Source organism: Streptomyces sp. NPDC004327 (assembly GCF_042873935.1).
Classification (GTDB): domain Bacteria; phylum Actinomycetota; class Actinomycetes; order Streptomycetales; family Streptomycetaceae; genus Streptomyces.
Genome location: NZ_JBIAME010000004.1, coordinates 280551 through 336224 on the forward strand (window position 1 = coordinate 280551; position 55674 = coordinate 336224).

55 protein-coding genes (1 of these 55 cut by a window edge) are annotated in these 55674 nt (G+C 73.8%); 26 read left to right on the forward strand and 29 right to left on the reverse strand.

What is annotated here, in order from left to right; genetic code table 11:
* Positions 1-74: 74 nt before the first annotated feature.
* Positions 75-1160 carry an NADH:flavin oxidoreductase/NADH oxidase gene (locus ACFYU9_RS15530; RefSeq protein ID WP_389344994.1) on the reverse strand — a complete coding sequence of 362 codons (1086 nt, stop codon included), beginning with the start codon at positions 1158-1160 and terminating at the stop codon, positions 75-77.
* Positions 1161-1302: 142 nt separating this feature from the next.
* On the opposite strand from ACFYU9_RS15530, the gene ACFYU9_RS15535 reads away from it, so the two are divergent.
* Complete coding sequence (locus ACFYU9_RS15535) at positions 1303-1665, forward strand: ArsR/SmtB family transcription factor (RefSeq protein ID WP_389344995.1); 363 nt, start codon at positions 1303-1305, stop codon at positions 1663-1665.
* Positions 1666-1697: 32 nt separating this feature from the next.
* Here ACFYU9_RS15535 and ACFYU9_RS15540 read toward each other — a convergent pair whose 3' ends face one another.
* The 4 genes from ACFYU9_RS15540 to ACFYU9_RS15555 form a co-directional block, all read right to left on the reverse strand.
* The gene (locus tag ACFYU9_RS15540) at positions 1698-2297 is read right to left on the reverse strand and encodes an ankyrin repeat domain-containing protein (RefSeq protein WP_389344997.1); all 600 of its coding nucleotides are present in this window, start codon (positions 2295-2297) and stop codon (positions 1698-1700) included.
* A gap of 93 nt (positions 2298-2390) precedes the next feature.
* Positions 2391-2954, reverse strand: a complete 564-nt coding sequence (locus ACFYU9_RS15545) for a heme-binding protein (RefSeq protein WP_389344999.1) — start codon at positions 2952-2954, stop codon at positions 2391-2393.
* Between the two features lie 353 nt (positions 2955-3307).
* Positions 3308-4720 (reverse strand): FAD-dependent oxidoreductase, encoded by a 1413-nt coding sequence (locus tag ACFYU9_RS15550; protein WP_389345001.1) that lies wholly within the window; start codon positions 4718-4720, stop codon positions 3308-3310.
* Positions 4721-4832: 112 nt separating this feature from the next.
* Complete coding sequence (locus ACFYU9_RS15555) at positions 4833-5489, reverse strand: DUF305 domain-containing protein (protein WP_389345003.1); 657 nt, start codon at positions 5487-5489, stop codon at positions 4833-4835.
* Positions 5490-5721: 232 nt separating this feature from the next.
* Here ACFYU9_RS15555 and ACFYU9_RS15560 point away from each other — a divergent pair, with 232 nt between their 5' ends.
* Positions 5722-7215 (forward strand): LVIVD repeat-containing protein, encoded by a 1494-nt coding sequence (locus ACFYU9_RS15560; RefSeq protein WP_389345005.1) that lies wholly within the window; start codon positions 5722-5724, stop codon positions 7213-7215.
* Here ACFYU9_RS15560 and ACFYU9_RS15565 read toward each other — a convergent pair.
* The 4 genes from ACFYU9_RS15565 to ACFYU9_RS15580 all read right to left on the reverse strand — a co-directional run bounded on the left by ACFYU9_RS15565 (position 7164) and on the right by ACFYU9_RS15580 (position 10455).
* Entirely contained in the window at positions 7164-7847 is a 684-nt protein-coding gene (locus tag ACFYU9_RS15565) for a TetR/AcrR family transcriptional regulator (protein WP_389213146.1), read from the reverse strand. The genes ACFYU9_RS15560 and ACFYU9_RS15565 overlap by 52 nt on opposite strands.
* 202 nt (positions 7848-8049) lie before the next feature.
* Positions 8050-8685: a phosphatase PAP2 family protein gene (locus ACFYU9_RS15570; RefSeq protein ID WP_389345007.1), complete on the reverse strand. Its 636-nt coding sequence runs from the start codon at positions 8683-8685 to the stop codon at positions 8050-8052.
* A 106-nt stretch (positions 8686-8791) separates the two neighbouring features.
* The gene (locus tag ACFYU9_RS15575) at positions 8792-9730 is read right to left on the reverse strand and encodes a M56 family metallopeptidase (protein ID WP_389213150.1); all 939 of its coding nucleotides are present in this window, start codon (positions 9728-9730) and stop codon (positions 8792-8794) included.
* Positions 9731-9849: 119 nt separating this feature from the next.
* Positions 9850-10455, reverse strand: coding sequence for a DUF5134 domain-containing protein (locus tag ACFYU9_RS15580; protein WP_389345009.1), 606 nt, complete (start codon positions 10453-10455; stop codon positions 9850-9852).
* 167 nt (positions 10456-10622) lie between these two features.
* Here ACFYU9_RS15580 and ACFYU9_RS15585 point away from each other — a divergent pair, with 167 nt between their 5' ends.
* Positions 10623-11174: a GNAT family N-acetyltransferase gene (locus tag ACFYU9_RS15585; RefSeq protein WP_389345011.1), complete on the forward strand. Its 552-nt coding sequence runs from the start codon at positions 10623-10625 to the stop codon at positions 11172-11174.
* 134 nt (positions 11175-11308) lie between these two features.
* On the opposite strand, the gene ACFYU9_RS15590 is transcribed toward ACFYU9_RS15585, so the two are convergent.
* Entirely contained in the window at positions 11309-11992 is a 684-nt protein-coding gene (locus ACFYU9_RS15590; protein ID WP_389345013.1) for a glycerophosphodiester phosphodiesterase, read from the reverse strand.
* A gap of 255 nt (positions 11993-12247) precedes the next feature.
* Between ACFYU9_RS15590 and ACFYU9_RS15595 the strand changes: the two genes are divergently transcribed.
* The 5 genes from ACFYU9_RS15595 (at position 12248) to ACFYU9_RS15615 (ending at position 16943) form a co-directional block, all read left to right on the forward strand.
* The gene (locus ACFYU9_RS15595; protein ID WP_389345015.1) at positions 12248-13648 is read left to right on the forward strand and encodes a DUF6421 family protein; all 1401 of its coding nucleotides are present in this window, start codon (positions 12248-12250) and stop codon (positions 13646-13648) included.
* Between the two features lie 32 nt (positions 13649-13680).
* Positions 13681-14442, forward strand: coding sequence for an SDR family NAD(P)-dependent oxidoreductase (locus tag ACFYU9_RS15600; protein ID WP_389213159.1), 762 nt, complete (start codon positions 13681-13683; stop codon positions 14440-14442).
* Positions 14439-15518 (forward strand): threonine aldolase family protein, encoded by a 1080-nt coding sequence (locus ACFYU9_RS15605; RefSeq protein ID WP_389345308.1) that lies wholly within the window; start codon positions 14439-14441, stop codon positions 15516-15518. Before ACFYU9_RS15600 ends, ACFYU9_RS15605 begins: the two co-directional genes overlap by 4 nt.
* Before the next feature lie 95 nt (positions 15519-15613).
* Entirely contained in the window at positions 15614-16216 is a 603-nt protein-coding gene (locus ACFYU9_RS15610) for a transglutaminase family protein (RefSeq protein WP_389345017.1), read from the forward strand.
* A gap of 34 nt (positions 16217-16250) precedes the next feature.
* Positions 16251-16943, forward strand: a complete 693-nt coding sequence (locus tag ACFYU9_RS15615; RefSeq protein ID WP_389345019.1) for a B3/4 domain-containing protein — start codon at positions 16251-16253, stop codon at positions 16941-16943.
* Positions 16944-16979: 36 nt separating this feature from the next.
* Here the strand turns inward: ACFYU9_RS15615 and ACFYU9_RS15620 are convergent, their stop codons facing one another.
* Positions 16980-17705 carry a lysophospholipid acyltransferase family protein gene (locus ACFYU9_RS15620; protein ID WP_389213165.1) on the reverse strand — a complete coding sequence of 242 codons (726 nt, stop codon included), beginning with the start codon at positions 17703-17705 and terminating at the stop codon, positions 16980-16982.
* A gap of 292 nt (positions 17706-17997) precedes the next feature.
* Here ACFYU9_RS15620 and ACFYU9_RS15625 point away from each other — a divergent pair, with 292 nt between their 5' ends.
* The 6 genes from ACFYU9_RS15625 (at position 17998) to ACFYU9_RS15650 (ending at position 24784) form a co-directional block, all read left to right on the forward strand.
* A complete protein-coding gene (locus ACFYU9_RS15625; protein WP_389345309.1) occupies positions 17998-18333 on the forward strand; it encodes a TlpA family protein disulfide reductase in 336 nt (111 codons plus the stop codon).
* Between the two features lie 197 nt (positions 18334-18530).
* Positions 18531-19100, forward strand: a complete 570-nt coding sequence (locus tag ACFYU9_RS15630) for a flavin reductase family protein (RefSeq protein WP_389213167.1) — start codon at positions 18531-18533, stop codon at positions 19098-19100.
* A 199-nt stretch (positions 19101-19299) separates the two neighbouring features.
* Positions 19300-20085 (forward strand): electron transfer flavoprotein subunit beta/FixA family protein, encoded by a 786-nt coding sequence (locus ACFYU9_RS15635; RefSeq protein WP_389213169.1) that lies wholly within the window; start codon positions 19300-19302, stop codon positions 20083-20085.
* 57 nt (positions 20086-20142) lie between these two features.
* On the forward strand, positions 20143-21105 hold the full coding sequence (locus ACFYU9_RS15640; protein ID WP_389213171.1) for an electron transfer flavoprotein subunit alpha/FixB family protein: 963 nt from the start codon (positions 20143-20145) through the stop codon (positions 21103-21105).
* Between the two features lie 153 nt (positions 21106-21258).
* On the forward strand, positions 21259-22548 hold the full coding sequence (locus ACFYU9_RS15645; RefSeq protein WP_389213173.1) for a DUF6986 family protein: 1290 nt from the start codon (positions 21259-21261) through the stop codon (positions 22546-22548).
* Between the two features lie 127 nt (positions 22549-22675).
* Complete coding sequence (locus tag ACFYU9_RS15650; protein ID WP_389345021.1) at positions 22676-24784, forward strand: serine/threonine-protein kinase; 2109 nt, start codon at positions 22676-22678, stop codon at positions 24782-24784.
* Between the two features lie 26 nt (positions 24785-24810).
* On the opposite strand, the gene ACFYU9_RS15655 is transcribed toward ACFYU9_RS15650, so the two are convergent.
* Positions 24811-25842, reverse strand: coding sequence for a LacI family DNA-binding transcriptional regulator (locus ACFYU9_RS15655; RefSeq protein WP_389213177.1), 1032 nt, complete (start codon positions 25840-25842; stop codon positions 24811-24813).
* Between the two features lie 210 nt (positions 25843-26052).
* Between ACFYU9_RS15655 and ACFYU9_RS15660 the strand changes: the two genes are divergently transcribed.
* Together ACFYU9_RS15660 and ACFYU9_RS15665 are read left to right on the forward strand one after the other, a co-directional pair.
* Complete coding sequence (locus ACFYU9_RS15660) at positions 26053-26997, forward strand: ROK family protein (protein ID WP_389345023.1); 945 nt, start codon at positions 26053-26055, stop codon at positions 26995-26997.
* A 251-nt stretch (positions 26998-27248) separates the two neighbouring features.
* Positions 27249-28340, forward strand: coding sequence for an NUDIX domain-containing protein (locus ACFYU9_RS15665; protein ID WP_389345025.1), 1092 nt, complete (start codon positions 27249-27251; stop codon positions 28338-28340).
* Between the two features lie 164 nt (positions 28341-28504).
* On the opposite strand, the gene ACFYU9_RS15670 is transcribed toward ACFYU9_RS15665, so the two are convergent.
* The 3 genes from ACFYU9_RS15670 to ACFYU9_RS15680 all read right to left on the reverse strand — a co-directional run bounded on the left by ACFYU9_RS15670 (position 28505) and on the right by ACFYU9_RS15680 (position 31321).
* Positions 28505-29011, reverse strand: a complete 507-nt coding sequence (locus ACFYU9_RS15670) for a hypothetical protein (protein ID WP_389345027.1) — start codon at positions 29009-29011, stop codon at positions 28505-28507.
* Between the two features lie 141 nt (positions 29012-29152).
* Positions 29153-29860 (reverse strand): MBL fold metallo-hydrolase, encoded by a 708-nt coding sequence (locus ACFYU9_RS15675; RefSeq protein WP_389345029.1) that lies wholly within the window; start codon positions 29858-29860, stop codon positions 29153-29155.
* A 93-nt stretch (positions 29861-29953) separates the two neighbouring features.
* A complete protein-coding gene (locus ACFYU9_RS15680; RefSeq protein WP_389345031.1) occupies positions 29954-31321 on the reverse strand; it encodes a dipeptidase in 1368 nt (455 codons plus the stop codon).
* Between the two features lie 305 nt (positions 31322-31626).
* Here ACFYU9_RS15680 and ACFYU9_RS15685 point away from each other — a divergent pair, with 305 nt between their 5' ends.
* Positions 31627-32907 (forward strand): geranylgeranyl reductase family protein, encoded by a 1281-nt coding sequence (locus ACFYU9_RS15685; protein WP_389213950.1) that lies wholly within the window; start codon positions 31627-31629, stop codon positions 32905-32907.
* A 90-nt stretch (positions 32908-32997) separates the two neighbouring features.
* Here the strand turns inward: ACFYU9_RS15685 and ACFYU9_RS15690 are convergent, their stop codons facing one another.
* The gene (locus ACFYU9_RS15690) at positions 32998-33495 is read right to left on the reverse strand and encodes a nitroreductase family deazaflavin-dependent oxidoreductase (RefSeq protein ID WP_389213188.1); all 498 of its coding nucleotides are present in this window, start codon (positions 33493-33495) and stop codon (positions 32998-33000) included.
* A 147-nt stretch (positions 33496-33642) separates the two neighbouring features.
* On the opposite strand from ACFYU9_RS15690, the gene ACFYU9_RS15695 reads away from it, so the two are divergent.
* The 3 genes from ACFYU9_RS15695 to ACFYU9_RS15705 all read left to right on the forward strand — a co-directional run bounded on the left by ACFYU9_RS15695 (position 33643) and on the right by ACFYU9_RS15705 (position 36436).
* Positions 33643-34347, forward strand: coding sequence for a TetR/AcrR family transcriptional regulator (locus ACFYU9_RS15695; RefSeq protein WP_389345033.1), 705 nt, complete (start codon positions 33643-33645; stop codon positions 34345-34347).
* Between the two features lie 122 nt (positions 34348-34469).
* A complete protein-coding gene (locus tag ACFYU9_RS15700; protein ID WP_389345035.1) occupies positions 34470-35705 on the forward strand; it encodes a sensor histidine kinase in 1236 nt (411 codons plus the stop codon).
* Positions 35706-35767: 62 nt separating this feature from the next.
* Positions 35768-36436, forward strand: a complete 669-nt coding sequence (locus ACFYU9_RS15705) for a response regulator (protein WP_389213953.1) — start codon at positions 35768-35770, stop codon at positions 36434-36436.
* 9 nt (positions 36437-36445) lie between these two features.
* Here ACFYU9_RS15705 and ACFYU9_RS15710 read toward each other — a convergent pair whose 3' ends face one another.
* The 3 genes from ACFYU9_RS15710 to ACFYU9_RS15720 all read right to left on the reverse strand — a co-directional run bounded on the left by ACFYU9_RS15710 (position 36446) and on the right by ACFYU9_RS15720 (position 39732).
* On the reverse strand, positions 36446-37195 hold the full coding sequence (locus ACFYU9_RS15710) for a maleylpyruvate isomerase family mycothiol-dependent enzyme (protein WP_389213956.1): 750 nt from the start codon (positions 37193-37195) through the stop codon (positions 36446-36448).
* 274 nt (positions 37196-37469) lie between these two features.
* Entirely contained in the window at positions 37470-38690 is a 1221-nt protein-coding gene (locus ACFYU9_RS15715) for an MFS transporter (RefSeq protein WP_389345037.1), read from the reverse strand.
* Positions 38691-38853: 163 nt separating this feature from the next.
* On the reverse strand, positions 38854-39732 hold the full coding sequence (locus ACFYU9_RS15720) for a glycosyltransferase family 2 protein (protein ID WP_389345039.1): 879 nt from the start codon (positions 39730-39732) through the stop codon (positions 38854-38856).
* A 276-nt stretch (positions 39733-40008) separates the two neighbouring features.
* Here ACFYU9_RS15720 and ACFYU9_RS15725 point away from each other — a divergent pair, with 276 nt between their 5' ends.
* From ACFYU9_RS15725 to cpt, 3 genes are all read left to right on the forward strand, one after another.
* Positions 40009-41241 (forward strand): ROK family protein, encoded by a 1233-nt coding sequence (locus ACFYU9_RS15725; protein ID WP_389213197.1) that lies wholly within the window; start codon positions 40009-40011, stop codon positions 41239-41241.
* Positions 41242-41252: 11 nt separating this feature from the next.
* Entirely contained in the window at positions 41253-42164 is a 912-nt protein-coding gene (locus ACFYU9_RS15730; RefSeq protein WP_389345041.1) for an SAM-dependent methyltransferase, read from the forward strand.
* 74 nt (positions 42165-42238) lie between these two features.
* Positions 42239-42769, forward strand: a complete 531-nt coding sequence (gene cpt / locus ACFYU9_RS15735; protein WP_389345310.1) for a chloramphenicol phosphotransferase CPT — start codon at positions 42239-42241, stop codon at positions 42767-42769.
* 15 nt (positions 42770-42784) lie between these two features.
* On the opposite strand, the gene ACFYU9_RS15740 is transcribed toward cpt, so the two are convergent.
* Both ACFYU9_RS15740 and ACFYU9_RS15745 read right to left on the reverse strand, forming a co-directional pair.
* Positions 42785-43369 carry a DUF4865 family protein gene (locus ACFYU9_RS15740; protein WP_389345043.1) on the reverse strand — a complete coding sequence of 195 codons (585 nt, stop codon included), beginning with the start codon at positions 43367-43369 and terminating at the stop codon, positions 42785-42787.
* Positions 43370-43495: 126 nt separating this feature from the next.
* On the reverse strand, positions 43496-44068 hold the full coding sequence (locus ACFYU9_RS15745; RefSeq protein WP_389345045.1) for a TetR/AcrR family transcriptional regulator: 573 nt from the start codon (positions 44066-44068) through the stop codon (positions 43496-43498).
* 195 nt (positions 44069-44263) lie between these two features.
* On the opposite strand from ACFYU9_RS15745, the gene ACFYU9_RS15750 reads away from it, so the two are divergent.
* Positions 44264-44569 (forward strand): SHOCT domain-containing protein, encoded by a 306-nt coding sequence (locus tag ACFYU9_RS15750; RefSeq protein ID WP_389345047.1) that lies wholly within the window; start codon positions 44264-44266, stop codon positions 44567-44569.
* Between the two features lie 228 nt (positions 44570-44797).
* Here the strand turns inward: ACFYU9_RS15750 and ACFYU9_RS15755 are convergent, their stop codons facing one another.
* On the reverse strand, positions 44798-45352 hold the full coding sequence (locus tag ACFYU9_RS15755) for an ATP-binding protein (RefSeq protein WP_389213206.1): 555 nt from the start codon (positions 45350-45352) through the stop codon (positions 44798-44800).
* 249 nt (positions 45353-45601) lie between these two features.
* On the reverse strand, positions 45602-45910 hold the full coding sequence (locus tag ACFYU9_RS15760; RefSeq protein ID WP_389213208.1) for a hypothetical protein: 309 nt from the start codon (positions 45908-45910) through the stop codon (positions 45602-45604).
* 265 nt (positions 45911-46175) lie between these two features.
* Here ACFYU9_RS15760 and ACFYU9_RS15765 point away from each other — a divergent pair, with 265 nt between their 5' ends.
* Positions 46176-47294, forward strand: coding sequence for a PLP-dependent cysteine synthase family protein (locus tag ACFYU9_RS15765; protein ID WP_389345049.1), 1119 nt, complete (start codon positions 46176-46178; stop codon positions 47292-47294).
* Here ACFYU9_RS15765 and ACFYU9_RS15770 read toward each other — a convergent pair.
* From ACFYU9_RS15770 to ACFYU9_RS15780, 3 genes are read right to left on the reverse strand one after another with little or no spacing between them, the layout of a single operon-like run.
* Positions 47254-47754: an SRPBCC family protein gene (locus tag ACFYU9_RS15770; RefSeq protein WP_389213212.1), complete on the reverse strand. Its 501-nt coding sequence runs from the start codon at positions 47752-47754 to the stop codon at positions 47254-47256. The two genes, ACFYU9_RS15765 and ACFYU9_RS15770, sit on opposite strands and share 41 nt — an antisense overlap.
* Before the next feature lie 58 nt (positions 47755-47812).
* The gene (locus ACFYU9_RS15775) at positions 47813-48265 is read right to left on the reverse strand and encodes an SRPBCC family protein (RefSeq protein ID WP_389345051.1); all 453 of its coding nucleotides are present in this window, start codon (positions 48263-48265) and stop codon (positions 47813-47815) included.
* A complete protein-coding gene (locus tag ACFYU9_RS15780) occupies positions 48262-49122 on the reverse strand; it encodes a DeoR/GlpR family DNA-binding transcription regulator (RefSeq protein ID WP_389213216.1) in 861 nt (286 codons plus the stop codon). Before ACFYU9_RS15780 ends, ACFYU9_RS15775 begins: the two co-directional genes overlap by 4 nt.
* Before the next feature lie 203 nt (positions 49123-49325).
* Here ACFYU9_RS15780 and ACFYU9_RS15785 point away from each other — a divergent pair, with 203 nt between their 5' ends.
* Positions 49326-51758, forward strand: coding sequence for a hypothetical protein (locus ACFYU9_RS15785; RefSeq protein WP_389345052.1), 2433 nt, complete (start codon positions 49326-49328; stop codon positions 51756-51758).
* Here the strand turns inward: ACFYU9_RS15785 and ACFYU9_RS15790 are convergent.
* The 3 genes from ACFYU9_RS15790 to ACFYU9_RS15800 form a co-directional block, all read right to left on the reverse strand.
* Positions 51728-54157: a right-handed parallel beta-helix repeat-containing protein gene (locus ACFYU9_RS15790; protein ID WP_389345053.1), complete on the reverse strand. Its 2430-nt coding sequence runs from the start codon at positions 54155-54157 to the stop codon at positions 51728-51730. The two genes, ACFYU9_RS15785 and ACFYU9_RS15790, sit on opposite strands and share 31 nt — an antisense overlap.
* Before the next feature lie 301 nt (positions 54158-54458).
* Positions 54459-55064, reverse strand: coding sequence for a hypothetical protein (locus ACFYU9_RS15795; protein WP_389345054.1), 606 nt, complete (start codon positions 55062-55064; stop codon positions 54459-54461).
* 217 nt (positions 55065-55281) lie between these two features.
* Positions 55282-55674, reverse strand: partial view of an MOSC domain-containing protein gene (locus ACFYU9_RS15800; protein ID WP_389345055.1) — the 3' end only. 441 nt of this gene lie beyond the right edge of the window; the window shows 393 of its 834 coding nt (coding positions 442-834); the start codon falls outside the window, past its right edge — the gene reads right to left on this strand; the stop codon is at positions 55282-55284.

Genomic DNA, 55674 nt, shown 5'->3' on the forward strand with positions numbered 1-55674 from the left:
GAGGCGGCTTCGCCCCAGGTCAGGGGCGTGTTGCCGGGACCGGGCCGAGGTGTGCGGCCGGTCCGGGGCAGGGCTCAGTAGGCCCGGGCGTACTGCGGCGGGGCGACGACCTCCGCGCCCAGGCCGTGGGCCGCGCGGCGCGGCCAGGACGGGTCGCGCAGCAGCTCGCGGCCGAGCAGCACCGCGTCCGCCTCGCCGTTCGCGAGGATCTTCTCGGCCTGCTCGGCCTCCGTGATCAGGCCGACGGCGGCGACCGCGAGGCCGGCCTCGGCCCGCACCCGGGCGGCGAAGGGCACCTGGTAGCCGGGGGCGACGGGGATCCGCGCCGGGCCGCCGTTGCCGCCGGTGGAGACGTCGAGCAGGTCGACGCCGTGCTCGCGGAGCAGTGCGGCCAGGCGTACGGTCTCGTCGGCCGTCCAGCCCTGCTCCTGGAGCCAGTCGGTGGCCGAGATCCGGAAGAACAGCGGCAGCTCCTCGGGCCATTCGGCGCGCACGGCGTCGACGACCTCCAGGGCGAGGCGGGTGCGGTTCTCGAAGGAGCCGCCGTAGGAGTCGGTGCGGCGGTTGCTGAACGGGGAGAGGAACTGCCCGATCAGATAGCCGTGGGCGCCGTGCACCTCCACGACCTTGAAGCCGGCGGCCAGCGCGCGGCGCGCGGCGGCCGCGAACTGCGCGGTGATCTCGTGGATCTGCTCCACGGAGAGCTCGTCCGGGACGACGTGCCGGTCGTCGAACGCGACGGGGCTCGGGCCGACCGGCCGCCATGCCAGGCCGCCGTCGGCGTCGACCGGTCCGCTGCCCTCCCAGGGGCGGTGGGTGGCGGCCTTTCGTCCGGCGTGTCCGATCTGGATGCCCGGAACGGTGCCGTGCGCGGCGAGGAAGCCGGTGATCCGGCGCAGGCCGTCGATCTGGGCGTCGTCCCAGATGCCGAGGTCGTAGGGGCTGATCCGGCCCTCGGGGGAGACGGCCGTGGCCTCCAGGAGGATCAGTCCGGCGCCGCCCGTGGCGCGGGCCGCGTAGTGCGCGAAGTGCCAGTCGCCCGCCGCACCCGCGTTCGGGCCGGCCGGCTCCGCCGAGTACTGGCACATCGGTGCCATCCAGACGCGGTTCGGGACGGTGACGGACCTGAGGGTGTAGGGCTCGAAGAGGGCGGCGCTCATGGCGGACTCCGTGGGACGTGCCGGGTGCGGATGCTCTCGTACGATACTCGTCGTAGTACGGCACCTGTCAAACTACGAGGATTCTCGTACAATGGTGAGCGTCCTTCCCGAGAGCCATCCCGAGAGCCGTGGAGCCGCCGCCGTGACGACCGCGACCAACCCCCGGGTCCTGGAACACCCCGCGCGCGAGGAGATCCGGATCGAAGCCGTGCTGCACGCGCTCTCCGACCCGGTCCGGCTGCGCATCGTGCGGGACATGGCCCGCGGCACGGCGGACGCCTTCGCCTGCTCGTACTTCGACCTCCCGGTCACCAAGTCGACCAGCACCCACCACTTCCGCGTGCTCCGCGAGAGCGGCGTCGTCCGGCAGCTCTACCGCGGCACCGCCAAGCTCAACATGCTCCGCCGCGACGACCTCGACACGCTCTTCCCCGGCCTCCTCGACACCGTCCTCGCGGCCGCCGAGTCCCAGGCCGGCCGACAGAACGAGGCCGGCGAGCTCTAGGGCCTGTCCGGCGGATCAGGGTCGGACGGGCCCTAGCCCCGCAGCAGCTGCGCCATCTCCTCGAAGCCGCGCCGCTCGGCGTGCTCCAGGGCCGTCACGCCATGGGAGTCCGCCAGATCCCGGTCCGCGCCGGCGGCGAGCAGCAGCGCCACCACCTTCTGGTGCGCCCGCCCGCCGTCGCCGAGGATCACCGCCTCCAACAGGGCCGTCCAGCCCAGGTCGTTGACGTGGTCGACGTCGATGTCCGTCTCCTGGAGCACGGCCCCCACATAGGCCACGTGCCCGCGCTCGGCGGCCGGGATGACACTGATCCCGCCGAACCGGTTCCGCAGCCGCAGATCAGGGCCCGGCTCGGCCGCGAGCAGCACCCGCATCATCGCCACGCTCCCGGTCACTCCCGTCGCCAGCCACGGGCTGTCGTGCCGCGCGTCCTGCGCGTTCACGTCCGCGCCCGCCGCGACCAGCACCCGAGCCGCCGCCACATGGTCGCCCAGGGAGGCGAGCAGCAACGGCGAGCGCAGCTCGTCGTCACGGGCCTCGACCCGGGCACCGTCGGCGAGCGCGGCTCGCACCTCCTCGGCGTCGCCACTGTGGGCGGCGGCGAGAAGGCGCTGGTCGGCGGGGACGTTCATGGGGGCTCCTCGGTACGGGGCAGGGGTACGGACACGGGGCCGGCGGTGTCCGGCGAGGGGGCCGGGCGCCGCCGGGGTTCGGGGCGGCGGAGGTCAGTTCAGGGTGGCCACGCCGGCCTGGGCGAACTTCTCGTCCAGGTCGCCGGAGGGCGCGCCGGCCACGCCGATGCCGGCGATCGGGGCGCCGCCCGCGGTGACCGGGGCGCCGCCGGCGAGGAAGAGGGTGCCGGGGATGTCCTTCAGGGTCGGGGCGTTGGCCAGCCGGCCGGCGAGGACGGAGGTCGGGGCGTTCCAGGAGACGGCGGTGTACGCCTTCTTGACGGCCGACTCGTAGGACTGCGGGCCGGCACCGTCGCCGCGAAGGGTCACGATGGTGTTGCCGTTGCGGTCGACGACGGCGACGGAGACGCGCTGGTTCTCCATCTCGGCGGCCTTCAGCGACGCCTGGGCGGCCTTGGTGGCCGCCTCGATCGTCAGATGCGTGCTCTGCGTGGTGTTCTGCTTCTTCGCGTCGGCCTTCGGCTTCGCCACGGCGGCGGCGGGTGCGGCGGCCGGCGTGGCCGCGTTCGCGGAGACGGCGCCGAAGGCGCCGGCGCCCAGGGCGACCAGGGTCGCACCGCCGGTCAGGACACGGGCCCGCATCGAGATCTTCTTCATGATGGATGACTCCTCACGGTCTTCCGCTGCCCGGGAGGCCGTGTGCCGTCCCGCTCTGTCATCCATCCTGGTGCCGCCCGCACCGCCGGCCGGTCGGCCCGGCGGCTGCGTCTCCGGCCCCGCCCGGCTTACCTCGACGTCATCCAATCGGATGACCGAGGAGGAGCTGTCTCGCGATATCCGAGACCCAAGATCCTGGATTTCGGATCCAGGGCGATGAGTATCGGATCCGACATCCTGAACATTGGATCCAAGGTGCCGGAAAGCTGCCGGATATCGGATCCAGGATCCTGAGCACTGGATCCAGGGCGCTGGACATCGGATCCCTGATGCCGGGCATCGGATCCAGGATCCTAGACATCGGATCCAGCAGGGTTCCGGATATCGGATCCTGGATCCGGGATCCCACCCGGCCGGTCGCCCTCCCGCGCCGCGCCCCGCAGCCCCTCCCAGTCCTGGATCTTCACCGGGCCACGCCCCAGAGCGTCACCGAGCGCCGCCTCGGCGCGCTCGATGGCCAGCCAGCCGCTCCACGGCACGGGCTCGTGCCCCAGGGCACGCAGCGCGGCGACCGGGTCGGGCGCGACCGGCCGGCGGGCGAGGGCGGCGGCGTCGGCGAGGAGCGAGGCGGCCGTCTCCTTGGCGCACGGGCGGTTGGTGCCGATCACGCCGCTCGGGCCGCGCTTGATCCAGCCCGCCACGTACTCGCCCGGCGACGCCGACCCGTCCCTCAGCACCCGGCCCGCCGCGTGCGGGACCGTGCCCCGGGCCGCGTCGAACGGCAGCCCGGGCAGCGGGACGCCCCGGTAGCCGACGGCCCGCAGTACGAGCCCGGCCGCGATCTCCTCGTACCGCCCCGTGCCCCGTACCCCGCCGGTGCCGTCGGGCTCCGTGCGCTCGAAGCGCACCGCCGTGACGCGGCCGCCGGTGCCGAGGATCTCCACCGGACGCAGGAAGAACCGCAGCCGTACGGAGCGCGGGCCCGCGCCGTCGCCCGGGGCCGCCGTCGCCCAGGCCCGTACGACCTCCAGATTGCGCCGGTTCACGGCCGGCAGGCCGGACGGGTCGGCGCAGGCGGGGTCGAGGGCGAGGTCCGCGGGGTCGACCAGGACCCGGGTGCCGGGGAGGGTGCCGAGTTCGCGCAGTTCCTTGGTGGTGAAGCGGGCCTGTGCGGGCCCGCGGCGCGCCACCATGTGCACGTCGCGCACCCCGCTCGCGGCGAGCGCGGTGAGGGCGCCCTGCGGGATGTCCGTCGGGCGCAGCTCGGCGGCCCGCCGGACGAGCAGCCGGGTCACGTCCACGGCCACGTTCCCGGCGCCGATCACCACGGCGCCCGGCCGGTCGAGGCCGAAGCGCTCGCTCGCGGCGTCCGGGTGGGCGCTGTACCAGGAGACGAAGCCGGTGGCCGAGAAGCTGCCGTCGAGGTCCTCGCCGGGCACGCCGAGCCGCCGGTCGCGGGCGGCGCCGACGCAGTAGACGACCGCGTGGTAGAGCTCCAGGAGCCGCGCCGGGGTGAGGCCGCGCGCGCCGACCTCGACGTCGCCGAGGAACGTGATCCGCTCGTCCTCCAGGACCGTGCGGAGGCTGCCCTGCAGTGACTTGATCTTCTCGTGGTCGGGCGCGACCCCGTACCGCACCAGGCCGTACGGACAGGGCAGCCGGTCCAGGACGTCGACCCGGATCCCGGGCACGGTGTTCTGCCCGACCAGTGCCTGGGCGGTGTAGACGCCGCTGGGACCGGCGCCGACCACGGCGACTCGCAGCACGGACGCGCCCCTTCCGGTGGGGGAGGACCTCCGGGTGACCTCCAGCATGGCACCGGGCGGGCCGCCGGGGGAGTGCGCGGCACGACTTCCCCGGCCGGAGCGGCGCGGCGGGCTACAGCGACCGCATCCGGTCGATCTCCGCCGTCTGCTGTGCGATCACGTCGTTCGCCATCTCCTCCACCAGCACGTTGTTGCCCTGGCTCAGCACCTCCGCGGCCATCGTCACCGCGCCCTCGTGGTGGGCGGTCATCAGCTTCAGGAAGAGCGTGTCGAAGGCCCGGCCCTTCGCGGCGCGCAACTCGGCGAGCTGGGCCTCGGTCGCCATGCCCGGCATCGTGTGGTGGTCGTGGCCGGACTGCGGGCGCGGGCCGCCGTTGCTCTTGAGCCAGCCCTCCATGGCACCGATCTCCGGCCCCTGGGCGGCGCCGATCCGCTCGGCGACCTTCTTCACCTTGGGGGACGCGGCCCGCTGCGGCACGAGCGCGGTCATCGTGATCGCCTGCCGGTGGTGCTCGATCATCATCTGCACGTAGCGGAAGTCGGCGCTGTTGGGGCGCTCGTCGGGCATGAGGCGGGCCGCCTCCTCCGGCGAGACGCGCTTGGCGGGTTCACCGGGCTTCCCCGGCGCGATCACCGACTGACCGCTCGAACTCACCGGCACGGGAGCCGACTTGTCCTCTGTTTTGCCCGACTCGCAGGCGGCGAGGGCGAGTAAGGCGGCGACGGAGAGCGTCACGGCGAGGGATCCACGGGCACGGCGGTTCAACAACACGACCTCCAGAGGTAGTTCGTCAACTCGGACGTTCCGGCGAGCCGATGCGGACAGCGGCGTCTCAAGGAAAGTTCATTACTTCTCTGTTGCCATCTGTTGAGATGTACACGGTAAGGAAGATACTGCCGGGGTCCATCCGTCGTTCAAGCATGAACGGATCTCACAGAGGACGGAGTGACCCACGTTGCGTACCACGAGTACCCCGCGCGCACGGACCAGACGCCTCGGCGTGGCAACCGCCGCGGTCGGACTGCTGGTCAGCATGCTCGTCGCCGGACCCGCGGCCGCCACCCCCGACCCGGGCGACAGCCCGGCCCAGCCGACCCTCACCTCGGAGCAGGCGGCCGCCGCCCGCACCGCGATAGCGAGCGGCGAGATACCCGGCGTGGACGAGGTCGTCCACAGCCCCAACATCGAACACCTCGTCAACATCCCCAAGGACGCCCTCAAGGGGACCAACTCCGACCTGGCGTTCCAGGGCAAGTACGCCTTCGCCGGCAACTACGACGGCTTCCGGATCTTCGACATCAGCGACCCGAAGTCCCCGAAGACGGTGGCCCAGGTGCTGTGCCCCGGCTCCCAGAACGACGTCTCCGTCTCCGGGAACCTGCTCTTCCTCTCCACCGACTCCTCCCGCAGTGACAACTCCTGTGCCAGCGTGCCCCAGCCCGCCTCCGTCAAGGAGTCCTGGGAGGGCATGAAGATCTTCGACATCAGCGACATCGCCAACCCGAAGTACGTCGCCTCCGTCGAGACCAACTGCGGCTCGCACACCCACACCCTGGTGCCCAAGCGCAAGGACGTGTACGTCTACGTCTCCTCGTACTCGCCCAACGCGGCCTTCCCGGACTGCCAGCCGCCGCACGACGGCATCTCCGTCATCAAGGTGCCGCGCGACGCGCCCGAGCAGGCCCGGGTCGTGAACTTCCCCGTCCTCTTCCCGGGCGACGGCCCGGACGGCGGCGGCAACCCCGGCGCGCCCACCAACCCGGGCGTCTCCAAGACGACCGGCTGCCACGACATCACCGTGCTGCCGAGCAAGGACCTCGCGGCCGGCGCCTGCATGGGCGACGGCATCCTCTTCGACATCAAGGACCCGGAGCGCCCGCGGGTCATCGACCAGATCGAGGACAACGTCAACTTCTCGTTCTGGCACTCCGCGACCTTCAACCAGAAGGCCGACAAGGTCGTCTTCACCGACGAGCTCGGCGGCGGCGGCGCGGCCACCTGCAACACGACCGTCGGCCCGAACCGCGGCGCGGACGGCATCTACGACATCGTCGGCAAGGGCGACGGGCGTCGGCTCGTCTTCCGCAGCTACTTCAAGATCGCGCGCCACCAGGCCGACACCGAGAACTGCGTCGCCCACAACGGCGCGCTGATCCCGGTCAAGGGCAAGGACCTCATGGTCCAGGCGTGGTACCAGGGCGGCGTCTCCGTCTGGGACTTCACCGACTCCCGCAAGCCGCACGAGATCGGGTACTTCGAGCGCGGCCCGCTCTCCGCGGACCACCTCGTCACCGGCGGCTCCTGGTCCGCGTACTACTACAACGGCTACATCTACTCGAACGACATCGCCAAGGGCTTCGACGTCCTGAAGCTCAGCGACAAGCGGACGGACAAGGGGGCCCGGGTCCGGATGGACGAGCTCAACGTCCAGACGCAGCCGGACTACTTCACGGACTTCGACCGCTCCGGCGGCCCGGACGACTCCGAGGACTGAGCCGGCTCGGGAATCAACGCCATGCCGTCGGGCGGACCACCGCCCGGCGGCATGCCGCGCTCCCAGTCCAGCCCGTACCGCTGGAACAGCTCCGCGCGCAGCCGTGACATCGGCATCGGCGCCCCCGGCAGCAGCATCGCGAAGACCGTGCCCATGAGCAGCGCCCGCAGCAGCGGATAGTCGGTGTCCACGTCGGTCGAGCCGTAGCGCTCGACGGTGTCGCGGAGCAGCGCGGCGAGCCGCTGCTGCTCGGGGCACCGCACGAAGCCCTCGGCCTGGAGGATGCCGGCCATGTGCGTCCGCATGAGCACCGGCTGCTCCTCGGCGAGCCCGAGGACCGCGTCGATCGCCCGCGCGAGGCGCTCCCGGCCGTCCTCGGTGCGCGGCTCGCGCTCCAGGGCCTCCTCCAGGGTGCGGTGCATCAGCCGGTGCACCGCGGACTGCAGCAGCTGCCGCTTGCCGGGGAAGTAGTACGAGATCAGCCCGCGCGCCGAACCGGCGCGCGCCGCGATGTCGCCGAGGGTCGTCGCCTCGTATCCGCGCTCGGCGACCAGCTCCACCGTCGCCTGCAGGATCCGCTCGCGGGAGCGCCGGCGAAGTTCTTCGTTGACCGATGCGCTACGCGGGGACATGCTGGACTCCTGCGTTGACTGGCTTGCAGCCAATATACTCAGCGCGTCCTGCCGTCGTGCCCTTGTGGCCGAAGGCGGGACCTGCCGTCTGTTCTGGGCGACGCGGGGGATCGTCCAGAACAGGCGGCCATATGTGTTTCATGCCCTTTTCTCCCATTCTGCCTCCGGTGTCCGGTCTGTCGGTGGGGCCCGGCCGAGGCCGTCAGCCCTCTTCCGTACGCCGCTCCACGCGCCGGTACGTGATGATCGCCACAGCCACGCAGAACCAGCCGAACAGCCAGCCGGCCACCACGTCCGACGGCCAGTGCACGCCCAGATAGACCCGGGTGAAGCCCACCCCGACGACCGACACCAGGGCCGCGCCCGTGAGCGTGCCCCAGCCCCACCACGTCTCGCGCCAGTGCAGCGCGAGCACCCAGAGCAGCAGGCCGCAGACGACCGCCGCCGTCATCGCGTGCCCGGACGGGAAGGCCGGGAAGCTCGCCGAGTCCACCGGATCCGGCCAGCTCGGCCGCGGCCGCCCCACCGCGGCCTTCACGCCGTGCTGCAGGCCCCAGGCCAGCAGGACCGTCCCCGCCACCCACAGCGCCAGCCGCCGCTCCCGCCGCCACCACAGCACCACCACCGTCAGCGCTGCCAGCGTGCGCATCGTCCACGGCGCCCAGACCCAGTCCGTCAGGATCCGGTTGAGATGGGTGAACCCGGGATGGGCCACCGCGCTGCGGTGCAGCGCCTCGGCCACCTCCCGGTCCACCGAGAGCAGCGGGGACCAGCCCACGGCGACGAGGACCAGCAACAGCACGGCCAGGGCGCCCGACACGGCGGCGGAGATGCGCATGCCCCGATCCTGCCCGACGCGGCCCGCGCGCCGCCGACCGGCATGCCCGCGCGCCGTGCGCGCGTCGAGGGTCCGTCCGGCGGCGGCCCCCGGGGCAGGTCATCGGCTAGCGCAGCGCCCGCAGCGCCGGCACGAACGCGATCAGCACCGGGACCACAGGCACCAGGGCCGCCGCGGCGGTCAGACGCAGGCGGCGGGCGGCGGTGAGGCGCGGGGTCGCGGCCAGCAGGCGGTTGACGCGCTGCGGCAGATCGGCGTCATGGGCCTGGCCCGGGCCGAAGACGCCGCGGTCCTCGTTGAGTTCGACGAGCGCGAGGGCGATGGTCAGCCGGCCGAAGCGGCGCGAGGCCACGTCGTCCGCCGCCAGCTCCACCAGGCGGTGCATCTCGCCGCGGAAGGCGGCGAAGACCGGCACCCCGGGGAAACCCTCGGCGAGCGCCGCCGAACAGTGCAGCAGCCAGTCGTGCCGCGCCCGGGCGTGCCCCTGCTCGTGCGCGAGCACCGCGTCGAGCTGACGGCCCTTGAGACGGCGCAGCGCGGCCGTCGTGATGACCAGGCGCGGCGCGCCGCCGGGCAGCCACCAGGCGTCCGCGCGCTCACCCTCCAGGACCACCAGACGCGCGCTGCCGGACGGCTCCTCGCCGGGCAACAGCGGCGCCCGCACCAGCAGTTCGCCACGACGCCGCTTGCGGCCGGCCCGCGCCAGGCCGATCTCCCGGCCCAGCATCGCCCCGGTCCACACCCCGCCGGCCGCGAGCAGCACGGCGAGCACCGCCGACCACGGCCGGTTGCCGCCCAGCTCGTACGCCTCGATCACGGCGGCCGGCGCGGACGCGAACACCTGGCCGCGCACGGCCTGCCAGGCCGCGGCCGCGCTGAACGTCATCGCCAGCGCGAAGCTCAGGAGCACCGCGGCCACGACGCACTGCCACACCCACAGCGCCACCACCGGTTCCCGTTCCGCCCAGTCGGCCCGCGCCAGAAGCCGCGGGGCGAGGGAGGCGGTCAGGACGCCGAGCGTGAGCAGCGCGAGGGAGACCAACATGACGCCACCCTATGAGCGGGATACCAGGCGGGGGTACGGGCTTGCGGACCAAGTGACGCACGCCACGGTTTGGCCGTGCGGCCGTGCGGCCGGGCCACTGGCCGGACCGGCCGGGTACGTCAGAGCGAAAGCAGCATCGCCAGCATCGCGAGCCCCATCGACAGCCGGCACACCAGCGCCAGCTCGCCCCTCGTTCCCACCCTCACCGCTCCGCCCCCCGTCGGCTCCGCCCGCACCCCGGCCCCCGTCACGGGCACCAGCCGCGCGCCCGAACGCAGCACGTACACACCGAAGTACGCCAGCAGCACCCCGGTCAGCACGGGTATGCCCCCGGTCGCGACGGCCGCGCCGCCGTGACCCGCGCCATGCCCCCCGTGCGCCCCCGGACCGCCGGGTGCGGCGGCCATCGCCACCGCCATGTAGACCATCGCCAAGGAGCCCACCACATGGTGCAGATGATGGCCCCCGCGCAGCACCGCGCCGCGCAGCCCGAGCAGCGCCGCGCAGCCGAACACCACCGCGTACACCGCCCAGCCCCACTCCGGCGGGGTCAGCACGGCCGCGGGCAGCGCCATCAGCGCCATCCCGAAGCCCATCACGGCCTCGCCGCCTGCCGCCCGGCGCTCCGCGCCGGAGCGGCCGGCCCGCATCCGCAGCAGGCAGTAGCCACCGCTCGCGCCGCACAGCACCACCAGCAGCCAGCCCGGAAGCGCCGGTCCGTGCACGCCGCACACCCCCTCCCCGCGGTCCTCCCCGATGCATGCCCGGCGCCCGCGGACCCACGCGGGCGCACGGGCGCGCACAGGTATACAAGGGGGAGTGCGGGGCGCGCGTTAGGCTCGGGGCGATCGCGTCCGCCGATCGCCCGCGCCCGAGGGGAGACCCGTACCGCATGGACACCGCCGCCGACCGGCTCACCGGCACGCTCAACTACCGCGAGGCCGTCCTCGACGACGTCCCGGCGCTCGTCCCGCTCGTCGAGTCGGCGTACCGCGGCGACGCCAGCCGCGCGGGCTGGACCACCGAGGCGGACCTGCTCCAGGGCCAGCGCACCGACCCGCAGGGCGTCGCCGACGTCATCACCACGCCGGGCAGCCGGCTCCTGGTGGTCGAGCAGGACGGCGCGCTGGTTGCCTGCTGCCAGCTGGAGCACCGCGGCGAGGCCGCCTACTTCGGCATGTTCGCGGTCCGGCCCGAGCTCCAGGGCGCCGGTCTCGGCCGGCGGATCATCGCCGAGGCCGAGCGCCGGGTGCGCGAGCTGTGGGACGTGCGCGAGATGCACATGACGGTGATCTCGGTCCGCGAGGAGCTGATCGCCTGGTACGAGCGGCGCGGCTACCGCCGTACGGGCCGGATGACCCCGTTCCCGTACGGCGACGAGCGCTTCGGCCTGCCGCAGCGCGACGACCTGCAGTTCGAACTCCTGGTCAAGCCGCTCGGCTGACCCCTGGGCCGAGCCCGTCGGCCGAGCCGCGTGCCGCGGGCTCCCGTGCCGGGCCGTCCGGTCCTCAGGTCGTGCCGGGCCGTCAGGCCGTGCCGGGCCGTCCTGCCCTCAGGCCCTTACGGGCCGTCCGGCCCTTAGGCCGTGTGAGGGCCCGCGCGCCGGATCTCCGGCCGGTCCGTGGTCGCCCCGTCGAGCCCCAAGGCGTGCGCCAGGCGCAGGTCGTCCTCGGTGTTCACCACCCAGCCGACCACTCGCAGCCCCGCCGCGTGCGCCCGCTCGACGGTGTCCCGGGTGAGGTGGCGGATGTTGAGGACCAGCGCCGTGGCACCCACGTCGAGCGCGCGCCGCACCACCTCGTCCTGCCGCCGGTCGGCGACGAGCGCGGTGCGCACCCCCGGCACCAGCGCGCGGACCTCCGCCAGGGCCTCGTCGTGGAAGGACAACACCTCCACCCGGCCGGTCAGCTCCCGCTCGTTCAGCACCGCGGCCAGCGCCCGGGCCGCGCCGGCGTCCTTGATCTCGGCCTGGAGCGGCGCGCCGACCGCGGCCAGGACCTCCTCGAAGACCGGCACCCGCTCTCCCTGCCCGGCGTCCAGCTCGCGCAGCTCGGCGAGGGTCTTCGCGGAGATCGGCCCGGTGCCGTCGGTGGTGCGGTCCACGTCGGCGTCGTGCATGACGACGAGGGCGCCGTCCTTGCTGAGGTGGAGGTCGAGCTCGATGACGTCCATGCCCGCCCGCTCGGCGAGTACGAAGGAGCGCAGGGTGTTCTCGGGCGCGACGCCCATGACCCCGCGGTGGCCGATGGTGAGGAAACCCAAGATCTTCTCGCTTCCGTCGTCGTCACGCCCCCCGGATCCGGTCCCGGCGCAGCCTAGCCACTGGGCGCGAAACTGGGCGCGAAACAGGAAGGAGCCGCGCGGAACCCCGTATTTCTCGACTTCAAACCCCGCCGCACAGGAAATTTCGCGGTCTCGGTAGGGGTCTACAGGAGAATTTTTCCTTCCCCTCTTGTGGGCGAGATTCAGTCATGCGTAGGCTGTGACGACGCAAGGTTCTCCTGTGGAGGAAGAGGCATGACGGAAATTCTTGTGCAGGACGTGACCGGTGGGGGGATATCCACCGATGCTCCGGTGATCGACCACCCTGCCTGGCCCGAGCTCAAGAATGCCGTGGAGGAGCTCCGCCCCTGGCAGAGCAACGACGGCTCCATCGACTTCGCGGCCGAGGGCGCGCCGACCCGCGCCGCCGCGGAGCAGACCGTCGGGCGCCTCGTCGCCGCGGTCGAGCAGCTCTCCCCGCTGGTCCCGCACGACGCCGCGTACCACCGCGCGCTCGTCGCCGACCTGCGCAAGTGGGCCGAGGGCGGCTTCGAGGTCCCGGACTTCCTGGACTCCCTCATGGAGTTCCACCCGGCCGCGAGCCGCGCCGACGGGCTGCAGCACCTCGTGCTCTTCCCCATGTACACGCAGAACGGCAACCCGGACCGCAACTTCGAGGCCGTCGTGCTCCGCATGGTCTGGCCCGAGTGGCTCTCCGAGCTGGAGGCCACCCGCTACGACAACCCGGGCTTCTGCGGCATCACCTTCGAGGACTTCACCGCCGGTTACGACACCAACTCGGCCGTCCTCTTCCCGGAGACCGTCGCGGTCCGCGAGGTCCCCGAGCGCTTCACCTGGGGCGGCATCTTCTGCGACCGCGAGGCCGCCCGCTTCCGCAAGGTGACCGAGGCCGCCGTCGACACCCTCGGCCTGAAGCTGCCCGCCGACATCGACGCCATGCTCGGCGACCAGAAGCGCTGCGAGCAGGCCTTCGTGCTCTGGGACCTGGTCCACGACCGCGCCCACAGCCGCGGCGACCTGCCCTTCGACCCCTTCATGATCAAGCAGCGCCAGCCCTTCTGGATGTACGGCCTGGAGGAGCTCCGCTGCGACCTCACCGCCTTCAAGGAGGCCGTGAAGCTGGAGGCCGAGGGCAACGAGCACGGCCGTGACGTGCAGTACGCGGTCCTCTTCGACCGGATGTTCCGCTTCCCGCTCACCGGCGACCGCAACCGCAACTACGACGGTCTGGGCGGCCAGCTCCTCTTCGCGTACCTCCACAAGAACGAGGTGGTGCGCTGGACGGACAACGTCCTCACCATCGACTGGGAGCGCGCGCCCGAGGTCACCAACCGCCTCTGCGGCGAGATCGAGACCCTCTACCGCGACGGCATCGACCGTCCGAAGCTCGTGCACTGGTTCAAGGCGTACGACTTCGTCTCCACCTACCTCGCCCCGCACCCGGGCTCGAAGTGGGCCAAGGGCCCCGACGCCCTCGACACGTCGCTGCCGCCGCGCAAGCTCGTCGACGACGTGCTTCCGGACGAGTTTCCGCTCAGCATGTTCTTTGAGGCCCTCTCCAAGAAGATGAAGGGCGTGATCGCCGACACCAAGGGCATCACCGCCGCCGACATGCCCGAGCGGGCCGCCGCGTGACCGACGCCGTCCTGCACACGGAGGAGACGCCCATGAACGCCAACGGAAACGGCGGCCCGCTGGACGGCGCCGTCATCGCGGTCGCGGGCGCGGCCGGCCCCGCGGGCCGGGCCGCCCTCCTGCGCCTCGCCGAGGCGGGCGCCACCGTGGTCGCCTCCGACGCCGACCCGGCGCGCCTCGCGGAGGCGGTCGACGCCGCCCGCTACGCGCACGGCGGCGCCCGGGTCGTCGGTGACACCGTCGACCTCCTCGACCTCGACGCCACCCGCGAGTGGGCGGCGAAGACGGAGAAGGAGTTCGGCCGGATCGACGGCCTGGTCCACCTCGTCGGCGGCTGGCGCGGCAGCCAGTCCTTCGTCGAGACCGACCTCAAGGACTGGGACTTCCTCGAGAAGCTGCTGATCCGCACGGTCCAGCACACCTCGCTCGCCTTCCACGACGGACTGCTGCGCAGTGGCGGCCGCGGCCGCTACGCCCTGGTCAGCCAGGTCGGCGCGCACAAGCCGCTGGCCAACAACGCCGCGTACAACGCCGGCAAGGCGGCGGCCGAGGCGTGGACCCTCGCCATGGCGGACTCCTTCCGCAAGCTGGGGGGCGACGACGGCCCGCAGGCGGCGGCTGCCATCCTGGTGATCAAGGCACTGGTGCACGACGCGATGCGCGCCGAGCGCCCGAATGCGAAGTTCGCGGGCTTCACCGACGTCAAGGACCTGGCCGACGCCATCGCCGGACTCTGGGACGAGCCCGCACAGGAAGTGAATGGACAGCGCCTGTGGCTGACCCCCAAGCCGTGACCTCGGCCCTGGGCCCCAGGACCGACGCCCGTCGTCACCACGACCCGTCGGTCCGGGGCTTCGCCAGCGACAACTACGCCGGCGCCCACCCGGAGGTCCTCGCGGCCATCGCCCTCGCCAACGGCGGCCACCAGGTCGCCTACGGCGAGGACCAGTACACCGATCACCTGCAGCGGATCATGCACAGCCACTTCGGCCCCACCGCCGAAGCCTTCCCGGTCTTCAACGGGACCGGGGCGAACGTGACCGCGCTGCAGGCCCTCACCGACCGGTGGGGCGCGGTGATCTGCGCCGAGACCGCCCACATCAACGTGGACGAGGGCGGCGCCCCCGAGCGGATGGGCGGCCTCAAGCTGCTCACCGTGCCCACCCCGGACGGCAAGCTCACCCCCGAGCTGATCGACCGGCAGGCATGGGGCTGGGAGGACGAGCACCGGGCCATGCCCCAGGTCGTCTCGATCACCCAGAACACCGAACTCGGCACCGTGTACACGGTCGAGGAGATCCGCGCCATCGTGGAACACGCCCACTCCAAGGGCATGAAGGTGCACCTCGACGGCGCCCGGATAGCCAACGCGGCCGCCTCCCTGAACGTGCCGATGCGGGCGTTCACCAACGCGGTCGGCGTCGACGTCATCTCGTACGGCGGCACCAAGAACGGCATGCTCTTCGGCGAGGCCGTGGTCGTCCTCAACCCGGACGCGGTCAGCCACATGAAGCACCTGCGCAAGCTGTCCATGCAGCTCGCCTCCAAGATGCGCTTCGTGTCGGTCCAGCTGGAGGCGCTGCTCGCCAAGGACCTGTGGCTGCGCAACGCCAGTCACGCCAACGCGATGGCCCAGCGCCTCGCGGCCGGCGTGCGGGGCGTGGACGGGGTGGAGATCCTCTACCCGGTGCAGGCGAACGCGGTCTTCGCGCGGCTTCCGCACGAGGTCAGCCGACGGCTGCAGGAGCGTTTCCGCTTCTACTTCTGGGACGAGACGGCCGGCGACGTGCGCTGGATGTGCTCCTTCGACACCAAGGAGGACGACGTCGACGCCTTCCTCCAGGCGCTGAAGGAAGAGATGGCGCGCTAGCCTCTCGGCTCCGGGCAACCGAATATCTGCATGGCTATGCGGCCGGATGGAAAGTCATTGACTTCCGTCCGGCCGCGTTCCTATGCTCGCGTCGCATGGAGCTGATCCAGAAGAACCCCGACATCTCTGCCTACTTGGCCGCAGGCGAGGCGGTCGACCACGGTCATCCGGTGGTCCGGGCCGTCGCCGACCGGCTGTCCATCGATCACGTCGACGCATACTCATACGCCAAGGCCGCCTTCGAGTTCGTCCGTGACGCCATCCCGCACTCCCATGACGCGGACGATCCGCGCGTCACCTGGCGCGCCTCCGACGTCCTGGAGCAGGGCACCGGCATCTGCTACGCCAAGTCCATCGCGTACGCGGCGCTGCTGCGGGCCCGTGGCGTCCCGGCCGCCCTGTGCTACCAGCGGCTCGCGGACGACGACGGCTCGAACCCGGTGGTCCACGGGCTCGTCGCGGTGCGGCTGCCCGGCGAGGAGCGGTGGGCCCGGCAGGATCCGCGCGGGAACGTGCCGCCGGGCGTGGACGCCCAGTTCTCCCTCAAGGAGGAGCGGCTGGCCTGGGCCGTGCGGCCGGAGTTCAATGAAGTGGACTATCCGGTGCTCTATGCTGAACCTCATCCGGTCGTCCTCGCGGCGCTGCGAGCCGCCCCCGACCGGACGTACCTCTGGCGGACGCTCCCCACGGAACTGTGAGTTCCGGAGAGCAGAGAACACCGAACGGCGGATCATGACCCTCACGCTCACCGTTTCCGACGACGTGCGCACCCTCGTCCCCGGCTTCACCCACCTCGCCGTCGAGGCCCACGGCCTCGTCAACGGCCCCAGCGACGAGACCAGTTCGGCCCTGCTCGACGAAGCGGCCCGGCGGCTCGCCGAGCGCCTGGCCGGCCGGACCCCGGACCAGGACCCGCACATCGCCGCCTGGCGGGCCGCGTACACCGCCTTCGGCGCCAAGCCGTCCCGTACCCGCAATTCGGCCGAGGCCCTGGCCAAGCGGGCCCTCGCGGACGGCGGACTGCCCCGGATCAACCGGCTCGTCGACGCCTACAACGCGATCAGCGTCGCCCGTCTCATCCCGGTCGGCGGCGAGGACCTCAACCGGATCCAGGGCGCCATGCGGCTCGTCCGGGCCACCGGCGAGGAGGAGTTCGTCACCGTCGCCGGCGGCGAGCCGGCCGTGGAGCACCCCGAGCCCGGCGAGGTCGTCTGGTGCGACGAGGCGGGCGTCACCTGCCGCCGCTGGAACTGGCGCCAGGGCCCGCGCACCCGCATCGACGACGACACCACCGACGCGCTCTTCCTCCTGGAGTCGCTGGCGCCGATGACCCGGGACGAGCTGATCGCCGCCGGCGAGGAACTCGCCGAGGCGCTCCAGAAGGTCAGCCCCGGCGCCCGGATCACCCTCCGCGACCCGGAGTGAGGCCGGTGGGGCCGGTGAGGCCTTGCGGACGCGGGTCTACTTCTCGGCGGCCTTGAGCTCCTCCGGCGTCGGCGCCGTGCCCCCGAGGTGCGCCGGCACCCACCAGGTGTCGCTCGCGTCCTTGGGGCGCACGGGGTACGCCCGCTGCGCCGCCTCCAGGAGCTCCTGGACCCGCCCGCGCAGCCGACGGGTGATCGCGCCCGCGTACTGGTCGGCGGGCGCCTCCATCGGCTCGCCGACCCGGATCGTGACCGGGATGTGGCTCCGCTTGAAGTTGCGCGGCCTGCCCTTGGTCCAGATCCGCTGGGTGCCCCACAGCGCCATCGGGATGAGCGGCACGCCCGCCTCCTGCGCGAGCCGCGCCGCACCCGACTTGAAGCTCTTCAGCGTGAACGACTGCGAGATCGTCGCCTCCGGGAACACCCCGACGATCTCGCCGGAGCGCAGCGCCGTGAGCGCGTGCTGGTAGGCGTGCTCGCCCTGGGCGCGGTCCACCGGGATGTGCTTCATCGCGCGCATCAGCGGTCCCGACACCTTGTGCCGGAACACCGCCTCCTTCGCCATGAAGCGCACCAGGCGCTTCTGCGGCAGCGCGGCCAGACCGGTGAAGATGAAGTCCAGGTAGCTGATGTGGTTGCTCACCAGGACCGCGCCGCCCTCGCGGGGGATGTGTTCCGACCCCTGAGTGTCGATCTTCAGGTCCAGCGCCTTGAACATGGTGAGAGCGGCGCCGATGACCGGCCGATAGACGAGCTCTGCCATCTGGGAGGAACCCCTTCGTCTGTGCCTGGGGAGGGTTCTCCCGGCGAAGTTACGCGGCCGTAGGTTTTCGGCTTTGGGCAGATCGTGCCGCATGTGGGGGCTCGTGACCAGTCCAGACGCCTGCGTATGGGGAGATTCTCATCACTCCCGGTGGTCGGCGGTGCGACCGGCGTGCGGGAATCGAACGTCTCCGTGGGACGCTGCACCTCGTGTGGACGTACCGGAAGGTCCGGATGGGCCGGAAACGGGGGACGAGGTGACAGGGGTGCCGGGCGAATCCCCGCGCGGAGCTTTGGGCGAGGGCCCGCGTGAGGTCCCGGGTGGGTTCCTGGGCGCGGCGGAGCTGGGCGCCGAGCTGGGGCAGCGGGCCACCCTGGTCCAGTTCTCCACCGCCTTCTGCCAGCCCTGCCGGGCCACCCGCCGGACCCTCGCCGACGTGGCCGCCCTGGTCGACGGCGTCGGCCACGTCGAGATCGACGCCGAGGAGCGGCTGGATCTCGTCCGGGCCCTCGGCATCGTCCGTACGCCCACGGTGCTCGTCCTGGACCGGTCCGGCCGGATCGTCCGCCGGGCCGCCGGCCAGCCGCGCAAGGCCGACGTCATCGCCGCCCTGGGCCGGGCCGTCTGACGCCGTGACACTTCTCCCACATGCCAGAACGCACTTGACTGCACACGTCAACGATCGTCAGTCTGGCGTAATGGCTCCAGAACTCCTTCTCTACGGCCGGGCCCATGTGGACCTCGGCCGCACCGCGAGCGCGCGCTGTCCGGGTGTCTGACGAACCCGCGACCCCATTCCCGCCGCTCCCGCAGAAGGACAACTCCATGACGGTCTCGCCCGAGCTCCGCACGCTCCCGACGCTGTCCGACCTCAAGCCCTCGATTCCCGCGCCCGCCGTGCCGGTCATCGGTGCCCCGCGCGCCGGCTCGCCCGAGCTGCTGCGCTCCGTCTTCCGGCAGCACGCCGCCGGCGTCGCCGTGATCACCGCGCACGGTGACCGGCCGGTCGGCTTCACCGCCACCTCCCTCAACTCCGTCGCCGCCGAACCGCCGCTGATCTCCTTCGGCGTGGGCACCGGCTCGTCCAGCTGGCCCGTGGTGGCCGAGGCCGAGCACATAGGCGTGCACATCCTCGGCGAGCACCAGCAGGAGCTGGCCGCCACCTTCGCGCGCAGCGGCGCCGACCGCTTCGCCGCGCCCACCCGCTGGAGCCGCGGCCCCGAGGGCGTGCCGGTCCTCGACGGCGTGCTCGCCTGGCTGGTGTGCCGGGTGGTCGCCCGCGTCCCGGCCGGTGACCACCGCATCGTCATCGCCCAGGCCGTCGCCGGCGACCCGGACGGCGAGGGCCGTCCGCTCCTGTACCACCAGGGGCGCTTCAACGCGCTGCGCGACTGAGAGTTCCCGCAGAGCCCTCCTTACCGGCGTTGGCAAGGTCACATGGCTGAGCGCTTGCTCAGCCGTAACCAACTGGGTGTACTAGCGAGTAACATCTGGGTCGGGGCGCCAGTCGCCCCGACCGGAAACCCGCCCTTCAGGCGCCTATGCTGCGAGCAGCAACGCAGCCCAGTTATGACGATGCAGTAGGAGAGCCGGCGTGAGCTTGAGGATCGTTGTCTGTGTGAAGTACGTGCCGGACGCCACTGGCGACCGGAAGTTCGCCGACGACCTGACGGTCGACCGCGACGACGTCGACGGCCTCCTTTCGGAGCTCGACGAGTACGCGGTCGAGCAGGCCCTGCAGATCGCCGAGGAGGCGGACGAGGCCGAGGTCACCGTCCTCACGGTCGGTCCGGAGGACGCCAAGGACGCCCTGCGCAAGGCGCTGTCCATGGGCGCCGACAAGGCCGTCCACGTCGAGGACGACGACCTGCACGGCACCGACGTCATGGGCACCTCGCTGGTGCTCGCCAAGGCCATCGAGAAGACCGGCTACGACGTCGTGATCGCCGGTATGGCCTCCACCGACGGCACCATGGGTGTCCTCCCGGCGATCCTGGCCGAGCGCCTGGGCGTCCCGCAGGTCACCCTGCTCTCCGAGGTCAAGATCGAGGACGGCGTCGTGCGCGGCCGCCGCGACGGCGACACCGCCTCCGAGCAGCTCGAGGCGGCCCTCCCGGCCGTCGTCTCCGTGACGGACCAGTCGGGCGAGGCCCGCTACCCGTCCTTCAAGGGCATCATGGCCGCGAAGAAGAAGCCGGTTCAGGCCCTGGACCTCTCCGACCTCGACATCGAGGCCGACGAGGTGGGCCTGGAGGGTGCCTGGACCGCGGTCGACTCCGCGGACGAGCGTCCGGCGCGCAGCAAGGGCACGATCGTGACGGACGAGGGCGAGGGCGGCAAGCAGCTCGCCGAGTTCCTCGCGAGCCAGAAGTTCATCTAAGGCTCGCGCGAGCCCACCAGACCCGCCCCTCTTCGTTCGCAGGAGATTGAAGTCCCCATGGCTGAGATTCTCGTCTACGTCGACCACGTCGACGGAGCCGTCCGCAAGCCCACCCTGGAGCTCCTCACCCTCGCCCGCCGCCTCGGCGAGCCGGTCGCCGTCGCCCTGGGCAACGGCGCCGCCGACACCGCCGCCGCGCTCGCCGAGCACGGCGCCGTGAAGGTCCTCACCGCCGACGCCGCGGAGTTCGCCGAGTACCTCGTCGTCCCGAAGGTCGACGCCCTCCAGGCCGCGTACGAGGCCGTGTCGCCGGCCGCCGTGCTCGTCCCGTCCTCCGCCGAGGGCAAGGAGATCGCCGCCCGCCTCGCCGTCCGCATCGGCTCCGGCATCATCACCGACGCCGTGGACCTGGAGGCCGGTGACGAGGGCCCGGTCGCGACGCAGTCCGCGTTCGCCGCCTCGTACACCACCAAGTCCCGTGTCTCCAAGGGCACCCCGGTCATCACGGTCAAGCCGAACTCGGCCCCCGTCGAGGCCGCCCCGGCCGCCGGCGCGGTCGAGGCCCTCGCCGTCTCCTTCTCGGAGAAGGCCCGCGGCACCAAGATCACCGGCCGCACCCCGCGCGAGTCGACCGGCCGCCCGGAGCTGACCGAGGCCGCGATCGTGGTCTCCGGCGGCCGCGGCGTCAACGGCGCCGAGAACTTCGGCGTCATCGAGGCGCTCGCCGACTCGCTCGGTGCCGCCGTCGGCGCCTCCCGCGCCGCCGTCGACGCCGGGTGGTACCCGCACTCCAACCAGGTCGGCCAGACCGGCAAGTCGGTCTCGCCGCAGCTGTACATCGCCTCCGGCATCTCCGGCGCGATCCAGCACCGCGCGGGCATGCAGACCTCGAAGACGATCGTCGCGATCAACAAGGACGCCGAGGCGCCGATCTTCGACCTCGTCGACTACGGCGTGGTGGGCGACCTCTTCGAGGTCGTGCCGCAGCTGACCCAGGAGATCCAGGCCCGCAAGGGCTGATCTGCTGTTCCGTTCCGGTCCGGGGGCCGCGTGGTGATCATCACCGCGCGGCCCCCGGCCGTTTCGGACACCCATTGACGCGAGTCCGGGCCGACTATTAACTTCGCTATACGGATTGTTGATTCCGTGCAGCGGAAAACAGGAGGATGTGGGATGGGTCAGCAGGAGAAGGTGTCGACGAGCCTCGCGGGCGCGGTCAGCGAGGGCATCAGCGCCTCCCTCGCCACCGTGGACGCCGAGCTCGACCGTCGCTACCCGGGAGACCCCGGCACCCGCCAGCCCGTCCACACGGTCTACGTGCCCGGCAACGCCTTCGACGCCGGAACCATCCGCTCCTGGGGCGACCAGGCCCTCGCCGCCCTCGACGAGCACGCCCCCGACGCCGGCACCTTCGCCCGCGTCCTCGGCCTCGGCGGCGACCTCGCCGAGGACGTCTACGGCCGCGTCCGCGCCAAGCTGGAGCGCGAGCCCATCGAGGACCTGCGCGTCGACTTCGAGGACGGCTACGCCGGTACGGACGAGGACCACGACGCCGCCCGCGCCGCCCGCATCATCAGCGAGGCCTGCGCGGACCTGAGCGCCGCCCCGTACATGGGCATCCGCATGAAGTGCATGGAAGCCGCCGTACGCGACCGCGGCATCCGCACCACCGACGTCTTCCTCACCGGCCTCATGGAGCACGGCGGCCTGCCCGACGGCCTCGTCCTCACCCTCCCCAAGGTCACCTACCCCGAGCAGGTCACCGCCTTCGTCCGGCTCCTCGAAGCCTTCGAGAACGCCCACGGCCTCGATGCCGGCCGGCTCGGCTTCGAGATCCAGATCGAGACCAGCCAGGCCATCCTCGCCGCCGACGGCACCGCCACCGTCGCCCGCATGATCGACGCCGCCGAGGGCCGCGCCACCGGCCTGCACTACGGCACCTTCGACTACAGCGCCTGCCTCGGCGTCTCCGCCGCCTACCAGGCCAGCGACCACCCCGCCGCCGACCACGCCAAGGCGATCATGCAGGTCGCCGCGGCCGGCACCGGCGTCCGCGTCTCCGACGGCTCCACCAACGTCCTGCCCGTCGGCCCCACCGCCCACGTCCACGAGGCCTGGAAGCTCCACTACGGCCTCACCCGCCGCGCCCTCGCCCGCGCCTACTACCAGGGCTGGGACATGCATCCCGGCCACATCCCCACCCGCTACGCCGCCGTCTTCGCCTTCTACCGCGAGGGCTTCGAGGCCGCCGCCAAGCGCCTCTCCGCCTACGCCAACCACGCCGGCGGCGACGTCATGGACGAGCCCGCCACCGCCAAGGCCCTCTCCAACTACCTGCTGCGCGGCATCGACTGCGGTGCCCTGGACACGGCGGAGGTCGACGCCCTGACCGGCATGACCCGCGCCGATCTCGACCGCTTCGCGGCCCCGCGGCGCGGCGACCTCACGGCCACCGAGCGCTAGTCCTGTCCGGCGGATCAGGGTCGGACAGGCCCTGAGGGCTGAATCCAAACGGTCAATTTTCCGCCAACTGCCCCGTACCCTGGACGAGTTCACAAGATCGTCGAGTTCGACAGGGAACGGGGCAGCGGTGTCTTCGGGGGAGAACGGGCGGCTCGCGGGCCGCTACAGAGTGGTGCGCCAGCTCGGCCGCGGCGGCATGGGAGTCGTCTGGCGGGCCGTCGACGAGGTCCTCGGCCGCGAGGTGGCCGTCAAGGAACTCCGCACCTACACGGACACACCGGCCGCCGAACTCGCCGCCATGCGCCTGCGCATGCAGCGCGAGGCCCGCGCCGCCGCCCGGGTCCGCCACTCCGGGGTCGTCGCCGTCCACGACGTCACCGAACACGAGGGCCGGCCGGTCATCGTCATGGAACTCGTCGACGGCCGCTCCCTCGACGACATCCTCGCCGACCACGGCCCCCTCGACCCGGCCGAGGCCGCCCGCATCGGCGCCCGCGTCCTCGAAGCCCTCGCCGCCGCCCACGCGGCCGGCGTGCTCCACCGGGACGTCAAGCCCGGCAACATCCTCCTCGAACGCTCGGGCCGCGTCGTCCTCACCGACTTCGGCATCGCCGCGCTCGAAGACCCCGCCGACGGCGCCTCCGCCCGCCTCACCGCGAGCGGCGACATCATCGGCTCCCTCGACTTCCTCTCCCCGGAACGCGCCCAGGGCGCCCCACCGGCCCCCGCCGCCGACGTCTGGGCCCTCGGCGCCACCCTCTACGCCGCCGTCGAGGGCACCACCCCCTTCCGGCGCACCTCCACCTGGTCCACCCTCGCGGCCATCGTCACCGACCCCCTGCCCCCGCCGACGCGCGCCGGGCGACTGGGCCCGGTCCTCGCCCTGCTGCTGGCCAAGGACCCGCAGTCCCGGCCGGACGCGGCGGAGGCGGCGCGACTGGTGGACGCGGTGGCGGAGGCGGCGTCGGACGGAGCGCCGGACGGCGGTGCGTTGGGCGGAGCGCTGGGCGGTGCGTTCGGGCCGCCCGGTGCGGGGCCGGCTTTCGGGCCGGGTGCGGCGGATGGCTCGGGTGCGTACGGAGCGGGCTCGGGTGCGCCGGGCGGCTCGGGGCCTTACGGCGTGGCGGCGCCGCTCGCGGGAGCCGCGGAGGCGGGCCCGCCGGGCGGTCCGGAGGCGTACGGGGCCGGGCCGGGCACGGGGAACGCCGGGAACGGTGCCGGGGCGTACGGGCCGGGGCCGAACGCGGGTGGGCCGGGGGCTTTTGCGTACGGCGGGGAGCCGGGTGTCGCGGCGGCGCCCTCGGGGGCGGGGGCTGCCGGGCAGTCGCACGCCGGGGCGTACGGGCCGGGCCCGTACGCGTACGGCGGGGGGTTCGGGGCGGCGCCAGCGCACCCGGTGAGCGCGGGGGCGGCCGGGGCGCAGCCCGGCGGCCAGGGGCGGTCGAGCGCCGAGCCCGGCTCGTACGGCGGCCCGTACGGAACCGGGCAGCCGGCACCCGTCACGGGCACCGGCTCCGGCCGCGCCGACACGCGGGCCACCGCCCGCCCCCGGCGCCGCGGCCTCGTCGCGGCGGCCGTGGCCGGCGTGGTGCTGGTCGGCGGCGGCGTCTCGTACGCGCTGATGGACCGGACGACCGCCGACCAGGCGGCCGGCGGCGGACAGCGGTCCGCGGGGACGGCGAGCGGGGAGCCGGGGCGCGTGCTCGACGACCCGGCGGGGAGCGCCCGGCCGACGTCCGGCAAGACTCCCGGCCCGGGCGACAGCAGCCGCCCCGGGGACGCCGGTTCGGCCTCGGCCGCAACCCCCTCGGGCCCCTCGGCCGAGGACGGCGGAGCCACTGCCTCCGCCGGTACGGAGCCGAGCACGCGCGCGGGCGGCGGCGCGTCCCGCAGCCCCGGCGCCAAGCCCGCGACCGTCGCCCCCACCACGGCCGCGCCCCCGCCGCCCGCGACGAGCGGCGGCTGCACCGCCTCGGGGTCGTCGGCGACCTGCCAGGTGGTGCGGACGGCGACGAGCACCCGCTACGACGGCGGCGAGATGGGCACCGTGGCGCCCGGGCCGCAGCTGTTCTACTGCCAGGTGGACCTGGACCACTCGGCGACGTACGGGGGCCGCAGCAGCCGCTGGTGGGCGAGGACCGACGACGACAGCGGCAACACGAATGTCTACGTCAGCGTCCTCCACCTGAGCGGGGGCGCGGGCGGCGGCCCGGTCGACGGGCTGCGCATCTGCTAGCCCGTCGGCCCCGCCCCTCGTCCCCGCTACTCCGGTGGCGCGATCTCGCCCGAGCCCCGGGCGATCAGCCGCGTCGGAAGGACCACCGTCGTCGGCGCCTCGGCCGCACCGTCGAGGCGGCGGAAGAGCTGTTCCGCCGCCGTGCGGCCGAGGGCCGCCGCGTCCTGGGCGATGACCGTGATGCCGAGGAGGTCGGCGAGCTCGATGTCGTCGAAGCCGACGAGGGCGACCGGGCGTTCGCGCCCGGCGAGGGCCCGTACGGCGGTGACGGTCACGCGGTTGTTGCCGGCGAAGAGCGCGGTGACGGGCTCCGGGCCGGACAGCATGGCACCGACGGCCTCGGCGACCCGCTCCGGGTCCGTCGGGCCGAGGGAGACCCATGACTCGGCGACGTCGAGACCGGCGTCCGCCATGGCGGTGCGGTAGCCGCGCAGCCGTTCCGTCGCCGTGTGGATGCGGGGCCGGTCGCCGACGAAACCGATGCGGCGGTGGCCGTGGGCGATCAGGTGGGCCACGCCCGCCCGGGCGCCGCCGAAGCTGTCGGACAGGACGACGTCCGCGTCGATGCGGCCTGCCGGGCGGTCCACGAAGACGGTGGCGACGCCCGCGCGGATCTCCGGCTCCAGGTAACGGTGGTCGTTGCCGGCCGGGATGACGATCAGTCCGTCGACCCGCCGCGCGCACAGCGCGAGCGCCAGCTCCTGCTCCCGCTCCGGGTCCTCCGCGCTGGAACCGTTGATGAGCAGCGCCCCGTGCGCCCGCGCGACCTCCTCGACGGCGCGGCTGAGCGGGCCGTAGAAGGGGTCGGCGAGGTCTTCCAGGACGAGGCCGACCGACGCCGTGCGGCCCTTGCGGAGCACCCGGGCGCTGTCGTTGCGGCGGAAGCCGAGCGCCTCGATGGCCTCCTGGACCCGGCGCTCGGTGTCGGGGGTGACGCCCGGCTCGCCGTTGACGACCCGGGAGACGGTCTTGAGCCCGACGCCCGCCCGGGCGGCGACGTCCTTCATCGTGGGCCGATTGCCGTAGCGGTGCTCGGGGTGGCGGGCGGTGTCGGCCACGGTGCGGGGTTCCTCCGTCGGGGGTCGGTGCGGGGGCGAATCGGCACGGGGCAGCGGCTGTGGATCTCGTCGCTGTCGAGCATAGGCCCTGGACAACGTTGTCAAGGCGGGGAAGACTGAGGAGGAAGACTGGAGGCCGCACCCATGGCCACCGACGGCCGCCCGCAGCCACGCGTGGCCACGAACCACCCCCACGGAGACCTGGAGCCCATGCGCACTGACCTCGTCGTCGCCCTCGACTTCGGCGGCACCAAGATCGCCGGGGCGCTGGTCGACGCCGAGGGCCGGATCCATGTCCGCGCCCGCCGGGCCACGCCCGCGCAGGAGGACGGCGAGACGGTGATGCGCGCGGTGGCGGACGTGCTCGGCGAGCTCGCCGCGAACCCGCTGTGGGCCTCGGCCCGCGCCGTGGGCATCGGCAGCGCCGGCCCGGTCGACGCAGCGAACGGCACCGTCAGTCCGGTCAACGTCCCCGGCTGGCGCGACTTCCCGCTGGTCGAGCGGGTGCGCCGGGTCACCGGCGGACTGCCCGTCACGCTCGTCGGCGACGGCGTCGCCATGACCGCCGCCGAGCACTGGCAGGGCGCCGCGCGCGGCCACGACAACGCGCTGTGCCTCGTCGTCTCCACGGGCGTCGGCGGCGGCCTGGTCCTCGGCGGCCGTGTCCACCCGGGCCCCACCGGCAACGCCGGTCACATCGGGCACATCAGCGTGGACCTGGACGGCGACCCGTGCGCCTGCGGCGGGCGGGGCTGCGTCGAGCGCATCGCCAGCGGCCCGCACATCGCCCGCCGCGCCCTGGCCGAGGGCTGGCGCCCGGGCCCCGACGGCGACACCTCCGCCGCCGCGGTGGCCGCCGCCGCCCGCGCGGGCGACCCGGTGGCCGCCGCCTCCTTCGCACGCGCCGCCCAGGCCCTCGCCGCCGGAATCGCAGCCACCGCCTCCCTCGTCGAGATCGACATCGCGGTCGTCGGCGGGGGAGTGGCCGGCGCCGGCGAGGTCCTCTTCGCCCCGCTGCGCCGCAGCCTCCGCTCGTACGCCACGCTCTCCTTCGTACGGGAGCTGACCGTCGTCCCCGCGCTGACCGGCACCGACGCCGGGCTGCTCGGCGCTGCCGCCGCGGGCCGCGAGGCGGGGGATCCCGTACTGCGCTGAAGGCGCGGGCGCCAGGGGTGCCCGGGTGCGGGCGTCCGGGCGCCGGCGGGCGGCGAGCGGCGGGCGAACCGGTGGCGTCGGGCGTCCGGCACGGGGCGCCCCGAGGGGCGCGCGCCCGGTCTCGTAGCGCCTCCCGCGACGCTCCGGCGTGCGCCGGTCCGCCCCGCCCGCCTCCGGGGGTTTCCGTGGCAGGGTGGTGCGGGCAAGCCACAGGGGGCAACCCCACCGGGGGCAACCGAAGAGGGGGAATCGTGATCGTCTGGATCAACGGTGCGTTCGGCGCGGGGAAGACAACCACCGCGCGCGAGCTGGTCGATCTGATCCCGAACAGCACGCTGTACGACCCTGAGTCCACCGGCGGCGCCCTGCGCCTGCTGCTCCCGCAGAAACGTCTCGCCGAGGTGACCGACTTCCAGGACCTGCCGATCTGGCGCCGCCTGGTCGTGGACACCGCGGCCGCGCTGCTCGCCGAGGTCGGCGGAGTCCTCGTCGTCCCGATGACGCTGCTCCGGCAGGAGTACCGGGACGAGATCTTCGGTGGGCTCGCGGCCCGCCGGATCCAGGTCCGGCATGTCGTCCTCACTCCCGACGAAACGATCCTGCGCGACCGGATAGACCAGCGTGCCGCCCACGACGCCACGGCACCCGAGGACGCCGACGCGGCGCCGCGCCACGGCTCGGGCGAGACCGCGGCCGAGGCCGCCGCCCGCGTGCGCCGCTGGTGCCTCGACCACATCGAGCCGTACCGCACCGCCCTCGCCGGCTGGCTCGCCACCGACGCCTACGCCGTCGACAACTCCGCCCGCACCGCCGCCGAGACCGCCCGCGCCGTCGCCGGCGCCGTCGACGCCGGCCACGCCGCGCCCTGCGGCATCGTCCAGACCCCGGAGCCCACCGGCGAGACCGTGGCCGCCGGTGTCCTCCTCTTCGACGAGCACGACCGCTTCCTGCTCGTCGACCCCACCTACAAGCCCGGCTGGGAGTTCCCCGGCGGCGTCGTCGAACCGGGCGAGGCGCCCGCCCGCGCCGGCGTGCGCGAGGTCGCCGAGGAGATCGGCCTCCGGCTCGACGCCGTACCCCGCCTCCTCCTCGTCGACTGGGAACGCCCCCAGCCCCCCGGTTACGGCGGCCTGCGACTCCTCTTCGACGGCGGCCGCCTCCCCACCGCCGACGCGGACCGCCTCCTGCTCCCCGGAGCCGAACTGCGCGCCTGGCGCTTCGTCACCGAGCAGGAGGCCGCCGACCTCCTGCCTCCGGTCCGCTACCAGCGCCTCCGCTGGGCCCTGCGGGCACGCGAACGCGGCACGGTGCTCAACCTGGAGGCGGGGGTGCCGGTCGGCTGACCCGCGCCGTCGGTCACCGGCGGCCGGGGACCGGCCGCCGGGCTCCGTGGGGTCCGGGCTCCGTGGTCCGGACACCGGTTTCCGTGGTCCGGGCACCGTGGTCCAGGGACCGGTTTCCGCAGTCCCGGCGCCGGTTTCCGGGCCCCCGGGCCCCGGCCACCGGATCAGGACGACGGATCCGGGCGTGGGCCGAAGCGGGCGGCGATCCGGTCCGCCACGCGGCAGAAGTCCAGAGGCAGCTCCGGGTCACCGCCCGGCCCTTCCAGCCGGGCGATCTCCGACTCGCCGTGCAGGACGCGCAGCACCGCCCCGTCGGCCTCCCACCGGACAGCGCCCCAGCCGTGGGCCCACACCAGCGCGGTGCCCTCCCAGAGCTGGAGGTGCCGGGTGGTCGTGTGCAGCTGCAGGGGCGCGGCCTGGTCGCCGCCGCGGCGAGCGCTCCAGGCGGGCGCCGGGGACGGCCACACCGGATATGCGTTGAGCACCGTCTCGTTCGGTTCGAGAGAGTCCTTGTGGGCCCGGTCCTCCCGGCCCAGCCGCACCCCCGCGAACGTGCCGGCGACGACGCCGAAGACCGCGGAGGGCGCCGTGACCCACCAGGCGAAGCCCGTACCGAACCCCTCCACGAGCATGACCGTGCCGGCGAGGAGCGCGCCTGTCGCACCACCCACGATCCCGGCCCGGCGAAGCCGCCGTGCGCGCACCACGTCGCCCGGAACCACGGGCCTGACCTCGCCCGCCATGAGCCCCCCGTCGCCGTGTTCTCCGTCGCCGTGTCCTCCGTCGCCGTGTCCTCCGGGAGAGGACGGCGATCACACCCCGGTGGTTCCCGGGTCGCCCTGGGCCGCGGCCTTCGCGAGCCGCTCCGCGGTGTCCTCCGTCACCGGTTCGCCGTGCCCGCAGCACAGGACCGACGGGCGCAGCCCGGCCAGCCGGCGCATCGAGGCCAGGGCCTCGGCGCGGTCGACATGGAGGACGCCGAACATCACGTCCGGGACGGAGGCCACCGTGTCGCCGGTGAACAGCACGCCGTGGCGCGGCAGATGGACCGCGATCGAGCCGGGCGTGTGCCCCGGCGTGTGCACCACCACCGCGCCGTCGCCGAAGCCGAGCTCCTCGCCGTCCGTGACCTCCCGGTCCACCCGGGTCGGCGGGGCCTCGGGGGAGGTGAGCCCGTGCTCGTGGATGGGGCGCTCCCAGTCCAGCAAGTCCGGCTCGGGGACGGGGAGTTCGCCGCGGATGATCGGGGCGTCCAGCGCGTGCGCCAGGATCTCCGCACCGAAACGGTCCGCCAACTCCTGTGCCGCGCCCACGTGATCGCGGTGGCAGTGGGTGAGCACGATCCGGCGGAGCCGGGCCGGGTCGAGCCCCGCCCCGCGCAGCGCCGCCTCCATCTCCGCGGCCGAGCCCGCCCAGCCGGCGTCGATCAGGGTCAGTTCCGTGTCGTCCCGCCACAGATACGCCTGGCCGATGGAGAAGCGCAGCATGTGCAGTCGGGGAGTGATCTCTACGAGGTCCATGCCGCGAACGTACGTCGCCGGACCCGACCGCCGGGCCGGTCTACGCTCTGCGCGAGTTCCGCCCAGAGCGTGACCGGCGTCCGGTCCGCGCGATCAACCCTTCTTGGAACGCGCGTAGTTCACCAGGAAGTGCGCCTCGGCCACCGACAGCCGCTCCAGCTCCTCGGGCGACACCGACTCGTTCACCGCGTGGATCTGGGCCTCCGGCTCGCTCAGGCCGATGAGCAGGATCTCCGACTCCGGGTAGAGCGCGGCCAGCGTGTTGCACAGCGGGATCGAGCCGCCCATGCCGGCGGTCTGCATCTCCTCGCCCGGGTACGCGATCCGCATCGCCTCGGCCATCGAGGTGTACGCCGGGCTGGAGGTGTCCGCCTGGAACGCCTGGCCCTGGCCCACCTGCTCGAAGCTCACCCGGGCGTTCCACGGCGTGTGCTTCTCCAGGTGCGCGTACAGCAGCTCCGTGGCCTTCGCCGCGTCCTGGCCGGGCGGCACCCGCAGGCTGATCTGCGCGCGGGCGGTGGACGGGATCGACGGGGTCGCGCCCGCCACCGGGTGCGCGTCGATGCCGATGACCGTCACGGCCGGGCGGGCCCAGATCCGGTCGGCGACCGTGCCGTTGCCCGTCAGGTCCACCCCGTCGAGCACCTTCGCGTCCTTGCGGAAGTCGGCCTCCGGGTACTGCAGGCCCTCCCACACCGCGTCCGCCGGCAGCCCGTCGATGACGGTCGAACCGTCCTCGGCGCGCAGCGAGTCCAGGACCCGGATCAGCGCGGCCAGCGCGTCCGGCGCGGCGCCGCCGAACTGCCCCGAGTGCAGGTTGCCCTGCAGCGTGTCGATCGTGACGCGGATCATCGTCATGCCGCGCAGCGTCGCCGTCACCGTCGGCAGGCCGACGCGGAAGTTGCCCGCGTCGCCGATCACGATCGCGTCCGCCGTGAGCAGCTCCGGGTGCGCCTCCGCGTACCGCTCGAGCCCGCCCGTGCCCTGCTCCTCCGAGCCCTCCACGATCATCTTGACCGTGACCGGCACCCCGCCGTTCGCCTTCAGGGCGCGCAGCGCGAGCAGGTGCATGATGAAGCCGCCCTTGCAGTCGGCCGCGCCGCGCCCGTACCAGCGGCCGTCCTCCCGCTCCGTCAGCTCGAACGGCGGGGTCACCCACGCCGACTCGACCAGCATCGGCTGCACGTCGTAGTGCGCGTAGAGCAGCACGGTCGGCGCACCGGCCGGCCCGGGCAGCACGCCGTACACCGACTGCGAACCGTCCGGGGTGTCGAGCAGCGACACGTCCTGGAAGTCCTCGGCGCTCAGCGCGTCCGCCACCCAGTTCGCGGCGGCCTCGCACTCGGTGCGCGGCGCGACGGCCTCGTCCGCCACCGACTGGAAGGCCACCAGCTCCGTCAGCTCCGCCTTGGCGCGGGGCATCAGGGATGCGACGGTCTCGGCGATCGGATTCGCGGTCATGGGCACGCTCCTGGTGGGTGCGACGTTGTCAGGACGACGCCGTGTCGGATGTACGGCGAACGCATGGCCGATCCTACGGCGCAGGGCGACACGGCCGGGCCCCGCGCTGCGGCTACCGAGCCGTAGGATGCGATCACAGCAGGAACCACCGGTCGGATCAGGAGCAGAAGCACATCGTGAGCAGCGAGAACGCAGACGCCGGAGCGGCGGAGGACGGCGCGGCGCAGGGCGGCACGGCACCGGGTGACACGACGCGGGGCGACACGGCCGGAGCGGGGGCGGCGGGCCCGGACGCGGGGCAGCCGGTGTGGGACGTGGTGGTGGTCGGCGCCGGACCGGCCGGCGCCTCCGCGGCCTACGCGGCGGCGGTCGCCGGACGCCGGGTGCTGCTCCTGGAGAAGGCCGAGCTGCCCCGTTACAAGACCTGCGGCGGCGGCATCATCGGCCCGTCGCGGGACGCGCTCCCGCCCGGTTTCGAACTGCCCCTGCAGGACCGCGTCCACGCCGTGACGTTTCAGCACAACGGCCGCTTCGCCCGCACCCGCCGCTCCCGGCGCATGCTCTTCGGTCTCATCAACCGGCCCGAGTTCGACGCCCAGCTCGTCGAGCACGCCCAGAAGGCGGGCGCCGAGCTGCGCACCGGAGTCACCGTCACCCGGGTCGAGCAGCACGGCCCGGCCGTGCCCGACCGCCGCACGGTCGCCGTCGTCCTCGCCGACGGCGAGACCGTCCTCGCCCGCGCCGTCGTCGGCGCCGACGGCAGTGCCAGCCGGATAGGCGCTCACGTCGGCGTCAAGCTCGGCCAGGTCGACCTCGGTCTGGAGGCCGAGATCCCGGTGCCGGCGTCGGTGGCCGAGGACTGGAAGGGCCGCGTCCTCATCGACTGGGGGCCGCTGCCGGGCAGTTACGGCTGGGTGTTCCCCAAGGGCGAGACGCTCACCGTCGGCGTCATCTCGGCGCGCGGCGAAGGCGCCGCCACCAAGCGCTATCTGGAGGACTTCATCGCCCGGCTCGGCCTCGCGGGCTTCGAACCGGCGATCTCCTCCGGCCATCTGACCCGCTGCCGCACCGACGACTCGCCGCTCTCCCGCGGCCGCGTCCTGGTCTGCGGCGACGCGGCCGGTCTGCTCGAACCGTGGACCCGCGAGGGCATCTCGTTCGCGCTGCGCTCGGGCCGGCTCGCGGGCGAGTGGGCGGTCCGGATCGCCGAGGCGGCCGACGCCGTGGACACGCGCCGCCAGGCGCTCAACTACGCCTTCGCCATCAAGGCCGGGCTGGGCGTCGAGATGGCCGTCGGGCGCCGGATGCTCGCGGTCTTCGAGCGCCGTCCGGGGCTGCTGCACGCGGCGATCACCGGGCTGCGGCCGGCGTGGCGGGCATTCTCGGACATCACGCGCGGCTCGACGACGCTGGCCGGTCTGGTGCGCGGCAGCGGTTTCGCGCACCGCACGCTCGACCTGCTCGACCGTCGCATCGACACCTCGGCTGGCGTCGGTCCCGCGGGGCGGGGCGTCACACCGCGCAAGGACGACGAGGCGGACGTGGCCGGGGCGGCCGAGGGAGCGGCGGAAGCCGGGGCTTCCTGAGCAGTACGGGTACGGATGCGGGGCGGGCGCGGCCGAGTGGCGCCCCGGCCCGGGTGAGAGGGCGGTACGGACCGGGTCCGTACCGCCCTCTCACGCGTTCGCGGCGGCGTCGGTGGTCGTGGTGACGCGGAAGACGGGGTGCCGCGGCGCGATGGCGCGCAGCTGCTCGTCCGTGGAGTCGGGCCCGACGCCCTGGAAGAACACCCCGACCTCGGCCTTCCAGCGCTTGAGGTACGCGCGGAGGATCACCGGCTTGTCGTCGTCGCCGACCTCCACGGCGGTGAAGGTCTGCACGTGCTTGCCGAGGTGCAGCTCGCCGCCGCCCGCCGCCCGCATGTTGCGGGTCCACTGGACGTGGCCGCGCGGGGCCACCAGGTACTGGGCGCCGTCCACCGTCAGCAGGTTGACGGGCGTGCGGCGCCACTCGCCGCTCTTGCGGCCGCGCACGGCGAGCACGCGGGAGCCCCAGACGCTGACCCCGCGGCGGGTCAGCCAGGCGACGAAGCGGTTGGCGACGTTGACCGTGAACCAGCCGGGCTTGACGACGTGGGCGGCGGGCTGGGCGGGCTGGGCCGGCTGTGCGGACATCGGGGCCTCCTGGGCGTAAAGGTGAGAGGTGCTCCGAAGTGTGAGCGGTGCTCTCGCTTGAGAACAGTGTGCACGGATCGGCGCTCACAAGCAAGAGCAGTGCTCTCGTTTCGGTGCGGTGCTCCGAAACATGGCAGACTGCTCTCCATGACCGCCGTTCAAGGAGCCCGCGCCCGCGCCCGGATCGAGATCACCGCCGCCATCAAGGACGAGGCCCGCCGTCAGCTCGCCGCCGAAGGCGCCGCCAAGCTGTCGCTGCGCGCCGTCGCCCGCGAGCTGGGCATGGTGTCCTCCGCGCTCTACCGCTACTTCCCCAGCCGCGACGACCTGCTCACCGCGCTGATCATCGACGCCTACGACGCCGTCGGCGCCGCCGCCGAACAGGCCCACGCAACCGCCGAGGCCGCCGACCCGCGCGCCCACCTCGCCCGCTGGACCGCCGTCTGCCGCGCGATCCGTGCGTGGGCCCTCGCGCACCCGCACGAGTACGCCCTGATCTACGGCTCCCCGGTCCCCGGCTACACCGCACCCCAGGACACCGTCGACCACGCCGCCCGCGGTGGACTCGTCCTCGTCTCCATCGCCCGCGCCGCCTACGACGACAAGGGCGTCGCCCTGCCCCCGCTCCAGCCCACGCTCCGTCCCGAAGCGGACCGCCTGGTCGCCGCGCTCGCCCCCGACCTCCCGCCGGCCGTCGCCCTCGCCCTCGCCTGTGCCTGGGCCGAACTGTTCGGACTGATCTCCTTCGAGCTCTTCGGCCACTTCAACAACGTCGTCGAGGACCGCGACACGTTCTTCGCGGCGGCCGCGGAACGGCTCGGGCGCGAGGTGGGTCTGCTGCCGAAGCCGTGAGCGCGCGGGCGGGCACCCCCCGTACTCGCACTTCACCGCACTCCTCGTACTCCCCGTGGAGTACGGGTGACCGCCCCGCACGGCTGACGCCGCCGTGCCCCGGCCCGGTCTAGCGTGGCCGCATGGACGAACAGCCGAGCCGCGCCCAGGTACCCCGGCGCCACGGGCCGCCGGGTGCGTACGGGCCGTGGCGGAGGCGAGAGGGGCGGTGGGAGCGGCGGGGCGGGCTGCCGTGGGTGTCGACCGTCGTGGTCGGCGTGTTCGTGCTCGTCGGCTCGGGGTTCGCCGGCCACGACCAGCAGGGCCGGGTCGCGCTCGACGCGCTCGGCCGCGCGCTGCTCGTGCTCGGCGCGGCCGCGCTGCTGCTGCGCCACCGCCACCCCGTCCCGGTGGTGTTCGGGGTGGCGGCGGTGACGCTGGCGTACCTGGCGCTGGGGTATCCGTACGGCCCGGTGTTCGTCACCGTCGCGGTCGCCTGCTTCGCCGCCGTCAAGCGCGGGCACCGGCATGCCGCCTGGTGGGCGCTCGGCGGGCTGTGGGCGGGGCATCTGCTGCTGGCCCACTGGCTGTACCGCTATCTGCCGCCCGACGGCGACGGCCCGGCCCCGTGGGGCCAGGAACTCCCGGCCGCCGCCTTCGTCGTGGCGATCCTCGCCGCCGCCGAACTCGCGCGCGTACGCCGCGAGCAGTGGGCGAAGGAGCGCGCCGAGCGGGCCGCGGCGGAGCGGCGCAGGGCGGACGAGGAGCGGCTGCGGATCGCGCGCGAGCTGCACGACGTGCTGGCCCACTCCCTCTCCGTGATCAACGTCCAGGCCGGCGTCGGCCTCGCCCTCCTCGACTCGGACCCGGGTCAGGCCCGTACCGCCCTCACCACCATCAAGGCGGCCAGCAAGGAGGCGCTCGGCGAGGTACGGCAGGTGCTCGACACCCTCCGCGCTCCCGGCGCCGCGCCCCGCGCGCCCGCGCCCGGCCTCGACCGGCTCCCCGAACTCGTCGAGCAGGCCGCGGCCGCCGGGCTCACCGTGACGGCCGAGACCGAGGGCCGGCGCCGCCGGCTTCCGCCCGGTACGGAACTCGCCGCCTTCCGGATCGTGCAGGAGGCGCTGACGAACGTGGTGCGGCACTCCGGTTCGCGCACGGCGCGGGTCGTCCTCGCGTACGGGCCGGACGCGCTCGACCTGCGGATCGACGACGAGGGCCCGGCCACCGGCGGCGACGCGGGCGGCAGCGGCAACGGACTCGCCGGCATGCGGGAGCGGGCGGCGGCCCTCGGTGGCACGATTGAGGCGGGCACCCGGCCCGACGGCGGCTTCCGGGTGCGCGCAAGCCTTCCGGTACGCCCCGAGGAGTCCCCGTGATCCCCGCCCGTCCCGCGGACTCCGCGGACTCCGCGGACTCCGCGAGTCCCGGGAATCCCGCGATCCGTGTGGTGCTCGCCGACGACCAGTCGCTCGTCCGGGCCGGCTTCCGCGCGCTCCTCGACGCCCAGCCGGACATCGAGGTGGCGGGCGAGGCCGCCGACGGCGAGGAGGCGGTGGCACGGGTGCGCGAACTGCGCCCGGACGTCGTCCTGATGGACATCCGGATGCCGCGCCGGGACGGCCTCGCCGCCACCCGTCTGATCACCGGCGACGCGGAACTCGGCGCGGTGAAGGTGGTCATGCTGACCACCTTCGAGCTCGACGAGTACGTCTTCGAGGCCATCCGCTCCGGCGCCTCGGGATTCCTCGTCAAGGACACCGAGCCGGACGAACTCCTGCGTGCCGTACGGGCGGTGGTGGCCGGAGACGCGCTGCTCTCGCCCGGTGTGACCCGCCGGCTCATCGAGGAGTTCGCGGCCAGATCCCGCCCGCCTGCCGGCGGGGCCGCCACGTCGCTCGGTCAACTCACCGACCGGGAACGGGAGGTGATGGCCCTCGTCGGCCTCGGCCTGTCCAACGAGGAGATCGCCCGCCGCCTGGTCGTCAGCCCGCTCACCGCCAAGACCCATGTGAGCCGCACCATGGTCAAGCTGGGCGCCCGCGACCGCGCCCAACTCGTCGTCCTCGCTTACGAGTCGGGCCTGGTCCGCCCCGGCTGGCTCGGCTGAACTCCCTCTCTAGGACCAGACGACGGCGGACTCCTCCCGCCACAGCCGGGCCAGCGACGTGTCCCCGGTCACGGTCACGGAGTCCTGCGGCAGCCGGTTCCACAGCGTCAGATAGAGCCGGTCCGCGGGCCCGCTCAGCTCGCAGTCCGCGGGCCCGTCGGCCGTCGGCTCCGTCCGCGGCGCCTGCGGTGACAGTCGTACGGTCCACACGTCACCGGTGTCGGTCGCCCGCACGCGCAGGGTCCGCGGCTCCGCCGTGCGCACCCGGCTGCGGTCGCGCGCGTGGAAGGAACGCAGGAGCTCGTCGATGCCGTCGGCGGCGACCGCCGGGTCCACCGGCCCCGGGCCCGGGCCGTTCGCGAGGGCCGACTCGGCGTCCGCCCGGTGCACCGTCGTCTCGTGCGCCTGGCGCCGCGCCCAGAACGCGAGCGGCGACGGCGCGGGCAGGAACGTCCAGCACTCCAGGTCCGCGGGGGCCGCGCGCAGCGTCTCGACGAGCCGGGCGTGGCCCTCGCGGACGTACGCGAGGAGCGCGTCGCCGTCGAGGTCCGTCTCCTCGCCGGCCGGAGGACTTTCGGAGTGGCGCTCGGCGACGAGAGCGGTGGCCCAGCGGTGGACCGTCGTGGTGTGCCGCAACAGGTCACGCACCTGCCAGCCGGGGCAGGTGCGGACCTCCGCGTCGGGCCCGGCCGCGGCGGCGGCCGCCACGAGGGCCTTGCCCGCCGCGTCGAGCGCGTCGATGTGCCGTGCGATGCTCAGATCGTCCATGACCCGGATTATGGCGTCCGGACACCGGGCGGCGGCCCGGACGCCGCGCGCCCGGGGGACGACGCGCGCCCGGTCGCGACGCGCGCCCAGGGACGAAGCGCGCCCGGGGCGGCGCGCCCCGGCCGGCTCGTGCCGGGCACTCGGGCCGGCCCGTGCGGGCGGCCTGCCGGGGCGGCTCGCGCATCGTGCCGGTCACGCGAGCCGATCGCCCCCGGAACCCGGATCGGCCCCCGCCGTGCCCACCGAGTCAGTGTCTGCCCCCGAGTCAGTGCCCGACCGGCACCCGCGCCCCGCGGGACGCGTACCCCATCACCGCGGCCCCGGCGGCCAGGACCGCGACCGTCGTGAGTGCCACCGGCAGCGAGAACCAGTCGGCGAGGAAGCCGATGGCCGGCGGCCCGAGGAGCATCCCGCCGTAGCCGAGCGTCGAGGCGGCCGCGACACCGCCGGGTCCGGCGAGGGCGCCCGCGCGGGCGACGGCGACGGGGAAGATGTTGGCCAGGCCGAGCCCGGTGACGGCGAAGCCGAGGAGCGCGGCCCACACGGTCGGCGCGAGCGCCCCGAGCAGCATGCCCGCGGCGGCCGTGAGTCCGCCCGCGACCAGGGTGCGGGTCTGCCCGAGCCGTTCGAGCAGGGCCGTGCCGGAGAGCCGCCCGGCCGTCATGGCGAGGGCGAAGAAGGAGTACCCGGCCGCCGCCACCCCGGGGTGCGCGTGCAGGTCCTGCGCCAGGTGCAGGGCGCCCCAGTCGGCCAGTGCGCCCTCCCCGTACGCCGTGCACAGCGCGATCACCCCGAAGAGGAGCACCGTGCGACGCGACCCGGCGGGCCGTGCGCCGGCCGTGCGCGCGGGCAGCGACTCGGGCGGGGCGGGGGAGGGGTGCCGCAGGAGTACGGGACCGGCCGCGGCGGTCAGCAGCAGGCCCGCGACCGTCAGGCCGATCAGGTGCGCCGTGGGCGACAGGCTCCCGGCGACCAGCCCGCCGAGCCCCGCGCCGAGCATGCCGCCGAGGCTGAAGGCGGCGTGGAAGCTGGGCATCACGGGCCGGCGCAGCGCGGCGACGAGATCGACGGCCGCGCTGTTCATGGCCACGTTGATGCCCCCGTACGCGGCGCCGAAGAGCAGCAGGACGAGGCCGAGCGCCAGCGGGGACCGGGTGAGCGGGGGCAGGGTGAGGGAGAGCGAGAGGAGTACGGCGGCGGCGACGGTCACCGGATGGCTGCCGTAGCGGCGGCAGAGCCTGCCGGTGAGCGTCATGGTCACGACGGCCCCGGCGGACACGCCCAGGAGGGCGAGGCCGAGGTCGCCGGCGGACGCGCCGGTCTGCTGCTTGATGGCCGGGATGCGGACCACCCAGCCGGCGAAGAGGAAGCCGTCGAGGGCGAAGAAGAGGGTCAGGGCGGAGCGGAGGCGGGCCAGGGAGGGGGAGGCGGTGTCTCCGCGGGATCCCCCCGACAGGGCCGGGCCTACTTTGTTTAGTAGCGGCACAAACTCAGGATAGGGGTGGGCGGGGCTCGGATTCAAGGCGAGGGCGGGCGGGGCAGGCTCCGCCCCGGAAACGGCGAGGGCGGCGCGTCGGGCTCCGCCCCGGAAACGGCGAAGGTGGCCGCGCCCGTCCGGGCACGACCACCTTCGCCGACTGCAGACTCCTTCAGATGACCGGCGGGCGGCCCAGCCGGCCCATCCGCCACACCGTCGCCCAGCGCATGGGCTGCCGTGCGCCGCCCGGCCGGCGCACGCCCTCGGCGAAGCCGGCGAACCAGGCGCGCAGGCCCGGCAGGGAGCGGGTGCGGGCCAGGGTGAGCAGGGTCCAGACGCCGAGGTAGACGGGGACGAGCGGCGCCGGCAGGTTCCGCTTGGCGAGCCACACGCGGTTGCGGGCGGTCATCCGGTAGTAGACGGCGTGCCGGGCCGGGCTGGTCTTCGGGTGCTGGAGCAGCAGCCCCGGCTCGTACAGGACGGTCCACCCCTTGTCGAGGGCCCGCCAGGCCAGGTCGGTCTCCTCGTGGGTGAAGAAGAACTCCTCCGGCCAGCCGCCGATCTGGTCGAGCATCCGCATCGACAGGCCGTGGCCGCCGCCGAGGAACGTGGTCACCCGGCCGCCGCGCATCGGGTCCTTCGCGCCGAGCCGGGGCACGTGCCGGCGCTGCGTCTCGCCGTTCTCGTCGGCGATGCGGAAGGAGACGATGCCGAGCGCCGGATCCGCCTCGTACAGGTCGGCGAGCCGGCGGAACACGTCCGCGTCGACCAGCAGCCCGTCGTCGTCCAGGTCCACCAGGACGTCGACGTCACCGAACGCCCGCAGCGTCTCGATGGCCACGTTCCGGCCACCCGACACCCCGCGGTTCTCGGGGAGCTCCACGCCGTGCACACCGTCCGGGAGCTCCTTGAGCGACCCGGCGCCGTTGCCGACCACGACCACCCGGGCCGGCGGCTCGTCCTGCATGGCGACGGAGTCGAGCAGCGCCCGCAGCTCCTTCGGCCGCGTGCCCATCGTCAGCACCGCCACACCCACCCGCGGTCGTGCCACAGCCCACTCCGTCCGTTCCGGCATCTTCTGCGTCCTGCCTCGCTGCCGCGTCTCGTTCTCCGCGGCTCGCGTCTCGTCCCGTCGGCCGCGATGCTAGCGCCACGGCGACCGGAACCGTTCACCCGGACGGAAGGTGGCGCACGGCCTCCGTCCATGTGGGCGTGCGTCGGTGGGGACCGGTGCGCGGCCCGGCGGCGCCCCGTGCCCGGGGGCGGGACCCGGCCATCGGCGGGTGCCGGAGGACCCGGGTGGCGCGATCATGGGAGACTCGCCAGCATGAACGGCAAGGCGACGACGACCCGGACACGGCTGGACAGGGGGCGCAGCGCGCTCGGACCCGCCCTCGAGCTGGTGCACACGGGCAGGGCACCCACCCGGGCCGTGCTCACCGCCGAACTCGGCGTCACCCGCGCCACCGCCGGAGCCGTCGCCGCCGAGCTGGAGGCTCTCGGCCTCATCCGCGTCGACTCCAACCCGGGCGCCGCCGCCGGCTCCCAGGGCCGCCCCTCGCACCGCCTCGCCGTGGCCGAGAACGGCCCCGTCGCCCTCGCCGCCCAGGTCCACGCCGACGGCTTCCGGGCCGCGCTCGTCGGCCTCGGCGGCACCATCGTGGCCACCGCGCCGGGCTGCGTCACCGTCTCCGAGGACCCGGCCCAGGTGCTCGGCGCCGTCGTCGAGGCCGGTGCCGCGCTGCTGCGGACCAGCGGACGGCGCTGCGTCGGCGCCGGGCTCGCCGCGCCGTCCGCGGTCGCCGAACCGGAGGGCACCGCGCTCAACCCGCTCCACCTGGCCTGGCCGGCCGGTGCGCCGGTACGGGAGATCTTCGCCGAGCAGGTGCGCGCCGCCGGCATCGAGGGCCCCGCCTTCACCGGCAACGACGTGAACCTCGCCGCCCTCGCCGAGCACCGCCACGGCGCCGGACGCGGCTCGCGTGACCTGCTGTGCGTGGCCACCGGGCACCGCGGGGTCGGCGGCGCGCTCGTCCTCGACGGCCGTCTGCACACCGGCAGTTCGGGCCTGGCCCTCGAAGTCGGGCACCTCACCGTCAACCCCGAGGGCCGGCCCTGCCACTGCGGCTCCCGCGGCTGCCTCGACGTCGAGACCGACCCGCTCGCCTTCCTCACGGTCGCCGGCCGCGACCCCGGGCCCGAGGTCTCGCTCCTCCAGCAGGCCCGCGACCTGCTGCGCGACCACGCGAACGACCCCGGGGTGCGGGCCGCCACCGAGGAGCTGATCGACCGGCTCGGCCTCGGCCTGGCCGGGCTCGTCAACATCCTCAACCCCGACCGGATCATCCTCGGTGGCCTGCACCGCGAACTCCTGGACGCCGACCCGAACCGGCTGCGCGCCGTGGTCGCCGACCGCAGCCTGTGGGGCCGCAGCGGCGGCGTACCGATCCTGCCCTGCACCCTCGACCACAACAGCCTGGTCGGCGCGGCCGAACTCGCCTGGCAGCCGGTCCTGGACGACCCCCTAAATGCGTTGGGCGGTGCGGCGCACGCCGACTAGGGTCCGGCCTCATGACCGACCCCATCACCGCCCCCGGCGCCGTCCCCGACTCCGTCGTCGCCCCCGGTACCGGCCCCATCGCCGAGTCCGTCGCCGCCCCCGGTACCGGCAGCGACCACGAGCCGATCAAGGAGCCGGCGCACGGCGAGCCGGCGCTGGGCGCCCGTGCCGACGGTCCGCCGCCGCTCGCCGCGGGGCTCACCTTCCACGGCCCGCTCTCCGAGGCCCGGGCCGCCCGGATCGTCGCACGCCTCGCCGCCACCTCGCCCGGCACGGTCCTCGACATCGGCTGCGGCCGGGGCGAGTTGCTGCTGCGCGTCCTCGCGGCCGCTCCCGGCGCGCACGGCGTCGGCATCGACATCAACGCCGACGACCTGGCCCTCGGCCGCCGCCTCGCCGCCGAACGGGGACTGGACGAACGCGTCGAGTACGCCGACGAGTCCGCGCGCGGCACCGGCCGGGGCCCCGCCGACACCGTCCTGTGCCTCGGCTCCAGCCACGCACTGCTCGACCCCGACCTGCCGCACGACCCCGCCGCCGCCCTGCACGAACTGCGCCGGCTGGTACGGCCCGGCGGCCGCGTACTGCTCGGCGAGGGCTTCTGGGAGCGCACCCCGGACGACACCGAACTCGCCCGGATGTGGCCAGGCGCCCAGGCGGCCGACCACGTCCCGCTCGACGCCCTCGTCGACCTCGCCGTCGAGGCGGGCTTCCGCCCCGCCTGGATCGAGACGGCGACACGGGAGGAGTGGGAGGAGTTCGAGTCCGGCTACCGCCACGCCACCGAACTCTGGCTCGCCGCCCACCCCGGCCACCCGCTCGCCCCGCAGACGCGTGACCGCGTCGACCGGCAGCGCTCCGCCTGGCTCGGCTACCGCAAGCTCTTCGGCATCGCCTACCTGACCCTGGTGCCGGTCGACTGAACACCGGTGATCCGCGCGAAATCCGTTACTCGTTCAGTGGGACCAGGCCCTACGGTGACGCCGTGACGACTCGCGTGATCATCCTCAACGGCGGTTCCAGCTCCGGGAAGACCGGGATCGTGCGGTGCCTCCAGGCCGTACTCCCGGACGCCTGGCTCGCGTTCGGCTGCGACTCGTTCGTCGACGCCCTGCCCGCGAGGCTGAAGGACGGGCGCGAGGCGGACGGCTGGATCGAGTTCGCGGACGACGGCAGCGTGATCGTCGGCCCCAAGTTCCGTGAACTGGAAGCCGCTTGGACGACGGGCATCGCGAGCATGGCACGGGCCGGCGCCCGGATCGTCGTCGACGACGTCTTCCTCGGCGCCGCCGCATCCCAGCAGCGCTGGCGGGAGGCACTCGACGGCCTCGACGTGCTCTGGGTCGGCGTCCGCTGCGACCCCACCGTCGCCGCCGGCCGCGAACTCGCCCGCGGCGACCGCGTCCCCGGCATGGCCGCCGCCCAGGCGGACCTGGTCCACCAAGGCGTCAGCTACGACCTGGAGATCGACACCACCCGCACCGAGTCCCTCGACAGCGCCCGGACCATCGCCGCCCACCTGCGCTGAGCCGCCCCGATCGGCTCACCACTGCCGTCCGGGAGCGATCCCGGACCGGCCCGGCGCCGACAGGTGCAGCACCTGGAAACGGTCGGCGTTCGGCTCGGCCGCGCCCTCGTCCGCCCACAGGGTGAAGGTGAGCAGCTCCCAGTGGCGCGGATCGACGGCGACGGCACGCGCCACCACACCGTCGGCCTTCGCCTCGACGGCGTGCCGCTCCAGAACCCGCTCCACCGCCTCGGCCGGGGAGAGACGCTCGGGGACGGACCCGCGGCGGCGCGTCGCGGCGCGCGGCGGGCACGCGGCGGCCGGGCCCTCGTCGTACGCGAGCACGGTCCAGTGCTGCACGACGGGCCTCCCGAAGTCGCTCACGATGCCCTGGAAACCGGGACCCCAGAGGAAGTCGTTCATCCCGGCGGCCGTCGCCCAGAGATAGAACGGCGCGTACTGGTTGACCGGCGAGCCGTCGGCCCGCTCCCGCATCAGGTACGCCTTGAGGCCGAGGCCCGGGAAGTCGTCGAGCAGGTGACCCCGGGTCGCGACGCGCTCGCGGATGATCCTCATGTCGTAGTCCGCGGGAAGCGTGATGTCGTACTGCGTGGCGTGCATGGGACGGGCTCCTCGGATCGTGCGGGTGGGCCGGTGGCCGGGAATGCGGCCGGGGTGCCGGCTGGTCCGGTGGCCTGGACGGCGGCCGGGGGTGATGGCGGGGCCGTGGCCGGGCCGGTCGCCGGGTCAGTGCCCGGCGCGGGGGGACAGCAGCGCGAGCAGGCCGCGTACGGCGGTGTCGAAGGCGGCGGGGGAACCGGAGGCCCGGGCCAGGACGTAACCGCCCTGGAGGGTCGCCACGATCGTCGAGGCGACCTCCTCGGCGCGCAGCGGACCGGTGAACTCCCCGCTGTCCAGGCCCTCCTGGACGATCCCGGCGAGCCGGCCGCGCAGCCAGTCGAGCGTCTCGTCGACCGGCGCGCGCAGCTCGGCGCTCGCGATCACGTCGGGGTCCATCGTCAGCCGCCCCACCGGGCAGCCGCGCAGCACGTCCCGCTCGCGCAGCAGATACGCCTCGATGCGCGCGTACGCCGGTCCCGGCCCGCCGAGCGCGGCCTCGGCCGCCGCCCGCAGTTCCTCGGCGGTGCGGCGGATCGCGGCGAGCGCGAGATCGGGCTTGCCGGTGAAGTGGTGGTACATGCTGCCCTGGCCGGCCCCGGCGGCCTGCTGGATCGCCTTGGGGCTGGTGCCGACGTAGCCCCGTTCCCACAGCAGCTCACGGGTGGCCTCGATCAGTCGCTCGGACGCGTTCGCGTTCATGATCCCCACTGTACATACCAGTAGGTACAGCGTCGAGGGATGGGGCGCGCCGTGCTGGGGAGCAGCCGGCCCCGGCCCCGCTACTCCCGCCGTCGTACGCGCGAAGCCGCTGGCCGTACGACGACTCCGGGCCCCCTCGCGAGCGAGTCTCGAACCATCACCGCAGGCGACAGCGATCCGAGGAGCTGACCGACCATGAACACCCTCGCCTACGCGGGCCCCGGCCCGTGGATCCTCTTCTTCCCGCTCGTCTGGGCGGCCGTGATCATCACGGTGGTCACGGTCGTGCGCCGCCGCCGCTTCGGCTGGGGCCGCCCGGGAGGTCCCGGCGGCTTCGGCGGTCGTGGCGCCTCGCCGGTCGACGAACAGTCGCCCATCGCGCTGCTCGGCCACCGCTTCGCGGCCGGCGAGATCGACGAGGACGAGTACTGGCGGCGGCTGACCGTCCTGGAGGAGCAGTTCGGCCGCCGCGCCGGGGAGGACAAGGGGCGGCGGGCATGACCACCACCGCCCTGCGGCGCCTTCCTCGGCCGGGTCCTGGTGCGTGCCTCCGACGGCGCGTCGGACAGCGCGTTCACTCCGATGTCCTGGCGCCGGGATACCGGATCCGATATCCAGCGTGCTGAAGATTGGATCCAATGCGTCGGATCCCGGATCCGGTCTGCCGGATATCGGATCCAACATCCCGGATCCGATATCCAAAATCCCGCGCCCGCCTCCGCCGTCCCCTCAGCGCGCCAGCACCGACCGCGCCCCCACCGGCGCGTGCAGCTCGTCCACCCCGCCGAACGGAACCGTCTCCAGCGCGCGGTCGGTGAACGGCCCGCCCGTCGTGGCTCCGTAGACGGTGTGGGCGAGCGGGGCGAGGCCGACGGGGGAGGGCGGGGCCTGGAGGGTGAACCAGACGATCTTGCCCGAGTCGTGCGGGCGGACGCCCCAGCTCTCGCTGAGCGCCTCGACGATGGCGAGGCCGCGCCCGGACGTGGCGAACTCGTCGGCCGCGCCGTCCGGTTCGGACACGTCCGGGAACCGGGGGTCGTTGTCGCGGACGGAGACGGTGAGGCGGTCGAGCAGCAGCTCGACCTCGACGGTGCACATCTTGTCCGGCTGGGCGTGCCGGTGAACATTGGTCAGGAGCTCGGTGACACCGAGCGAGGCATGGTCTATCAAGGCATCGAGCTGCCAGTGGCGCAGATGCGCCGAGACGATCCTGCGGACCTGACCGATCCGCGACGGCAGGGCTTGGAGCTCCACCGTGCAATACCTGCTGGGCTCGCTGATCACGGCTGCGACTCCCCGAAGTGAGGTCCGGAAGAAGACGGAGATTCGGATCTGTCATGCGGTGTAGCAGGACGGTGGCTGGTTCGCAGCGTCACCGCCGGTAAACCCTCGGTGAGGTGGTTCCAGGGTGAACCAGTGGTGTAAGTGCCGCAACTCGCGGCGACACGCCGCAGGTCAGAAGCGGATCGGGAGCGGATCAGCCGCGGCTCGGGGCCCGACCGGGAATCGTTCGGGGCCGGACCGGAAACGGGCTCAGGACCCCGTTCTCGCCTTCTTCAGCGCATCCAGCAGGCGGCCCGATCCCGAGATCCGGTAGCGCGTGCCGTTGACCGTCGCCACGGCCTCGTCCGGCTTCGCGAACCACGGCCGGCCCGCCCGTACCGTACCCAGCGGGGCGCTGTCGATCTCGCTGCCGTAGCTGGTCAGCAGGGACAGCCGGCCGTCCTCGATGCGGACCTCGCCGGCGCGGGTCAGCGACCGGGGCCAGCGGTCGATCCGTACCCCCGTGGCCGTGAACTCGGGCTCGGGCCCGGTCCCGGGGTCGATCTCGGCTTCCGACATGTGCTCCGCCCCCTTCGCGCAGACTGCCTCCTCCCAGTGTGCCGGGCCGCCGCCACCCGCACCAGAACCGGGCCGCCCGACACCTTCGCACACCCGGTCTGCAAGGCACTCCTATGGACTCTCAAAGGGAACGTTTGCCCAGGTGAGAGCGGTATTGTCGGTCAGTGGGGAAGCCTTTTGGGCGACTCCCCGGGGCACCCCCCGGGGATCTCCTCGGGCATCCCGCGGCCACCCCGTCGGCCACCACGAGCAGAGGCAGGCACGCATGACCAGCACCACCAGCCCCATGGCCACCATCGATGTCGACCGCAGCGACCCCGACTACCGGTCCTGGCTCAAGGAGGCGGTCCGCAAGGTGCACGCCGACGCGAACCGCTCGGCCGACACCCACCTGCTGCGCTTCCCGCTGCCCGAGAGCTGGGGCATCGACCTCTACCTCAAGGACGAGTCGACCCACCCGACCGGCAGCCTCAAGCACCGCCTCGCCCGCTCCCTCTTCCTCTACGGCCTGTGCAACGGCTGGATCCGCCCCGGCGCGCCCGTGATCGAGGCGTCCAGCGGTTCGACCGCGGTCTCCGAGGCGTACTTCGCGAAGCTGATCGGCGTGCCCTTCATCGCCGTCATGCCGCGCACCACCAGCCCCGAGAAGTGCCGCCTGATCGAGTTCCACGGCGGGCAGTGCCACTTCGTGGACGACTCGCGCACCATGTACGAGGAGGCCGCGGCGCTCGCCGAGCGCACCGGTGGCCACTACATGGACCAGTTCACCTACGCCGAGCGGGCCACCGACTGGCGCGGCAACAACAACATCGCCGAGTCGATGTACGAGCAGCTGAAGCTGGAGCGCTACCCGGAGCCCGCGTGGATCGTGGCCACGGCCGGCACCGGCGGCACCTCGGCGACGATCGCGCGCTACGTGCACTACATGCAGTTCGACACCCGGATCTGCGTCGCCGACCCGGAGAACTCCTGTTTCTTCGACGGCTGGACGCACCACGACCTGGACGCCACCTCCGACTGCGGCTCGCGCATCGAGGGCATCGGCCGGCCCCGGATGGAGCCGAGCTTCGTGCCCGGCGCCGTCGACCGCATGATGAAGGTGCCCGACGCGGCGAGCGTGGCCGCCGTCCGCGCGCTGGAGACGGCGATCGGCCGCAAGGCGGGCGGCTCCACGGGCACCGGCCTGTGGAGCGCGCTGAAGATCGTCGCGGAGATGGTCGCCGAGCGGCGCACCGGCAGCGTCGTCACGCTGATCTGCGACCCGGGCGAGCGCTACCTCGACAAGTACTACTCCGACGAGTGGCTGGCCGAGCAGGGCCTCGACATCGCGCCCTACTCCGCCGCTATCGACCGCTTCCTGGTGACGGGTGTCTGGCCGGAGTGAGCCGCCGGTCGAGCCGGCGCACCGCGTCCCGGAACGACAGTCCGATCCCCGGCCGGGCGAGCCGCAGGCCGAGGGCGAACGGCCGGTTGCCGTCGGCGGCCATGGTCCACCGGACGCGGGTGCCGCCGGCGGTGGGGGACAGGACCCACTCCTCCAGCATGGCCGTGACGCCCGGCGCGTTGGTCGTGTCGACCCGGTAGGCGTAGCGGGTGTCAGGGTCGGCCGCCATGATCGTCTCCTCGAAGGAGACGCCGCCGCGCAGCCGGATCGTCCGGCCCGCGCCGTCGCCCGCGGGCGCCGCGGCCCGGACCGCGGAGAACCAGGCGGGCCAGCTGCCCACCTCCACCGCGAGCGAGCGGTAGACGGCGGTGGGCGGGGCGGCCGCGACCGCCGAGAAGACCAGGCGGACGGGCGCGGACGCGATGAAGTCGAGCTCCACCGGCCTCAGTCGGCGTGCCATGGACCGTACCTCCCGTGGGGCGGGTCTGCGCGGAGCGCACACCATAGCCGAGGGCCGTTCAGTTGCCCAGGAGGCCGTCGAGCGCCCGGCCGAAGACGATCCGCCCGGCCGCCGCGAGCACCGGGTCGAACACCGGGTCGAGCGCCGCGGGCAGGCCCCCGAGCCGCAGCTCCTCCGTCCACACCACCCGGCTGCCCGCCCCCGTGGCAGCGGCGGTCACCTCGAACGCGGCCCAGCCCCGCACCACCCGCCCGTACTTCTCCAGGCGGCACACCCCGGCCCGCCCGGCGGCCGGCGGTTCGAAACGCACGACCTCCATCGGGTCGTGGAAGGCGAGCCGGCCCACGCCGGTGCGGGCCGTGAACCGGGTGCCCACGCCGTTCGGGCCCGCCGTCAGCACCGTCGTACGGGTGAGCGGGACCTGCCGGCCGTGCGCCGGCCACTCCGTGAGCCGCCGCCACACCTCGGCGGGAGGCAGCGCCACGACCCGCTCGACGCGGAACCGGCTCACAGCGAGCCCGCCTCGCCCCCGCCCGGTTCCTCGACGGCTTCCTCACCCGCGACCACCAGGCCCGGCAGGTGCTCGGCCATCTCCTCGCGCACCTCCGGCGACAGGTCCCGGTCCGTCACCAGCGTGTCCACCTCGTCGAGCCGGGCGAACGAACTCAGCCCCACCGTGCCCCACTTGGTGTGGTCCGCGACCACCACCACGCGCCGCGCCGAGCGCACCAGGCGCCGGTTGGTCTCGGCCTCCGCCAGATTGGGCGTCGACAGGCCGGCCGCCACCGAGATGCCGTGCACCCCGAGGAACAGCGCGTCGAAGTGGAGCGAGCGGATCGCCTGATCGGCCACCGGCCCGACCAGGGCGTCGGACGGGGTCCGTACGCCGCCGGTGAGCACGACCGTCGCCGCCCCCGGCTTCGCCTCGCCGCCCGAACCGGCGTGCTGGGCCTCGTAGAAGATGTCCGCGACCCGCACCGAGTTGGTCACCACGGTCAGTTCCGGCACGTCGAGCAGCTGCCGGGCCAGCGCGTACGTAGTGGTGCCGCCGGACAGCGCGATCGCCGTCCCCGGCCGCACCATGGCGGCCGCGGCCCGCGCGATCTCCTCCTTCGCGCCCAGTTCGAGCACCGACTTCGCCTCGAAGCCCGGCTCGTGGGTGCTCGCCTCCACCACCGGCACCGCGCCGCCGTGGACCTTCGCCAGCATGCCCTGACGGGCCAGGGCGTCCAGGTCCCGGCGGACGGTCATGTCGGAGACGTTGAGACGGCGGGTCAGCTCGTTGACCCGGACGCCTCCGCGCCGGCGCACCTCGTCGAGAATCAGGGCGCGCCGCTGCTCCGCGAGGAGGTTCTGATTGTCACTCACCGCCGGGGCCGGTCCTTTCAGCAGGGAAACGCGGGAAAACGCAGGGAAAGCCGGGAAACGGGGAAGACACGGGTAAAGGGGCGTCGGATTCGGTGAGAGCCGTGCCGTACGGGCTCGCCGTCCGCGATCCTGGTGCCTGCCGTCGAATCCTCCCACCCGGATCCTCCCACCCGATCCTCCCATCCACCGAGGGAGTCCCCGAAGTGTCCCCTGCCACACCGGACCCGACGCCCGGGCCGGCCCCGAAAGACGGGGGCGCGGCGCTCGAACTGCTCGTCCACGGCGTGGGCGGAGCCACCCCGGCCGACATGCTGGACGACCCGCACACCGTGCGGGTCACCGGTGACAAGACGGCCGCGGTCTACCGCCGCGGCAGCGACATCGACGCCGAGGAGCACCCCGAGCGGTACGCGGACGGACCCGTCCCCGAGGCGTACTGCTGGTCCAACCTCACCTCCGGCAACGGCACACGCGCGCTGTGGCTGCTGCTCCTGCCGTTCATGGTCGCCAACCTCGCCCACTGGATGCGCCCGCCCGCCGAGGGACGCGCCGGACTCGTCCGGCTCTACGGCGTCCTGGTCCGGCTCGTCGCCCTCACCCTCACCGTGCTGCTGACCGCGGCCGCCTGCGAGGTCGCCCTGGACCTGACGGCCTGGCAGTGCGCGGGCTCCGGCCCGTGCGCCGGGCAGCGCTCCTGGCTCGGCTTCCTCTCCGCCGCGCACGGCGGCTGGTGGTCCGCGCCCGGCCGCCGCCTCGCCCTCGCCGCCCTGGTGCCCACCGCGCTCGTCGGACTGCTCTGGTACCTGTCCAACCGCACCTGGAGCGCGTACGAGGCCCAGCGCCCGCCCACCGGTTACGACGCCGAGCCCGCGCCCTCCGTCCCGTCCGCCCGCACCGGCGACACCGAGGCCGCCGACGCCACGAGCCCCGACCCGGCCACCCCCGTCGAACTGCGGCCCGCGCTCGGCCGGCCCGGCTTCTGGTACGGCCGCCGGCTCGTCGCCCGGCTGCGCGCCGCGCACACCACCGCGGGCTTCCTCACCGTGGCCGCCGCCCTCGCCGGCGCCGCCGGCGCCCACGACCACCGCTCCGGACCCGGATCCCCCCTATCCGTCCTCGGCTGGGGCCTGGAGGGCGGTATCGCGCTCCTCGCCGCCGTCGTCGTGTGGGTGGTCTGCCGCCGGGGCCGCAGCGAGAACAGGCTCGACGTCACCCTCGAACGCGCCGTCGTCTCCTGGCTGCCCGCCACCGCCCTGCTGCTGCTCGTGCTCACCGCCGTGCACACCGCCTGGGCCCGCCCCGGCTGGCGCTCCACCGGCACCCTGCCCGGCAACGCCGTCTTCGGCGCCCTCACCCTCACCCAGGGCGCCCTCGTCGTCGCCCTCGGCGTGGTCGCGCTCATGCTGCACCGCCCGCGCCCCGACTCCCGCACCGCCGTCTCCGGCCTCGGCGGCCCCGCCGTCGCCATGCTGGCCTGCGCGCTCGGCGGCGTCATGACCGGCGGCGTCGCCCAGCGCGTCGCCGACTGGCTCGACGGCCCCGGCACCCCGGGCACCGGCAACGGCCTCATCACCGGACCGCCCGTGCTGCTCAGCTGGCAGGCGTCCGTCATCCCGGTGCTGCTCCTGCTGCTGATCGCGCCCGCCGGACTGCTCGCCGTCCGCACCGTGCTCACCGCCCGCCGGCTCCGCCCCGCCGTCGACGCCGACTACCGCGAGGCGGACCCCGACCGGCTGCGCACCGACCAGATCGCGGCGGTACGGGCCGGGGCCGGGCTCACCGACTCGGCGCCCGGTCTCATCGGCGTCGTCTCCGGCGCCACCCTGCTCCTCGGCGCCGCCTCCGTCGCCGGGGCCTGGACCAGTGGCAACGTCCCCGGGCGCGCCTTCGACGGCGCCCACCCGGCGATCGCCTCCGCCGCCACCGCCGCCCAGGCCCTCGGCTCCTGGATGGTCGGCTTCGGCTTCCTGCTCTTCGTCACCTGGGGCCGCCGCGCCTACAAGGACGCCTCCGCCCGCCGCACCATCGGCATCCTGTGGGACGTCGGCACCTTCTGGCCGCGCGCCGCCCACCCCTTCGCCCCGCCCTGCTACGCCGAGCGGGCCGTGCCCGACCTCACCTGGCGGATGAGCTCCTGGACCCGGCAGACCGGCGGCCGGCTGGTCATCTCCGGCCACTCCCAGGGCAGCGTCCTCGCCGCGGCCGCGGTCTGGCAGCTGCCGCCCGCCACCCGCGCGCGCGTCGCACTGCTCACCTACGGCTCGCCGCTGGAACGGCTCTACGGGCGCTGGTTCCCGGCCTACTTCGGCCCCGAGTCGCTGCGCGGCCTGCACCGCACGCTGCACTGCTGGAGCAACCTCTACCGGGCCACCGACCCCATCGGCGGACCCGTGCGCGTCCCCGCCGACGACGACCGGCCGCCCGTCGACCGGCCCGAACTGCTCGACCCCGTCGCGTACGGGCGCACCCGCGAACACCCGCTGCCCGAACCGATCCTGGGCCACTCCGACTACCAGGCCGACCCGGCCTTCGCCGCCGCCCGCTCCGCGCTGCTCGACCGGCTGCCGCCCGCGCTGCCGCGCCAGCGGGACAACATCCCGTCGGATCAGGGAAGTTCGGGGAGGTCCTCCGGATAGAGCAGGGTCAGGTCGTCCGTGCTCGGCGTCACGAGCGCGGCGACCCGGCCCGCGTGCCGCTCCACCATCGACTCGAACGTCTGGCGCGCCGTACGGCCGTTGCCGAAGGCCGGACCCTTCGGCAGCCGCGCGAAGTACCCGAGCAGCGCCTCGCCCGCGCCGTCCGCGAGGCGGTACTCGTGGTCCTCCGCCTGCTGCTCCACGATCCGCAGTAGTTCCGCGGGCGCGTAGTCGGAGAACGTGATGGTCCGTGAGAAGCGGGACGCCACCCCGGGGTTGACGGACAGGAAGCGCTCCATCTCCGCCGTGTACCCGGCGACGATCACCACGACCGAATCCCGGTGGTCCTCCATCAGCTTCACCAGCGTGTCGATCGCCTCACGGCCGAAGTCACGCCCCGAGTCCTCGGGCGACAGCGCGTACGCCTCGTCGACGAACAGCACACCGCCGCGGGCCCGGTCGAAGGCCTCCTGGGTGCGGATCGCCGTCGACCCGATGTGTTCGCCGACCAGGTCCACCCGGGACACCTCGACCAGATGGCCGCGCTCCAGGACCCCGAGCGAGGCGAGGATCTCGCCGTACAGCCGGGCCACCGTCGTCTTGCCGGTGCCGGGGTTGCCGGTGAAGACGAGATGGCGGCGCGCGGACACCACCTTCAGGCCGGCCTCCTGGCGGCGGCGGCCCACCTCGATCATGTTGGTGAGGGTGCGCACCTCGTGCTTGACGCTCTCCAGGCCCACCAGGGCGTCGAGTTCGCCGAGCACCTCCCGGGAGGAGCGGGCGGCGGGCACGGCCGGCGCCGGTTCCGGTGCGGGCGGAGGCGGGGCGGTGGTCCGGCGGGGCGCGGGGAGCGGGCCGAGCAGGCCGCCCGTCGCCGGCGCGGCGGACTGGGTGGCGGTCAGCACACCGCCCCCAGCCGCGGTCGTGCGCAGCTGGCTCTCGTCGCTGGTGCAGTCCTCGACGACCTGGCCTTCCTCGGGGAACTCGTAACCGCCGCGCGCGCACCGCTCCGTACGGCACTTGCGCAGCGTGGTCCGGCAGCCGTCCATGACGTGGAAGCCGTAGCCGCCGCTGCCCGTCACCCGGCAGCCGAGGAACGAGCCGCGGCCCTCCGCCGACACGTAGAACCCGGCCTCGGCCGGCGACGTGACCGTGCACCGCTCGATCGTCGGGTCGGCGCCCTTGGTGACGATGACCCCGGTCTGCACGGCGTCGATGGTGCAGCCGGCGAGCGTGCCGCCGCTGCCGTGGTCCCGGAACCAGGCGCCCGTGGACGCCTCCCGGATCCGGCAGTCGTCGAGCTGCGCCGTCGCCCCGTCGCTCACCGACACGGCCGTGTTGCGCACCTGCGACAGGTCGCTGTCGACGACGTCGGCGCGCGAGCCGCGGTCGAGCACGAACAGCGCGTCGGGGACGTCGTGCACCCGGCACGAGTCGAGCACCGCGGTGGCCCCGTCGCTCACCCAGACGGCCGGATAGTCGCCGGTGCTGTCGTGGATCTCGCACTGGTTGGCGTCCACCCGGGTGCCCGGGTCCCACACGGACAGGCCGTTGCGGCCGAAGCGCCGCACCGTCGAACGGGTGAGCGTGAGGACCGAGCGGGAACGCAGGTCGACGGCGTTCTCGGGGATGTCGTGGATGTCGCAGTCGGAGAGCGTCAGCACCGCGTCGGTGTCGAGGGTGATGCCGTCGGCGGAGGTGCGGTGCACGGCGGAGTCGCTGAGGTGCGCGGCGGCCCGGGCCGCGATCCGCAGCCCGGCGCCCTTGATCTCGTACACCTCGCAGCCGATGCCCTCCAGGCCGCTGTTCTCGCCGGTCACGCTGATCCCGGCCCCGGAGGCGTGGTGCACCCGGCAGCGCTCCAGACGCGGATGGGCGCCGCCGCGCACCGAGACGCCGGACTGCCCGGCGGACACGACCTCGCACTCCTCGAACACCCCGCCCGCACCGTCGAGTACGGCGATCCCGACCCCGGCCGGATTGTCCACCGTGCACCGCCGCACCGTCGGCCGCGCCGCGCCGCGCACCTCAAGGCCGGCCGCCGAACGCGTCAGGATCCGCAGGTCGAGCAGCTCGGGCGTCCCGTCCTCGACGAGCAGCGCCGGCGCCGCAGCGTCCTGCCCCTCGATGTGCAGGTCCTGGAGCGTGGCCGAGGCCCGCACGGTCAGCGGCACCCCGTCGGCGGGCGCGATCCGCACCGAGCCCGTCATCCCGTCGCCGCCCCGCAGGGTCACGGCCCGCTGCACCACGAGGTTCTCCCGGTAGGTGCCGGGGGCCACGGTGAGGACGTCGCCGTCGCCCGCGGCCTCCAGGGCGGCGGCGAGAGAGGCGTACTCGCCCGTGCGGCGCCGCCACCGCGACGTGCCGGTGTGCGTCACCTGGACCGTGCCCTGTGCCATGGGTGTGCTCTGCCCCCACCTCGTGCGTCGACGCTGAACCGGACCCTGGATGTTGGATCCAACATCCAGGACGCGGGATTTCGGATCCGACATCCGACATCCGACATCCGACATCCGACATCCGACATCCGACATCCGGGATCCAGGACCCGGGAGATTGGATCCAATGTCCGGGCTATCGGATCAAGGATCCGGGATGTTGGATCCGGGATGTTGGATCCGAGATCCCGCATCCGATGCCCCACCGTAGCGCGCGCGGAGCCGCCGGGTTGACGGGTCCGCCGTCTGTCCCCTCACGGCGTCAGCTGCCCGTACCCGTACGACCCCAGTCGGGACCGGCTTGGGCCCAGGCGCGGTCGAGACGCGCGTACCGCCGCCGCATCAGCCGGTGTACGACAAGCCGGCGGCCGCTCTCGATCAGGAGCCCGGCGAGGAGCGCCACGGTGAACCCGGCGATCAGGGCGTGGGCCCGGGCGGTGTCCGGGTGCATCGGCGGGGTCACGGGCTCCCCGGCCCGGTCGGTCCACAGCGGGAAGGTGGCGCCCGGGTGGGCCTGCTGCCGGGTGGTGGTCACGGTGCCGGTGTGGATCGTGCCGTCCGGCGCGGTCCAGTCGGCCACCACGGACGGTCGCAGCCGCTGCTCCGCGGCCACATCGGCGGGCTGGCGGCCGGCCGGCCGGTCGGCGGGCCGGATCACCCGGGCGACGGTCGGGACGCGCTCGCTCAGCTGGGCGCGCGCGGAGCGCTGCAGCGAGGCGTTGGCGGAGGCGCCGGCGGCCCAGCCGGCCGCGGGGACGGCGAGGCAGAGCAGCACGGCGGCCGCCAGCGCCACCCATGCCTCGACCAGGTCCGTGGTCCGGCGCAGGGGATTGTGCCGCCAGCGCCAGAGTCCGATGGCTGCACGCACGCTCCGCACCCCCTCGTCTCGTCGACGACCCGCGCGGGCCCACAGGGCCCGTCGGAGGTCCGCCCTTCCAACGAGTGTGACCCGGGGGTGGGTTCCGCGCCTCCCGGGAGGAATTCCGGAGAGGTCCCGGAGTGATTCCGCGAGGTGCTGCCTTCTCAGAGCAGGAGCAGGAGCAGGAGCAGGAGCCAGGTGGCAGGAGCCAGGAGCGAGGGAAGGATCAGTCGAGGATCTTGACCGGGTCGCCGACCCGGATCGTCCCGCGGTGCTCGGGCACCAGGTTCTGGCCGAAGATCAGCCGGCTGCCGTCCTTGCGGTGCTGGGCCAGGGTGCGCAGCGGCTCCTTGCCGCGCTCTCCGGTCAGCTGGTCGGTGGTGGTGACCACGCACCGCCCGCACGACCTGGCGACCCGGAAGGAGACGTCGCCGATGGAGAGGCGGCGCCAGCCGTCCTCGGCCCAGGGCGCGGTGCCGTCGATGACGACGTTCGGCCGGAAGCGGTTCATCGGGAGCGGGCCCTCGTCGGCGTGGTCGCCCTGCGCGATCAGGGAGTTGAGGGCGTCGAGGGAGGAGGTGGTGGCGGCGAGCAGCGGATAGCCGTCGGCGAAGCTGAC

Coding starts and splice junctions, on each gene's coding strand:
- ACFYU9_RS15540 (WP_389344997.1), bottom strand. CDS start 2,297: ATGAACGTCCCCGCCGACCAGCGCCTTCTCGCCGCCGCCCACAGTGGC.
- ACFYU9_RS15620 (WP_389213165.1), bottom strand. CDS start 17,705: ATGGCAGAGCTCGTCTATCGGCCGGTCATCGGCGCCGCTCTCACCATG.
- ACFYU9_RS15575 (WP_389213150.1), bottom strand. CDS start 9,730: ATGTTGGTCTCCCTCGCGCTGCTCACGCTCGGCGTCCTGACCGCCTCC.
- ACFYU9_RS15545 (WP_389344999.1), bottom strand. CDS start 2,954: ATGAAGAAGATCTCGATGCGGGCCCGTGTCCTGACCGGCGGTGCGACC.
- ACFYU9_RS15565 (WP_389213146.1), bottom strand. CDS start 7,847: ATGTCCCCGCGTAGCGCATCGGTCAACGAAGAACTTCGCCGGCGCTCC.
- ACFYU9_RS15640 (WP_389213171.1), top strand. CDS start 20,143: ATGGCTGAGATTCTCGTCTACGTCGACCACGTCGACGGAGCCGTCCGC.
- ACFYU9_RS15730 (WP_389345041.1), top strand. CDS start 41,253: ATGACCGACCCCATCACCGCCCCCGGCGCCGTCCCCGACTCCGTCGTC.
- ACFYU9_RS15610 (WP_389345017.1), top strand. CDS start 15,614: ATGGAGCTGATCCAGAAGAACCCCGACATCTCTGCCTACTTGGCCGCA.
- ACFYU9_RS15760 (WP_389213208.1), bottom strand. CDS start 45,910: ATGTCGGAAGCCGAGATCGACCCCGGGACCGGGCCCGAGCCCGAGTTC.
- ACFYU9_RS15645 (WP_389213173.1), top strand. CDS start 21,259: ATGGGTCAGCAGGAGAAGGTGTCGACGAGCCTCGCGGGCGCGGTCAGC.
- ACFYU9_RS15630 (WP_389213167.1), top strand. CDS start 18,531: ATGACGGTCTCGCCCGAGCTCCGCACGCTCCCGACGCTGTCCGACCTC.
- ACFYU9_RS15700 (WP_389345035.1), top strand. CDS start 34,470: ATGGACGAACAGCCGAGCCGCGCCCAGGTACCCCGGCGCCACGGGCCG.
- ACFYU9_RS15770 (WP_389213212.1), bottom strand. CDS start 47,754: ATGGCACGCCGACTGAGGCCGGTGGAGCTCGACTTCATCGCGTCCGCG.
- ACFYU9_RS15530 (WP_389344994.1), bottom strand. CDS start 1,160: ATGAGCGCCGCCCTCTTCGAGCCCTACACCCTCAGGTCCGTCACCGTC.
- ACFYU9_RS15595 (WP_389345015.1), top strand. CDS start 12,248: ATGACGGAAATTCTTGTGCAGGACGTGACCGGTGGGGGGATATCCACC.
- ACFYU9_RS15765 (WP_389345049.1), top strand. CDS start 46,176: ATGACCAGCACCACCAGCCCCATGGCCACCATCGATGTCGACCGCAGC.
- ACFYU9_RS15660 (WP_389345023.1), top strand. CDS start 26,053: ATGCGCACTGACCTCGTCGTCGCCCTCGACTTCGGCGGCACCAAGATC.
- ACFYU9_RS15745 (WP_389345045.1), bottom strand. CDS start 44,068: ATGAACGCGAACGCGTCCGAGCGACTGATCGAGGCCACCCGTGAGCTG.
- ACFYU9_RS15680 (WP_389345031.1), bottom strand. CDS start 31,321: ATGACCGCGAATCCGATCGCCGAGACCGTCGCATCCCTGATGCCCCGC.
- ACFYU9_RS15725 (WP_389213197.1), top strand. CDS start 40,009: ATGAACGGCAAGGCGACGACGACCCGGACACGGCTGGACAGGGGGCGC.
- ACFYU9_RS15600 (WP_389213159.1), top strand. CDS start 13,681: ATGAACGCCAACGGAAACGGCGGCCCGCTGGACGGCGCCGTCATCGCG.
- ACFYU9_RS15570 (WP_389345007.1), bottom strand. CDS start 8,685: ATGCGCATCTCCGCCGCCGTGTCGGGCGCCCTGGCCGTGCTGTTGCTG.
- ACFYU9_RS15695 (WP_389345033.1), top strand. CDS start 33,643: ATGACCGCCGTTCAAGGAGCCCGCGCCCGCGCCCGGATCGAGATCACC.
- ACFYU9_RS15585 (WP_389345011.1), top strand. CDS start 10,623: ATGGACACCGCCGCCGACCGGCTCACCGGCACGCTCAACTACCGCGAG.
- ACFYU9_RS15690 (WP_389213188.1), bottom strand. CDS start 33,495: ATGTCCGCACAGCCGGCCCAGCCCGCCCAGCCCGCCGCCCACGTCGTC.
- ACFYU9_RS15790 (WP_389345053.1), bottom strand. CDS start 54,157: ATGGCACAGGGCACGGTCCAGGTGACGCACACCGGCACGTCGCGGTGG.
- ACFYU9_RS15740 (WP_389345043.1), bottom strand. CDS start 43,369: ATGCACGCCACGCAGTACGACATCACGCTTCCCGCGGACTACGACATG.
- ACFYU9_RS15750 (WP_389345047.1), top strand. CDS start 44,264: ATGAACACCCTCGCCTACGCGGGCCCCGGCCCGTGGATCCTCTTCTTC.
- ACFYU9_RS15615 (WP_389345019.1), top strand. CDS start 16,251: ATGACCCTCACGCTCACCGTTTCCGACGACGTGCGCACCCTCGTCCCC.
- ACFYU9_RS15675 (WP_389345029.1), bottom strand. CDS start 29,860: ATGGACCTCGTAGAGATCACTCCCCGACTGCACATGCTGCGCTTCTCC.